Raw genomic sequence first — 56,693 nt, forward strand, 5'->3', positions numbered from 1 at the left:
CGTGTGACCCGAAATTGCTGATCGCGGATGAGCCAACCACCGCGCTTGATGTGACCATTCAACGCCAGATTTTGCTGTTGCTGAAAGACCTTCAGGAAGAGCTCGGCATGGCCATCATTTTGATCACCCATGATTTGGGCGTGATCGCCGAAGTGGCTGACCGTATTTTGGTGATGTATGGCGGCATGGTGATGGAGACGGGCGACGTCTATGACGTGTTTGAATCCCCGCAACATCCTTACACGACGGGTCTGCTCCATTCGATTCCAGATGTGCGCAGCCACACCAAGCAAAGGCTGACGCCGATCCCCGGCTCGCCGCCCGACATGTTACGGCCGCCTGAAGGGTGCCCGTTCGCGCCACGTTGTCCGCACGCGATCCAACAATGTTTGGAAGCGATGCCGCCATTGTTTGAGCGCCCGAACGCGAAGCCGACTGTGCACGAGGCCCGCTGCTGGTTGCACCATGAAGAGGCGCCCAAAGCCCTGCAATCCATATTCGACGCGCCGGAGGTTTCCAATGGATAAGCAACCACATATGCGTGACGATGAGGTTTTGATGCGCGTGCGCGACCTGAAGAAGCATTTTCAGGTCTCGGCGGGATTTTTTGGTCAAAACCCGAAATTCTTGAAAGCGGTTGATGGTGTTGATCTCGACATTCGTCGCGGCGAAACGCTCGGCCTTGTTGGCGAGAGTGGCTGCGGCAAGAGCACACTCGCCCGCACGCTGATCCGGCTTTATAGCCCGACTGATGGGGTGATTGAGTTTAACGGTGCGGATTTGGCCAAGCTCAAAGAGAAAGATTTGGCTCCGCACCGCCGCGATATTCAAATGATCTTCCAAGATCCCTACGCCTCGCTGAATGGCCGCATGAATGTGCGCGACTTGATTGCCGAGCCGTTGGAAATTGCGGGCATTGGCAATGATAAAAGCCGCACGGCCCGGGTGCATGAATTGTTGGAAGTTGTGGGCCTCAATAAAGACCACGCCAACCGCTTTCCGCATGAGTTTTCTGGTGGTCAACGCCAGCGGATCGGCATTGCCCGCGCGATTGCGTTGAACCCGCAGCTTGTGATTTGCGATGAGGCGATTTCGGCGCTCGATGTGTCTATTCAAGCGCAAGTGGTCAACATGCTGGAGGATTTGCAAAAAGAGCTGGGCCTCACCTATTTGTTCATCACGCATGACCTGTCCATGGTGAAGCATATTTCCGACCGAATTGGCGTGATGTATTTGGGCAAGCTCGTCGAGATCGCGCCGAACAATGCGCTCTATGATGACCCGAAACACCCCTACACCCGCGCGCTTTTGGCTTCCATTCCTATTGCGGACCCGGTGGAAGCGCGCAAGGACAATCAGGATCAAATGCAGGGCGAAATTCCAAGCCCGATCGACATGCCGTCTGGCTGTCGGTTTCGCACACGTTGCCCGCTGGCGACGGATTTGTGCGCCGAGCAAGAGCCTGAGCTGAAAGAATTGGCCGACAACCACAAAGTTGCCTGCCACTACGCCGAATAGTCGGCACCTAAACCAAAGGCCCAACCAAAAGGGCCTGAACAAAACAATGGGGATAGTCCCCACGGAGGAGTGAGATGTTAAAAAAACTGATCCCTCTCATTGCAGCAACTTCATTGGCACTTGGCGGTGCAGCTTACGCTGAATCTTCACTTGTCTATGTGGTCAACAATGAGTCTGACACATTCGATCCCGGCACCACAAACGAAACCTTTGCGGCCCCGATCATTGGCAACACATTTGAAGGCTTGGTGAAGTTTGCACCAGACGGTTCAATTGTGCCGGCCCTGGCTGAAAGCTGGGAAATCTCAGAAGATGGCCTGACTTACACATTTAAATTGCGCGAAGATGCAAAATGGTCTGATGGCGAACCTGTCACCGCCGACGATTTCATCTATGCCTGGACACGGGTTCTGACCCCTGCCAGCGGCGCGAAAAACTCTGCCCTTCTTTATCACATTGAGGGCGCTCAAGAGTTTTATGATGGCGGCGACGCCACGCCGAACATGAAGGCTGTTGACGAGCACACCGTTCAGTTCACCCTGAAGCAACGCGTGCCTTACATGTTGCAGCTTGTGGCCTACTCAACATATTTCCCTGTGCGTCAGGATGTTGTGGAAGCGGACCCAGAAGGTTGGACACGTAGCCCAGACACCTATATCGGCACCGGCCCTTTCCGTGTGACCGAAATGAATTTGGGTGAAGGCTTTGTTTTCGAGAAAAACCCAAACTATTACGGTGCGGACAATGTTAAACTCGACAAGCTGACCTTCCGTTTGGTCCCACAACAATCAACTGCCCTGGCCGCCATGGAAGCTGGCGATGTAGACGGCATTGAATCCGTACCTGCATCTGAGGTGCCACGCTTGTCAGTTGAAAGCGATGCGTTCTTGGTGATCCCATCATTGGGCACCACCTATGCGTTCTTCAACCCAGCGGCAAGCCCGATTGATGACGTGAAAGTGCGTAAAGCGCTGTCCATGGCCATCGACCGTCAGGAAATTGTTGAGTTCGTGCTGCAATCAGCAGACGTGCCAGCAACTGGCTTGGTGCCTTACGGCATGAATGTTGCGGGTGAAGATTTCCGCGATGTGGCTGAAGATTATGGTTTGGGCGAAACAGCGAAAGCTGAAGAAGCTCAGAAATTGCTGGCTGAAGCTGGCTATCCGAATGGCGAAGGTTTCCCTGAAACCGTCTTCATGACCTATGCTTCTCCTCCAATCCAGAAATTGCTCGAAGCCATTCAGCAAATGTGGAAAGAGAACCTCAATATCGATGTTGAAATCGATGTGAGCGAATGGAAAGTCTACTACCCAGAAGTGCAAAAGGTTGAATACCAGATTGCGCAAATGGGTTGGGGCGCTGACTATCCGCACCCAATGACTTTCCTCGACAACTTTGTGTCCACAAGCCCGAACAATCTGGCCAATTGGGCAAACCAAGATTATGACGCCGAAATCGCTGCTGCCAAAGCCGCAGTTGACCAGTCAGAGTCTTTGCAGCACATGGCCAATGCGGAAGCGATCATGATGAATGATCATGTGATTTTGCCGATGTATCACCGCAATCTCTACATGATGATGGGCACACATGTTGAAGGCTTCTGGCGTTCAACTTTGGGTGTACCTTATTTCGCTGATGTAACCATCGCAGAATAAGCCATCTTCATTGATGCGTGTTTTAGAAGGCGGGGCGCTCAGCGCTCCGCCTTTTTCTATTCCAGTTCAATTATGCGGTTCTTTTTATTGATGCTAGCATTTCACACAGACTGATTCTCTTGAGCAACTGGGGCCCTACGCATGAACCGATCTGAACGCCGCCGCCAAGAAAAGCTTGCACAAAAGCAGCAAAATACTGGCACCGGTCTAGGGCCGATAAATGATCTGCTGGCGCAAGGTGTTGCCCACCACCAAAAGGGCGAACTGTCTCAAGCTGAAGCCAAGTATCAAGCCATCCTAAAAATCAATCCGCACCATGGCGATGCCAACCACCTGATGGGCCTACTCGCTAAGCAAGTTGGAAAGTTTGATATCGCAAAGCAGTTCTTGGAAAAAGCGCTGCTCGCCAATCCCAATCACCCGCAATATCTCAACAATATCGGTGGCGTGCTCAAGGATTTGGGAGATTTGGAAAGCGCGAGAACGCATCATCTATTAGCGACACAGGCAGACCCTAAACTCGCCGCCGCATTTAACGGCTTGGGCATAGTCGAAAAAGCACTAGAGCATTTTGAAGACGCTAAAAAGGCGTTTGAGACGGCTGTTAAGCTTCAACCGCAAAACCCCGAAATACTCAATAACCTTGGCAATTTATATACAGATATGGGAGATGCCGAGAAGGGTTTAGAGTATAATGAGCGCTCACTCGCTGTTGCCCCAGATCTACCGATTTCGCAATATAATCGAGCCGTTTCGTTGCAAAAAATCGGGCGGATTGAAGACGCGATTGCACAATATGAAGCTGTTCTCAAGTCTAGCCCAGATTTTGCACCTGCGCATTGCAATCTGGGCATATTGGCGCGTGAAACCGGAGATCTTTCTTCAGCCATCGCACATGGCCAAAAAGCGGCAGAGCTCGACCCGCAAAATTCCGATTATTATTATAATCTTGGTCTGGCCCTCAATGAAGCGGGGGAATATGACGATGCTCTGGCCTGTTTTGAAGGGGCATACACGATCAAACCTGATCACGCCCACGCGTATAATGACCATGGCAATGTATATTTTGCGATGCGCCAATTTGAAAGCGCAATTTCAAGCTACGCAAAGGCAGTGGAATTAGCTCCAAACTCAGCTGGTATGCATAATAATTTGGGCAACGCCTATTTGAAAATTGGCTCACTGGTGGAAGCCAAGGTCGAATTTTTGCGTGCGCTCGAATTACGACCTAGCCACGCCAATGCACACAGTAATCTGGCCAGCCTTTATAAGGATTTGGGCGAATTGGAGCTTGCACACCAGCATTATGAACAAGCACTGGAACACCAGCCAGATTTCACAGTTGCCTATTCAAACATGCTGTTCACCATGAACTATGACCCTCATAAAACGGGTGAGGAGATTTTTGAGTGGTATAAAGAATTCAATAAGCGATATGCCGCGCCTTTCTGTTCAGAACAAAAGCCACATGAAAACGACCGCAGCCACGGTCGGCGTTTGCGCGTTGGATATGTAAGTGGGGCTTTTCACAAGCATTCGGCGGTTTTTCACCTTCTGCCATTGTTCGAGGGCAGAAATCGAAAAGACTTCGAAGTCTTTGCATATGCTGATATCGCGCAAACAGATGGCTATACGGAGCAATATAAGGCTAATTGTGATCACTGGATCAAGATCAATGATCTGGACAATGCTGCACTCGTGGAGCGTATCCGTTCAGATCAAATTGACATTTTAGTCGACATCTCCGGACACACAAGAGGTGGGCGCCTGCTTACCTTTGCGCGTCGGCCCGCTCCAGTATCTTTACACTGGCTCGACTTTGGCTACACCACAGGGATGGATGCCATCGATTATTATTTGGGCGATGAGCATGTCACACCGGCGCGCGACGATCATTTGTTCGGCGAGCGGGAAGTGTGGCGGCTAGATGGCCCCTCAGTGGTTTATCGGCCCGGACCCGACATGGGCGACGTTAGCCCATTGCCTGCCAAGAAAAACGGCTTCGTCACTTTTTGCACCTTGTCGCGTTCAGTGCGAATGAATGAGAAAACCATCAAGGTTTGGGCAGAGATATTAAAGCGGGTTAAAGGATCAAAATTGCGTTTAGATAGTCGCAATTATATGGATCCAATGATGTGTGATCAGGTCGCTGAAAAGTTTGCCAAATTTGGTATCGAACGTGACCGTCTGATCATGGGCTTTAACAGCCCGCCTTGGGATGTATTACGGGAAATTGATATCGCCCTCGATTGCTTCCCGCACAATTCGGGCACCACCTTGTTCGAGCATCTTTATATGGGCAACCCCTATGTGACGCTATACAATCGCGCCAGCGTGGGCACGCTGGGTGGGGCGATATTGCGCCATTGTGGATTTGGCGAATGGGTGGCGCAAAGCGAAAAGGAGTATGTCGATATAGCGGTTGATCTGGCCAGCGATCTCGACAAATTGGCAGATATCCGCGCCACAATCCGCGAAAAGATGCAGGACAGCCCGGCGATGGATGAAAAAGCCTTCGTCAAACGTATGGAAAATGCTTACCGTCAAATGTGGACACGATATTGTGAAACAGCGTAGTTTATTCAATTTTTGTCAACAACAGGTGCTGTGATGGCTCCGCCCCAAAAAAACTTGGCTTCTAAACAACCGACAATCGCAGAGTTGTTGGCAAATGGGGCCAATCACCATAAAAAGGGAGAGTTGCAGAAGGCGGAAGCCCACTATGCAACAATATTAAAAATTGAGCCCGGCCATGGTGATGCCAATCATTTGATGGGGCTGTTGGCCAAGCAGGTGGGAAATCTTGACATGGCCAAGGAATTCTTGGCCAAAGCCGTTGAATCCAATCCTAAGCACCCGCAATATCGTACGAACCTCGCAAAATTGCTGCTGCAGCGTGGTGAAGCAGACGAAGCGTTGGACGCTATTGTTGCAACACCACCGCCCCACACAATTGAGGTGCAACTGCTGCACGGGGTCGCCCTGCAAAGCCTTGGCCAGCTTGAGAAGGCCATCAGTCAACTTCGGACAATTTTGAAACACACTCCCAAATTCGCGCCGGCGCTGCATCATCTCGGCATCATCTTGCGGTTGCAGGGGAAGATTGAGGCGGCGATTGAATATGGACAACAGGCCATATCGCTTGCACCACAAAATGCCGAATTTCACTTTCAACTGGGCCTCACTTACGCAGAAAGTGGCACCAGAGCAGCGTCAATTTCCTGTTTTGAAAAAGCGATGAAGCTCAACCCCAACCATGCAGCAAACTGCAGCGCCTTGGGCATACAATTGCTGTTTGAAGAACGGAATGAAGAGGCATTGGCCAAGCTAGAACGGGCCGCCGAATTGGCACCAGACTCTGCGGAGTACCGCAACAATTTGGGCAATGGTTATTATGCTTTGAGAAAGCTGGATGCCGCCAAAGATCAATTTTTGAAAGCAATTGAGCTCGACCCGAACAATGCAGGTGCGCAGAACAATCTCGGCATCCTCCTGCGTGAATTAAATTGTCCGCTGGAGGCCTTAAAGCATAATCGGCGTGCCGTTGAACTTTGCCCTGATGACGCAAATATGCACAACAGTTTGGGCAACACACACCACCAATATGGTCAGTTAATTGAAGCAAAAGCGGCGCTGGAAACCGGAATTTCTTTAGACCCAAACAACGCGGACGCACACGCTAATTTATGTGTAGTGCTGCGCAAACTTGATTTGACGGACATGGCGATAAAATCGGGGAAAAGAGCCGTAGAACTCGCCCCTAAAATGGCGCGGGCACATAATGGGTTGGGAATGGCTTTTTTGCAGCACGGCGACCTGGCCGCTGCGAAACCGGCCTTTCAAATGGCGCTGGAAATTAATCCTGAACATGCCAAGGCACACAGCAATCTGGCCAGTCTTTATAAAGATTTTTGCGATTTTGATCTGGCACATTACCATTTTGAGCAAGCGCTGGAGGCTGATCCCACGTTCAGCACTGCTTTTTCCAACATGTTGTTCACCATGAACTATGACCCAGCCAAAACGGGCGAAGAAATTTTTGCTTGGTATCAACAATATAATGAACGTTACGCCGCACCGCTTAAAGACGAGCAAAAACCGCACACGAACGATCGCACAATCGATAGAAAATTGCGCATTGGCTATGTCAGCTCAGCCTTCCAAAGGCACCCCGCTGCATATCATTTTCCGCCCCTTTTTGAGTTTGCCGACAGGGACCGGTTCGAAATTTTCGCCTATGCGGATATGTCAAAAACCGATGCATATACCAAGCAGTATATGGACCACTGTGACCATTTCAGCAAAACCAACGGCATGAGCGACGAAAGTTTAGCGACACGAATTTGTGAGGACCAGATTGATATTCTGGTCGATATTTCGGGTCACGCCAAGGGCAACCGGCTGTTGACCTTTGCCCGCAAGCCAGCGCCGGTTTCCCTGCACTGGCTCGATTTTGGCTACACCACCGGCATGGATGCCATTGACTATTATCTGGGCGATGAGCATGTCACACCAGCGCGCGACGATCATTTGTTCGGTGAACGGGAGGTTTGGCGGCTGGACGGGCCTTCGGTGGTCTATCGCCCGGGCCCCGACATGGGAGAGGTCAGCCCACTGCCCGCCAAACAGAATGGCTATGTGACCTTTTGCACCCTGTCGCGCTCAGTGCGCCTCAATGAAAAAACCATCAAGGTCTGGGCCGAAATCCTCAAACGGATTGAAAGGTCGAAACTGCGGTTGGATAGCCGCAACTATCAAGATGAGGTGATGTGTGACCGGGTGGCTGAGCAGTTTGCCGCACACGGTGTCTACCGTGATCGTCTGATCATGGGCTTTAACAGCCCGCCTTGGGATGTGTTGCGCGAAATTGATATTGCGCTTGATTGCTTCCCCCACAATTCGGGCACCACGCTTTTTGAGCATCTTTATATGGGCAACCCTTATGTTACGCTCTACAATAGAGCCAGCGTGGGCACATTAGGTGGCGCTATTTTGCGGCATGCAGGTTTTGGCGAGTGGGTGGCGCACACCGAAGACGAATATGTTGATATTGCGGTTGATTTGGCCAGTAATCTCGACAAGTTGGCCGACATCCGTGCCACTATGCGATCCAAAATGGAGAATGGTCCTGCCATGGATGAAAAAGCCTTTGTAACCCGTATGGAAGACGCCTACCGACAAATGTGGAAACGCTATTGTGAGACGGAAGTATGAAGGCTGTGATCCTGGCCGGGGGCCTCGGCACCCGCATTTCGGAAGAAACCCATCTTCGCCCCAAGCCCATGATTGAAATTGGGGGAATGCCGCTCCTATGGCACATTTTGAAGCTTTATTCACATCACAATATCAACGAGTTTGTCGTGTGCTGCGGTTACAAGGGCTATGTGATCAAGGAATATTTCGCCAATTACTTCCTGCATAAATCGGATGTCACTTTCGATATCGGCAAAAATCAGATGCATGTGCATGAGCGCCACGCCGAGCCGTGGAAAGTGACGCTGGTTGATACAGGCGTTGATACGCTAACCGGCGGACGCCTAAAACGCATTGCTGAATATGTCAAAAATGACGACGCTTTTTGCATGACCTATGGGGATGGCGTTGCAGATGTGAATGTTTCAGAGCTTGTCAAATTTCATCGGGCCCATGGGCGCTTGGCCACTATCACCGCAGTGGCCCCGCCGGGGCGGTATGGTGCGCTTGAAACAAAGGGTGATGCCGTTACCGGTTTTAACGAGAAACCGCGCGGGGATGGCGGTGCGATTAATGGAGGGTTCTTTGTGCTATCCCCAAAATGTCTCGATCTGATCCAGGGAGACGACGTTAGTTGGGAGGAAGGGCCGCTTACAACCTTAGCAGCGGACAACCAGCTACATGCCTTTTCACACGATGGATTTTGGCAGCCAATGGACACGTTGCGCGATAAAAATCGTCTCGAACGAGCTTGGCAGTCAGGCGAAGCGCCATGGAAAGTGTGGGAATAGGCTGAAATGGACCGGCCACAGCTCGACCCAACATTTTGGGCAGGAAAAAAGGTTTTGGTCACGGGCCACACAGGCTTTAAGGGCGCGTGGCTTTGCCATTGGCTTTTGCGGCTCGGCGCACACGTTACAGGTTTCGCTTTGGCGCCTAACACATCGCCAAATCTTTTTGATTTGCTCGATCTGGACTCGCGTATGGACAGCACATTTGGTGACCTACGCAACTACGAGGTCGTTCAAAAGACATTGCATGCAGCGCAACCAGAGATCGTTCTGCACCTTGCGGCGCAAGCCTTGGTGCGCGCCTCTTACGATGATCCGTTGACCACATTCGAAAGCAATGTGATGGGGACAGTGCACTTGCTGGAAGCAATCCGCTCAGCCCACGCGCTTAAGGTTTGCCTCGTAGCGACAACGGACAAAGTTTACCGCAATTTGGAACAAGGCGTACCGTTTTGCGAAGACGACCCGCTCGGAGGGCATGATCCATACAGCGCCAGCAAGGCGGCCACGGAAATTGTCATTTCCTCCTATCGACATAGCCTTTTCAAGGATGCCTCACCAAAGCTTTTGAGCGCACGGGCAGGCAATGCAATTGGCGGAGGCGATTGGTCAGCCGATCGGATCATTCCCGATGCCATCCGCGCTTGGTCAAACAAGCAAACCTTAAACGTGCGTCGACCAAATGCGTTGCGCCCATGGCAACATGTTTTGGAGCCTTTGTTCAGCTATCTCATTCTTTGCCAATCGGCACATGAGACCCACTACGCAAACTACAATATCGGCCCCGCCACCGACGATAAAATGAGCGTTGGAGAGTTGATCCAACAAGCTCAAACCTGTTTTGGTCGCGGCGAATTTGAATTCGGCACCGGGGACAAGGGACCGCACGAGGCCGGACTGCTGCAACTGGATGCAAGTCGTATCAAGAATGAATTGGGCATTGCGCCAGCGTGGTCGAGCAAAGAAGCATTGAAACGGACAATGGCGTGGTACAAAAACCAAGATGGTGGAGCCAACGCCCAGGAGCTTTGTGACCGCGATATTGAGGCATTTGAGGCCACCACATGAAATTTGATATAACGCCAACAGCAATCGATGGTGTCTTCATTCTCCAACGTCAGCAAGTCGGCGACAAGCGTGGCCATTTTTCGCGGTTATTCTGCGCAGAACAATTTCGAGAACTGGGATGGGATACACCAGTTGCTCAGACAAACCTGTCGCATAATAACGGAGAAGGTACCCTTCGTGGCTTGCATCTGCAGTTGCGACCGCATACGGAAATGAAATTTGTGCAAGTGTTGACGGGCGAAGTGCTTGATGTCGCAGTAGATATGCGACGCGCATCGGCAACATTTGGTCAACATGTGGCAGTTGAATTAAGTGACAGCAATCGTTATGGCCTGCTTATTCCTAACGGTTGCGCCCACGGTTTTCAGGTACTCAGTGCCCAGGCGACATTGCTTTATCACCACTCAAGCGCCTACCACCCAGAATCAGAAACTGGCGTGCGCTTTGATGATCAAACCTTGGCCATCAACTGGCCGCTGCCGCCTCAAAACCTATCTGATCGCGATCAGGCATTGCCGTCATTTCTCAGCTTTGGCGAAGGTGTGGCGTTATGAGATGTCGTCATTGCAACGCTGAGCTCAATCACGACCTAATCGACCTGGGCGAAATGCCGCCTTCGAATGCCTACCTCATCGAAGCGGAATTGACCAAAACTGAGCCTACCTACCCGCTTAAGGTAAAGGTTTGCGATAACTGCTTTTTGGTGCAGACCGAAGACTTCGCCCGGGCTGACGAATTATTCACTGCAGACTATGCCTACTTTTCCTCGACCTCACAAAGCTGGCTGGCGCATGCCCGTCGCTTTGCAGATTCTGCGATCGAACGCTTTCAGCTCTCCAAGGAAAGCTTGGTGATCGAGCTCGCGTCAAATGACGGCTATTTACTGAAGAACTTTGTCGCTGCCGAGATACCCTGTCTGGGGGTTGAGCCAACCAATGCCACGGCAGATGCGGCAGAAGGATTGGGTATCCCCCAATGGCGTGATTTTTTTAGCCGCAGGGCAAGCGAAAAGATCATGGCGCAATATGGCCAGGCTGATCTGATTATTGGCAACAATGTTCTCGCGCATGTGCCTGACATTAATGACTTTGTGTCTGGCGCGGCCAGTTTGCTGAAATCAACCGGCACGATCAGCTTTGAGTTTCCGCACCTTTTGAATCTTCTGCGCCATTGCCAATTCGATACGATCTATCATGAGCACTTTTCTTATTTGTCGATGATTGCGTTACAACGGATTGCGCAGGCAGCACAGCTGAAAATCATTGATGTGATGCAATTGCCCACCCATGGCGGCAGCTTGCGGGTTTATCTGGCGCATCATGATGATCCGCGCGCACCGAGTGCAAATGTGGATGCGGTCCTGCGCGAAGAATTTGATTTCGGCATAGCCGACATCACAACATATGAGGCGCTTCAACAAGAAGCAGAACGGATCAAAGCGGAACTTGTCGACTTTTTAGCAAGCGCCCGCGCGGATGGGAAAAAGGTGCTCGGCTATGGCGCGGCCGCAAAGGGCAACACGCTGCTGAACTTTGCAGGTGTCACGCCAGATTTATTGCCGATGATCGCCGATGCCGCCCCGTCGAAACAAGGCAAATATATGCCCGGAAGCCATATCCCTATTGTGACGCCAGATCAGCTGGTGCATGCTGAACCCGACGACGTATTGATCCTACCTTGGAATATCGGGCCCGAAATAATGGCGAGTATTTCGCCGCGTTTTTCTTCCAAACCAAGGTTTGTTTGGGCCATCCCCACACTAACCATAGAAGAATAGTGATTTTGCGTTAAACTTGGTGCGAATCGAACATCCGTTCCACCATTTTTGAGGCATATCATGTCAGATATACCCGTCTTTAAGCCATTGATTACTCAGGATGAAATTAGCGCTGCCGTCGAATCTTTGGAGATGGGCTGGCTCGGCATGGGCAGCTATGTCGCCGAATTTGAGGCCAAGATTGCTGAGGTCATTCAAGCGCCTGACCGTCACGTCTCTGCGGTGAGTACCGGCACAGCCGCACTGCATGTTGCGCTTCTGGTGGCTGGTGTTGAACCGGGTGATGAGGTCATCGTTTCCGCGTTCAATTGCTCTGCGGACTATCAGGCCATCAGCTGGGTTGGCGCAGATATCGTATTTTGCGATTGTGATGATGACACGTTGGAAATGGATATGGACAAAGCGGAGACGCTGGTGTCAAACAAAACCAAAGCCATCATCATCATGGATTATGACTGCATCATTTCGGACTATGACCGGGTTGATGCCTTTGCAAAAAAGCATGATTTGCGCGTCATCCATGATGCCTGTCACTCCTTTGGCTCTTCTTTTAAAGGCAAGCCTGTAGGCTCTTATTCTGACATTTGCGTGTTCAGCTTTGATCCGGTGAAAACAATCACCTGCCTTGATGGCGGCGCTGTTGTTGTACGCACTGAAGAAGAGCAGAAATATGTGCGCGAGCTGCGGCTTTTGGGGATGCAGCAGCCTTCGGAAGTGATGTATCAGAACAAGCGCGCTTGGACATTTGATGTGGAACGCGTGGGCTTTCGCTATCACATGCTCAATCTTCACGCCGCCATCGGGGTACGGCAAATCGAAAAGTTGGAGCAAATCCGTAGCACGCGCGTCGCCGCATCGCGCCGCTATTCAGAACATTTGGCGCCAATCTCAGAGGTCCGCACACCCAATTCTGAATTTAATGAGGTCAACCCCTTCCTTTATTACATCCGCGTGCCGGCCGAGGATCGTGACGATCTGCGCACCTACTTGAAGGAAAAGGGCATTGACACCGGCATACACTGGCAGCCAGGTCATTGGTTTAGCCTATGGAAGGATTGCCGCAAAGGCGATTTGAGCGTCACCGATGCCGTGGGCAATGAAATCCTCTCGCTGCCACTTCATTCGATGATGGACCTTGCGCTGGTGGACCAGGTAAGTGACGCGATCTCACAGTTCTTCTCAAATAAAGTGACTAGCCATGATGGTTGATCGCAGTGAAGTATTCCAAATCATGAAGAGTGGCTTCGGCCTTTGCCTGCCGATTGACGGGCAACCCAACGCGATCTTGCGCCCGGTCGTAACCGACAGCGACAAAATTGACCCGCAGGATGTCGACCGCCTCACCCGTTGGCGGAATGAGCACGTTATTCGCTTTTTGACTGAGTTTGATGCCACCGCCGAGCAGACAACACAATGGTTGATCAATCGTGTGGGGCCGGACAATGGCAAAATTCTATTGATGGTCGAATTTGAAGGCAAGACCGTTGGCCATACCGGACTTGGATTCGGCAATTGGTCGGCAAATTATATTGAGGCCGATGCCATTGTGCGGGGCGAAGATGCACCTCGGGGCCTCATGAAAAAGGCGTTGCAAAGCACCCTCTCTTGGGCGCGCGACTCCTTGGGTCTCGTTGACCAATGGGTTCGGGTACGTTCGGATAATCCAGCTGTGAAGTTCTATGAAGCAGTCGGCTTTCAAGAGGTAAAGCGTGTACCGTTAGACTATCGCATTGAAGGGGCAATGAAAACGTGGTTTGAGCGCACTGATCATGAGTCTGCCCTAGCCTCGCTTGTTTATATGCAGCTTGGAACGCACAATGCATCGCAGGTTGGGAGCAAGGCGTGACCCCTGCCGCACTCGCCAGATATGTCGCGCAACAACTTGCCAACTTGCTGCCGGACACTGACATTGACGCTGTTGAGGCAGAAATCTCGCGCCACCTACCAAACACGCTGGATCGTCTCCATTATTTAATCAAGCATGTAAAAATGTGGACGCCGGGCAAATTCGACCATTTGCATTCGACGCAATATTGCACCTTTCTCTATCTGCTCAGCAACGAGATCTTCACCCAGACCGGTGAGCGAGAACTACCCACACGCATTTTTCTGCTGAATAAGGCGATGAACGCGATTGATCTTTTTTATGAAATCGATCTGCCGCCAGTATTTTTCATCGGACATTCCGCCGGGATCGTGTTAGCCAAAGCGACATATGGCAATTATCTCGTGCTCTATCAAAACTCAACGGTTGGAAAGAACCACGGCAAGGCTCCTAAAATTGGTGACGGCGTAATTGTTTATCCCAATAGCGCGATCATTGGTGATACAGAAATCGGCGATCATTGCGTTTTGGGCCAAGGCACCAGCGTGATTAACCAAATTGTGCCAAGCAATCAGTTTGTCTTTAATGGCACAGGCTCCTCACCGTTGCTAAAACCAACACCCCAAGACCAATTGCCGTTGGAAGAATATTTCCGCGTTTAAAAGGAACATGCCTGTGATTTTATGTTGTGGCGAAGCGTTGATTGATATGTTGCCGATGGAGGCGGCCGATGGGCGGTTGGGATTTGCGCCAGCCGTCGGCGGTTCGGTTTTTAACACGGCTGTGGCGCTTGGGCGCTTGGGCGCGCAAGTTTCTTTTCATTCCAAAGTCGCCACAGATGGTTTGGGCGAACAGTTGCGCGGCGCGCTGTTAGATAGCCACGTCAATCTTGATCATCTCAAACGTAGCAAACTGCCCACACCGCTTGCGATGGTCCATCTCAAAGATGGCCACGCCAGCTATCAGTTTTATGATGAAGGGACCGCCGCACAGGATTTCACTGACGATGAGACATTGCCCATACCGAACAAGGTGCACATGGCATTTTTCGGCGGCATTAGCTTGCTTGGGTCAAAATCCGGGCCGTATTATCAGCGTATTTTAACCGAGATGGCGCAACATGTTCCCGTGATGCTCGACCCCAATATACGACCGAGTTTCATTGCCAATGAATCTGCCTATCGTCGCGAATTGGATGCCCTCTTTCCGCATGTGAGCATTTTGAAGGTCTCCGATGAAGATCTGGCGTGGATTGCCGGCCTAAAGTCTGTTGACGAAAAGATCCAAGAAATCTTCGATTTCGGCACCAAGCTTATATTGATCACCAAGGGGGGTAACGGCGTTGAGGCGATTGGACGACATGTGCGCATCAATGTTCCGGCTGCGCCCGCAGATGTGGTTGATACTGTTGGGGCTGGGGACACGTTCACGGCTGGTTTTTTAAGCGCGCTGCAGGAAGACGATCTGTTCGGCTCCTTGCTTACCATTAGTGAAGAGCAGTTGGCCCGCGCCGTACAGCTGGGCGCACACGCGGCGGCGATCACCGTATCACGCCATGGCGCCAATCCCCCATGGCGAGAAGAGTTAGGCTGATTTGGCGGTGTTTCGTCCGGCCAGATCGTCCAAAATCGGGCAGTCGGGCCGCTGATCCCCGTGGCAGTTTTTCACCAGCACTTTTAGGGTGGACCGCAGGCTTTGAAGTTCGGCGATTTTCTCATCGACCTTTTGGATTTTTTCACGCGCGATCCGTTTAACGTCTGCGCTGGCGCGGCCCTCATCATCGTAGAGTGATAGCAGCGTGCGGCACTCTTCAATGGTGAAGCCGAGGCTGCGCGAGCGCTGCAGAAATCGCAGTCGATGTACATCATCGTCCGAATAGTCGCGATAGCCATTCTCTGCCCGGTCAGGTTTGATCAGGCCAATATCTTCATAATAGCGGATGGTTTTGGTGGGAAGACTTGTGGCTTCCGCCGCATTGCCGATGTTCATTTCTTTATCTCCTCGCCCCGGCCATATAGTTTGCGCAATTCAGCCATTTCCTCTTCAGAAAAGCCGATGGCGTGTGCTTTGCACAACAGCTCATTTAAAGGCGTGGTCGCCTGATCTGACTTTTGTTCTTCGCAAATAATTGACATGTTTTTCCTTTCAGAAGTTCTAAAGCTTCAGGCCGCGCAGGCGCAGGGCGTTCCCGATGACAGATACGGATGACAAACTCATGGCAGCGGCGGCCAGCATGGGCGACAAAAGCGCGCCCGTTAGTGGAAACAGGATACCGGCGGCAACTGGCACACCCACGCTGTTGTAGGCGAATGCAAAAAACAGATTTTGCTTGATGTTGCGTAGGGTGGTTTTTGCCAGTTTGCGGGCGCGCACAATCCCGGTTAAATCGCCTTTCAGCAGCGTTATACCCGCACTTTCAACGGCCACATCCGCCCCGGTGCCCATGGCCAAGCCCACATCGGCAGCTGCCAAAGCCGGCGCATCATTAACGCCGTCACCCGCCATGGCAACTTTTTTGCCTTTGGCGCGCAACTCTTCCACGAGGGCTTTTTTGTCTTCAGGGAGCACCCCTGCGCGGACATCATCAATATTGAGATCGCGAGCGACAGCCTTTGCGGTGCGCTCATTGTCACCGGTGGCCATAATCACCTCAAGCCCTTGTTCATGCAGCGCGGCAATGGCCGACTTTGTGGTGGGTTTGATTTTGTCGGCAACGGCAATGATCGCCACCAAATCGCCGTCTTTGGCCAAATACATGGCCGTTTTGCCCTGCTCTTGCAGCGCTGCAGCCTTGTCCTGCGCGTCATCAGACGTTGCACCCAATTGTTGCATCAGCGCCCAGTTGCCAAATCCCAGTTTGGCGCCAGAAACCGTGCCGAGAACGCCCTTGCCCGTCACTGCTTCAAAATCCGATGTATCGCTAAGCGCGACATTTTTTTCTTTCGCGGCATTGACGATGGCTTCGGCCAAAGGATGCTCTGAGCCTTGCTCCAATGACCCGACAAGCTGCAGCAGTTCGTCTTCATCGCCCGCCAAGGCGACAATATCCGTCAGGCTTGGTTTGCCTTCGGTCAGGGTGCCTGTTTTATCGACCACCACAACATCGACTTCAGCCATGCGTTCCAATGCGGATGCTTCGCGCACCAACACGCCAGCTTGGGCGCCACGCCCCGTTGCAGTCATCACAGACATGGGCGTTGCCAAGCCCAGCGCGCACGGGCAAGCGATGATCAAGACGGACACAGCGGCGATCAGCGCATAAAGGATTGAAGGCGATGGCCCAAAGAAGAACCAGACGCCAAAGGCGATAATCGCAATAGCCACAACCGCAGGCACAAAATAGCTGGCCACTTTGTCGGCAAGGCCTTGGATCGGCGCTTGCGAACGCTGGGCAGAAGCGACCATCGCAACAATTTTGGAGAGCATGGTCTCTTCGCCCACATGGGTCGCTTTCATCACCAGCGTGCCATTTTTATTGATGGTTCCCCCGGTGATTTTGTCGCCGACATTTTTTTCAACTGGCACCGGTTCGCCGGAAATCATTGACTCATCAATTGCGGTTGAGCCTTCGATGACTTCCCCATCAACGGGTACGGCTTCGCCGGGACGCACGCGCAGCCTGTCACCAATCAGGATATTTTCCAAAGGCGCATCATATTCGCTGCCATCATCATTGATGCGGCGCGCGGTTTTGGGCGACAGGTCAAGCAATGCGCGAATGGCGTCTCCCGTGCGTTCTCGTGCCCGCAATTCAAGCACTTGCCCCACAAAGACCAGCGCAATGATCACCACTGCGGCCTCATAATAAACTGGCGGATGCCCCATAACCAGCACTTCCGCGGGCAATAGACCGGGAAAGAGCGTTGCCAAAACGCTGAAGCCATATGCGGCCCCGACGCCCAGCATAATCAGTGTCCACATATTGTAGTTGGTGGTTCGGATGGAGTTCCACCCACGTGCGAAGAAGGGTTGGGCGGCCCACAGCACCACAGGCGTCGCCAAAATCAGCTCCAGCCAAATGGCGATATTTTCGCCGATCCATTGTCGAATGGGCAGGCCAATCATTGGCCCCATGGTGAGGATTAACAGGGGAACTGCCGCCGCAACGCTTACCCAAAGGCGCCGCGTGAAATCAACCAATTCATGGTTTTCTTCCGAAGGCACGCCATCCATAGGCTCCAACGCCATGCCACAAATCGGGCAACTGCCCGGCTCATCCCGCACAATTTCGGGGTGCATGGGGCAAGTATATTTCACATTTTTCGGGGCCGTTTCCGCTTTTTTCTTACTGCCACCAGATATATAGAAATAGGGGTCGGCCTCGAACTTGTCATGGCACTTTTGCGAGCAGAAATGATACTCTTCACCCTTGATGGTGAGACTAGGTTTTCCTGCATTCACGTCCACTTTCATGCCGCAAACGGGGTCAATAGCCGTCGCACCATTGTCCGAATTACCGTGATGAGTGTGATCGTGGGCGCTTTTTGAATGCGCGTTTTCAGTGTGGTCGGCCATGGGTGCTCCTTTCGGACAGCAATTGCATGGTGACCGTTCTAATCCTTCCAGTCAATGGAAGGTCAAGCGATTAAAAGAGTGTTGCCGAAAACGAGGTCAAACGACACTCAAATAGCCCGCCAATCCGGCTTTCTGGTGCTCAATCACATGGCAGTGGAACGCCCAGTCGCCCAAATTGTCGGCCACCAGCGCCACTTCAATGGTTTCATCTTTCAACAGATGCGCGGTATCCGTCCAGATTTGGGGGATGTCGCGCTTGTTGGACCGCAGCAGCTTGAACACCAGCCCATGCAGATGGATCGGATGATCGTTAGGGCTCTCATTGCGCAGGCGCAAAATATAAGTTTTGCCCAGCTTCATTTCGGCCAATGGCCCCACATTGGGCTCGGCATCGCCAGGCCACGGCTTTTTATTGATCGACCAAAAGGAATAGCCAAAAGAACCGCACCAGCCATTATTCTGCGGATCAGCTTCTGGTGTCCAGCCAAACAAGAATTCGTGGGTTTCGGCAGTAGATAGATCTAGATCTGGCAATTGATTGCGGGTCAGCGACGGCAGGTCTTCCAATTGGTGTTTGAGGTTCTGCCCCGTCGGTATCAGCTGCGCCAACGGGCGATGACCAGAAAGCGCATGATGGTTGAGTTTCACCATAGTGCCCTTGTCCGGCATTTGAAGGGCCATATCCACGCGTTGGCCGGGTGCTAGGATCAATGGCGCATCTTTGGTGGGCCATGGGATCAAATCGGTGGCATGGCCATCCATGGCCACCACTTTGCCTTTTGCTCCCTCAAGCGCCAATCGATAGATACGCGCCGTATCTGTGGCGGCGATCCGCAAGCGCACAAGTCCACCTGCCGGTGCGTCATAAGCCGGGCTCTGCAGCCAATTGGTGGTCATCACATTGCCCATGGTGCCGCCACGCGCTGCACCACGCTTGGTGTATGGCGTGTCGAGCGATCCGTCGCTCTTCAGGTGGAAGTCTTTCAAATTGAGGGCGATTTCCGCATCAAATTGCGGGTCTTTGTCGTCCTCCACCACCAAAATACCTGTCAGGCCATGGGCCATTTGCTCCATGGTTTGGCAATGGGGGTGGTACCAATATGTGCCGCTGTCTGGTGGCGTGAACTCATAATCAAAGCTGGTGCCCGGCTCGATCGGAAGCTGAGTTAAATAGGGCACGCCATCCATTTTGTTGGGAATGCGCAGCCCATGCCAATGGATGGTGGTGTAATCGTCGAGCTGATTGTTCACCCTAAACCTCGCGGTTTGTTTTTTGTGCAAACGGAGTACGGGTGGCGGCGCATCGCTTGCGGTCGAAACCAAGCCGCTTGTGACGCCTTTGCCCAGATCAAACGAGGTGTGTTGAATATTTATGGAAGTGGGCGCGTGCTGCTGAGCAAACGCATTGCTGCCCCACGCAGCGCCAACCGATAGCGCTGCCGCCCCACCTAAAAAGAATTCACGCCGATCCATCGCTGTCTCTCACCAACCTTGATGTCTTGCCATTTCACCAGCGAACACCATGCCGAAATCGTTGCTTTTTAAAATCATACTCAATAGGAGGTTCAATTGCCTGATTTACATCAAGATCTAACCAAAAAAGTTCCTATCAAAGGTGCTCCGCTCATCATCAATTTCGCCGCTAGTTTTCACCCTTATCATTCTGAGTGTCGCGGTGCTTATGCCGCGTCGCGCCACTCGAGCTTTTCCAGATTTTCCCGAAAGGCAAAGCGCACCAGATGGCTTTCAATCACATCTTTGGTGCGGCTGAGCGCTGCCTCGTCTTCGGCCTCAATGGCGATTTCCAATTGATTGGCGTCGGCGCGCATTTTGGCAATGCCAAACGGGAAATTGGCATAGCCGTGATTGCCATCAAAATCGGCATCAATTTTATGAGCAAAATGCTTGCACAATTGACCCAAATAGCGCGGACCTTTGTCCGTCATAAACTGCGCTTGTGATTTTTGCATAGGGCACCTCAATAGCTTGTAAAAAAGCCTGGAACGTAAGGCAATGCCCTACGCTCCAGATCAAATATTACTGAAAAGGTCGCGATAATCAGTAATATTTGAAGGTTGACGCATCTGCACGTCGATAAACATGATTTTTATCATCATGTTTTTATAGGGTGTGTTTTACAGACTGAAAAACAAAAAATCAATAGGAAAATCAATTGTTTAGAATGATTCTAAAGTTTTGAGGCAAGTGGTTGGGTTTGTTGGCGTTAAAGCTGAGAACTAAAGGCCAAAGGTAAATGCCGGTTTTGTTTTCCGGCATTTCGGTCGCCACTGTCGGTTACGACAAACGCCTACAACGCGACAAAGAGGCCAGCAGGTTGTTGATCACAGATTTTGACACCCGGTCAGCGTAAGCGTAGTTCTAAGTGAATACTTTGAACAAAAAGTCGCATGATGTTTACTTCGACAAGGTTTTCACAAAAATCGATAAAAAGAAGCTATCTGCTAGCTTCACGATTTGAACAAGCTGCTGGTACCAATCCCATCGCACTCAACTGCCCTGTCGCTTTTGAAATTTTTTGATTTATGGATGAATTTCAAGCCGCCATCGGTATGTCTATTTTTCTTGCCTGAAAAATCGGACTAAGCAGACCTCTCAAGTCTTTGCGTTCTCGGTCAAGAGTGCCGCAATAAATCGCGTCGCGCGTCGCCACACAACTCTGCAAATTCAGAATGTTACAATGTTGGTGAAAAGGCATGGTGCCCGGGGGCGGATTTGAACCACCGACACGCGGATTTTCAATCCGCTGCTCTACCCCTGAGCTACCCGGGCACAATTTGATTGCATGTCGCAATCAGCATGATGGCGCGGTTATAGGGCGTTCATTCCGCTCTGTCCAGCGCCGAGATGCAAAAAATGCATAATTTTGAGAGAAAAATTTCGATTGCGGCCAAGCATCTAATTTTCCTCGTCAAATTCAGCTCCATCTTCTTCCACAACCGGGATCGCATAGGAGCCATTTAGCCATTTGCCCAAGTCTAGATCTGCACAATGCTTTGAGCAAAAGGGATGGAATTTTCTGTCACTTGGCTTGCCACACATCACGCAGGGCTTGGGCGCGCGCAAGCCGGTGACCTTGGCCTCACTCTTATTTGCATCATTTGCCATAGTTTAGATACCTGAAGCGGAGTTGAGCCAGTTGAACTGGATTGGATAGCCCTCGCCTTTCAAAAGCGACACAGTTTCATAAAGCGGCAGGCCCATTACCGCAGGATAAGATCCTTGCAGCTTCACCACAAACGCTCCCGCAATGCCTTGAATGGCATAGCCGCCCGCTTTGCCCTGCCACTCGCCTGAAGCGAGATAGGCTTCTACTTCATTGTTGGACAGGCGCTTGAAGCGAATTTTTGTTTCCACCAAGCGCCGTCGTGCCTGGCCACCTGGGGTGAGCAAGCACACCCCGGTATAAACCTTGTGGGTGCGGCCGGAGAGCAATTTCAGGCAATTGGCGGCGTCTTCCAGCAATTCTGCTTTGGGCAAAATGCGTCGCCCCACGGCGACAACCGTGTCGCCGCCTAGCACCAATGCATTTTCGTCAATGCCGGTTTGGCGCGCTTTATGCTGCGTGGCGATGGCTTTCATGTGGGCCAAGCGCCCGGCCAGCTTGCGCGGCGTTTCGCCCTTTTGCGGGGTTTCATCAATATCAGCAGGCACCAGATGATCCGGCTCAATCCCAATCTGATTGAGCAGCGCCAAACGGCGCGGCGATGAAGACGCCAATATCAGATCTGGACGGGCCGCCATATGATCATTCTCCGCAACTGCGCCAAGGGCGCGATAGGCTTATTTAAAGCGGTAGGTGATCCGCCCTTTGGTCAGATCATAAGGTGTCATTTCCACCAGCACCTTATCGCCTGCCAAAACACGAATCCGGTTTTTGCGCATCCGGCCCGCAGTGTGGGCGATGATTTCATGGTCGTTTTCTAGCTTCACCCGGAAAGTAGCGTTCGGCAACAATTCTTGCACGACGCCCGGGAATTCGAGCATTTCTTCTTTAGCCATTCTGTCTCCTGAGCTAATTTTTCCGCCTTATAGCAGCATAGGCTGGGGGAAACTATACAAAATCAATGTGTTTGTGAACCATTTGGTTGCGCGTCCGTCAAGATGGCGGGCAATTCTGCCTTTATGCGCTTGGATAAATCTTCGCGCAAGGCGCGATAAGCATCTAAACGCTGTTCGCGATTGCCCTCTTCCAAAGTGGGGTCCGCCACATCCCAGTGCAATCGCGCGCCCGCTTCATAGTCTTTGGCATCCACAGCGGCTGGCGCCTCTTCCGAAAGCGTCACAATCAGGTCAAAACTGGTGGCCACCAACTCGTCCATTGTGTGCGGCGTATGCACCGACATGTCGATGCCAATTTCTTCCATCACATCATGGACAAACCGATCCACTTGACCCGAGCGCACCCCGGCAGACCGGGCGATGAGTTCGGAGGGGAAATATTTACGCGCCAGCGCTGCGGCCATAGGGGAGCGCACTGAATTCATGGAACACACAAACAACACCGAGGGTTGTTTGTGCGCGATGCTGATAGAGCGATCGGCATAGGGTTGCACGGCACAGATCAGGGTGAACAGGCGGCGCGCCGTGTTCAAATCCATCTCCAGCTTCCCCTTGAGGCGGTCACGTAGCATTTCGGCGGCGTCATTGTGCAGGCCGCGCCGCCCCATATCCACCGCCTCAATTTGCATGGGCTGCGCGCTTTTGATCGCATCATAATAGCTGTCGCGAATGCGAAAATAATCGCGAATCATATGCCGCATCGGCGTGAGTGATAAAAAGTGGGCGGCGATGGGTTCGTTGGTTTCCGGATTACGCACATCCAAAACCAAATGATTGCCCTGAATCGATAGGTGAAGCGCAAAGGGGCCGCTTGCTCCGTTTGTCGGGGCAAAAGCATTTTCATCCACCAGGTCGTAAACCGCGATGCGCCGCTCATGCACCTCATCCGGATCAATGGAAATGATGGTTTCCGGATCCAGTGTCACGGTGACGAGTTTATCGCTATCAGGATCTAAAATGCGCATTATGCCCCTTGCCGCGTTCAACCAGCCTAGAGATTAAGCCGAATTGAGACCGAACGTCCATGGGCTTGCAAATCTTCAGCCTCGGCCAACGCAATCGCATCGGGCGCAAGGGCAGACAGCGAAGAGGGGCTGCAGCCCAAAATCGAAATACGCTTGATGAAATCATGCACATTGAGGCCAGAGGCGTATCGGGCGGAACGCGCGGTGGGCAACACATGGTTGGTGCCGCCAATATAGTCGCCAATGGCTTCGGGCGTGTGGTGGCCCAAAAAGATTGCGCCTGCGTGGCGTACTTTGTCGATATATTGCTCGGCCTTATCGAGCGACAACTCCAAATGTTCCGGCGCCATGCGGTTGGCAATATCAAAGGCTTCATCGAGATTGCTCACCTCAATGACTGCGCCATAATCTGCCCAGGACGGTCCAGCCAAATGCTTTTTCGGCAGCAACTCAAGTTGCCGCTCGACTTCCTTCATCACATCGTCCGCCAATTGCGGGCTTGTGGTGACCAAAATAGATTGGGCGGCGGTGTCGTGTTCGGCTTGGGCAAGCAGGTCCGCTGCGATCCAGGCCGGATTGGCACTATCATCGGCGATCACCAACACTTCGGACGGGCCCGCAATCATATCAATGCCCACCTTGCCAAAGACCTGCCGTTTTGCGGCAGCGACAAAGGCATTGCCTGGGCCGACAATTTTATTGACCGGCGCGATGGTTTCAGTGCCAAACGCCAAAGCGCCAATGGCTTGCGCGCCGCCAACCCGGTAAATCTCGCTTACGCCGGCGATCTTGGCTGCGGCCAAAACCGTCGGGTTCACTTTGCCGCCGGGCGTCGGCACCATCATGGCGACCCGCTCAACCCCGGCCACACGTGCCGGCGCCGTGTTCATCAACACCGATGAGGGATAGCTGGCCAAGCCGCCGGGCACATAAATACCCACGGCATCCACCGCATTCCATTTTGAACCAAGGGTAACCCCCTGCTCATCTTCAAACAATTCGTCCTTTGGCATTTGCCGCGCGTGATAGGCCGTAATCCGCTTGTAAGCGTGTTTTAGTGCCTCGATCAGTTCATCCGGGGTGTCCAAATAGGCTTGATCGATTTCGTCTTGGGTGAAGACCAGCCCCTCGGGCGTCAAATCCAGCTTGTCGAACTTTGCTGTGAGTTCAACCAATGCCGCATCGCCGCGCTGTTCAACCTGATGGAGGATTTCGGCCACACTGTCGCTAACTTCAACCGAAGATTCGCGTTTGGCATTGAGCAACAGATCAAATTTGTTTTCGAAATCAGCGTCGAAGGTGCGCAGTCTTTGCGGCATATAAGGTCCTATTATTCAATTTCGTGGGCGGGCTTGGCCTTGGCGCGCCAGGCGGCGCCCAAATCAGCCAATCGTGCTTCAAGGCATTCAACTTGCAAAGCTATAGAGCCACCACCAGCAAATTCAAGCGTGACATTGCCTGATGGCGCTTCTGTGGGTTCAAAGCGGATGGTCAACAGTTCCAAAACGCCATCTTTGGCGTTCATATCGAAGCCGGTGCTTTTGGCGCTCAGCACATGGTCAAAGTGTAGCGCGGCGCGGCGCCGTTCACCTTTTCTGGACTTATCGCCGGTTTCCCATGCAAACCGATTCATCAAAAAGGCAAAGCGTTTGTCGCCGGGCACATAGCCCATATCGCCCACTTTGATCACTGAATCTTGCGTATAAGCAGCGATCACTTCCAAGTCTTCTTGGTCTAGGGCGAGCAGTTTTAGATCAGCCATTTTTCGGTCCTTGCATTCATAACCTGTTGGCTCATACCTAATGTGTGTGGCCGCGGTTCACAATGGGCGAGCATTGATTTATTGCCTGCCCGCGTGCGCCTTAGCCCGACACACGCTCAATTTTCGCGCCACAACGGCTTAGCTTGTCTTCAAGCCGCTCAAAGCCACGATCCAGGTGATAGATGCGATTGACAATGGTTTCGCCTTCCGCGGCCAACCCGGCGATCACCAGCGAAACGGATGCCCGCAAATCGGTGGCCATCACTTGCGCGCCTTTTAGATGCTCAACACCCGTTACTTCGGCGGCCTGGCCATCAACATCGATATGTGCGCCTAAGCGTGCCAGTTCGCTGACATGCATAAACCGGTTTTCGAAAATGGTTTCGCGGATGGTGGTTGTGCCATCGGCACGGCTCATCAGGGCCATATATTGTGCCTGCAAGTCCGTTGGGAAGCCCGGATATTCCGACACATCAACATCGATGGATTTGATGCCGCTGCCATTTTTGACAATGCGGATACCGTCTTCTTCTTCGATCACTTGAGCGCCCGTTTCTTTCAACACATCCAGCGCGGCGCGCAAATGCTCTGCATTCGCGCCTTTCAGCAATACGTTGCCGCCCGTCATCGCGACAGCCATGGCATAGGTGCCCGTTTCGATGCGATCGGGGATCACATCAACTTCAGCGCCATGCAAGGTGTCGACGCCCTCAATGGTCAGTGTGCGCGTGCCCACCCCTTCAATCTTGGCGCCCATGGCAATCAGGCATTCGGCCAGATTTGTCACTTCGGGTTCCATCGCCGCATTTTCGATCACTGAGGTGCCCTCAGCCAAGGATGCCGCCATCATGATCACGTGGGTCGCCCCAACAGAGATGCGCGGCAACACAACTTTACCGCCTTTGAGGCGGCCGCCGGGCGCTTTTGCGTTCACATAGCCGCCATCAATTTCGATTTCGGCGCCGAGTTGCTGCAAACCATCAATATAAAAATCTACCGGGCGTGTGCCGATCGCACAGCCACCGGGCATCGAAACGCGCGCTTCGCCCATCCGGGCTAAAAGCGGTCCGATCACCCAAAAGCTTGCCCGCATAGTAGAGACCAATTCGTAAGGTGCACATGTGTCCACAATGTCATGAGCGGTAAATGTGATGCGCTGGCCCTGCATTTCATCGTCGCCGCGGCGACGCCCCTGCACGGCAATATCAACCCCATGATTTTCCAAAATACGCTCAAGCTGCTTCACATCGGCCAGCCGCGGCACATTGTTGAGCACCAGCGGGTCTTTAGTGAGCAAAGATGCAATCATGAGCGGCAATGCGGCATTTTTCGCGCCAGAAATTGGCAGCTCACCATTAAGTTCATTGCCACCAACCAATCGAATGCGATCCATATTAATTCCTTTTAGACTGACCCGACAGGGGATCTCAGATTTGTTTTGACGCACCTTATGAACAAAAATGCGGCCAAAAGGTAGCATTTAAGCGCGCACAATCGCACTTATTGCTTATTTTCCTTCATTTTTTCAAACACGCTTGGTTTGCCCTTGGGGCGCTCTGCCAAGCCTGTTGGCGCCTCAACCCGCGCTTTCGATTGGGTTTTGCGGCGCCGCAAATTGGCCCGCAACTGGGCGGCCAAACGTTCTTTTTTCAGCTCGTCTTTGGTTTTTTGTTTCTCAGACATCATCACTTCAATCGTGCATTTTTTGGGTGAAAAACGGGCTCTTACCTATTTGACCTGTTTCTTGCACGTTTTTTATGTGTCCGTCCAGTTTTCCCCTTGCGTTGAACAAATCATTGTGGCAGTAACCACGGCGCTTGATGCGAAAACAATCGCATCAATTTTGATCGCCACAAAGATCATATATGCTGCCGTAGCTCAGGGGTAGAGCACTCCCTTGGTAAGGGAGAGGCCGAGAGTTCAATTCTCTCCGGCAGCACCATTTCTCAAATTACAATCGTTTTTCATCTCATGGCGATCCGCTTCGCCCGAGGCTTGCATTGAATTGAACGATTCGGCTGTGCCAATTTTTGGCAACCGCCTTGCTGATGTCCGAAAAATCCGTACGCTGCAGTCCAGTTGTGTTTTATCGAGGCGGCCATGTCAGAAATTCAATTGGAGGACAGCTGGAAACAGGCGCTGGCGGATGAGTTTTCCAGCACCTATATGCAACAGCTAAAGTCATTTTTGCTGGAGCGAAAAACCAATGGCGCGACTATTTTTCCAGCCGGGTCGAACTTTTTCCGGGCATTGGATTTAACGCCGTTAGAAGACGTCAAAGTCGTGATTTTGGGTCAGGACCCTTATCATGGCCCGGGGCAAGCGCATGGGCTAAGCTTCAGCGTGCGTCCCGGCGTCCGCATTCCGCCTTCTCTGCTGAATATTTATAAAGAAATTGAACGTGATTTAGGCCTTCCGCGACCTCAACATGGTTTTTTGGAAAATTGGGCAAAGCAAGGCGTATTGTTGCTTAATAGCGTGCTGACTGTGGAACAAGGGCAAGCCGGTGCGCATCAGGGCAAAGGGTGGGAGCGATTTACCGACGCGGTGATTGAAAAAATCAACGCGCAGGGGCACCCCACCGTCTTTATGCTTTGGGGCAGCTATGCGCAGAAAAAGGCCAGCTTTATCAATCAAGACAAGCATTTGGTGCTCAAGGCCCCTCACCCATCGCCCCTGTCGGCCCATCGCGGTTTTTTGGGCTGCGGTCATTTTTCAAAAGCCAATGCGTTTTTGTCGGCGCAGGGCCGCGATCCGATTGATTGGCGTCTTCCCGAACAGGTAGAAACCAGCTAGCATCACGGTCCAACCTAATCTTTGCGTTCTGGCGAGGTTCCTATGCCCTATGTTGACAGTTATTATGCGGACAACCGCATCAGTATCGCTCCGTTTGCAGCGCTAACCGAGCATATCCAGGCCGATATTTGTGTGGTTGGCGCCGGGCTGGCGGGTCTCACGGCGGCCCGGGAACTTGCGGCCGCTGGCAAATCGGTTTGTCTTTTGGAGGCGCACGATATTGGTTGGGGCGCATCTGGGCGCAATGGTGGCTTTGTGTCTGACGGTTATGCCGAGGGCATGGGGGCGCTTGAGAAAAAGCTGGGCCGCGATCACGCCAAAGCGCTCTTCGCCCTTTCGCAAGAAGGCACACAATATGTCAAAGACCGCATGGCGGGCTTCGCTATTCCTCAGCTGCCCATGGGCCGCAACTGGCTTTCGGTGGTGCGCCATGATGTGGGCGACGCCATGTTGCGCCACGCGGCGCAGATGAACACCGAATATGGCGCCAATTATGAAGCGCGCAGCACCGAAGAAGTGCGGGCCTCGCTTAAGTCAGCCAGCTATTTTCAAGGGCTGGAAGATGGCAACGCCATCCATATCCAGCCGCTAAACTATGCGCTTGGCTTGGCTGATGATGCTCGTGCGCAAGGGGCGCAAATATTTGTTCAAAGCCCAGCGACAGATTTACAAAAGCTGCGCGATGGCTTTGAGTTCACCACTTCAAACGGATCACGCATTAATTGCGGCCAAGTGATTTTGTGTGGCTCTGCCTATATGCACCATCTTTACCCCCGCATCGAAGGCGCCGTTTTGCCCGTGGCGACTTATGTCGTCACCTCAGCAAAACGACCCGATTTACTGGAAAACGCGATCACTTATCGCGGCTGCATTTCTGATAATCGCCGCGCTGGCGACTATTATCGGCTGGTTGATGAGGGCCAGCGCTTGCTATGGGGTGGGCGCATCACGACACAACGGTCCGAACCTAAAAAACTCGCAACTCTTCTTAAGAACGACATCGCGAAGATTTATCCACAATTGAGTGAACTTGAAATTGAATATGCATGGTCCGGTCTGATGGGATATTGCGTGCACAAAATGCCCGTGTTGCGCGAGCTGGAACCGGGCCTTTGGACGGCCACAGCAACCGGCGGGCATGGCTTAAACACCACGGCAACCATCGGCAAAGTGGTGGCTGAGGCGGTTGCGGGTACGTCGGATCGTTATCAATTGTTCGCTCCTTTCAAAGCCCAGTGGGGCGGCGGCCTGCTGGGTCGGCTGGGCACGCAAATGAGCTATTGGGCGATGCAGGCACAAGACCGATGGGATGAACGGCGCTAGCTTTTTACTTGCTTGCATTCAACGCTAAAAACACATTCAATACGGCCAATTGGCATGCGGAGGGGAACCAAATGCAACGAGTTAAGTCAGCGATAAAATGGACCGTCTCGGCAGTAATCTTGGTTCTGATAGGGGCCATCGGATTCTTGCTGATTTCACCCCCCGATTTATTGCGGGTGGGCACCAATTACGCTGCCAAAATCGTCTGTTCCAACGTGTTTATTGCGGACCGTGATCCACAATTGGTGCTGCGCGAAGATGTTCAAGCGCCGGGGCATCCCTTGTTGCGCTACGTACAAATTGATGTCGACCGGGATCAACAGCAGGTGGAAGCGCGGCTGTTGGGCATATTTGCCACTGGCACCGCCGTATATCGTGAGGGGTTTGGCTGTGCTTCGCTGCCTTCAGGGGAGAGAAGCAATCTGGCCGATACAACGCTGAAACGTCCCGAGTTTGATCAGTTTGATCCCAATGCCATATGGCCGTTGGGTGATAAAGTCATCCAAACGCAAAGTGATCGTTTGCAGGATCTGCTCGATAATTCTGCGCTGAGAGGGCCGAATATGCGCGCAATTGTTGTTGTGCATAAGGGCCGCATTATCGGCGAACGCTATGGTGATGGGTTTGACGCCAAAACCCCTTTGATTGGCTGGTCCATGACCAAAACGGTCAATGCCGCCCTGATTGGCGCGTTGCTGACGGAGGATTTCACGCTCAATCGCACTGACTTGCTTTCCAATTGGCATAATGACACCCGCGCAAATATCAGCCTGAAAATGCTGATGGGCATGGAAAGCGGGTTGGCTTGGAATGAAGATTATGGCGATGTGTCGGATGTCACGCGCATGCTTTATCTGACCGAAGACGCAGCGGCCTTCGCCGCGGAAAAACCGCTACAGGACGATATCGGCAACGCCAAGTTTGAATATTCATCCGGCACAAGCGTTATTCTTTCGCGCATCTGGCAAAACCAGTTGGGCAAAAACTCAATTTTTTGGCCCGACCGGGCGCTGTTCGAACCTTTGGGTATGCGCAGCGCTGTGTTCGAAACAGACGCCAGCGGGACCTTTATGGGGTCCTCCTATCTCTATGCGACCGCGCAGGATTGGGCACGGTTCGGTTTGCTGCTTGCGTCTGGGGGCAAATGGTATGGCAACGACATCCTGCCCGAAACCTATTATGACTTTATGGTTTCACCTACGCCGAAGTCTGTGACGCCATGGGGCGAAAACGAGTATGGGCAGGGTCAAGTCTGGCTTAATGGACCACGCGGCCAAACGCCGGATCAGCTCGATCCGGATGCAGGCTTTGGCCTACCCGATGATATGATTTGGATGTCGGGCCACGATGGTCAATCGATCGCCATCAGCCAAGACGCTGAGCTGGTTGTGGTGCGCATGGGGCTTACCCCTTCGCGGTGGGGCTACAAACCGCAACCCTTGGTCGCCGCTATTCTTGAGGCCTTGCCGGAATAGGCTTGCCTGCCCTGCTAATGGGTATCGCCCGCATTGAGCTTGATGTCATCGCCTTTATGAAAAGCGGCGCGCCAAATGGCGCGTCTTAGCGCCTCGGCCATTTGTGACAAGGGCAGATGTGGCACCTCGCCTGATGTTGGTGAAAGACATTCGGTCGCCTGCGGCACATGGACAAAACCCGCGCGCGTTTTGGGGTAGTTGCAGGCGCAAAGGTGCAGCACGCCATACATCAGGTGATTGCACACAAATGTCCCGGCGCTAAACGAGATGGCGCTGGGCACCTGTGTCTCCATCTCTTTCACCATCAGATTTATTGGCAGGGTGGAAAAATAGGCTGTGGGACCATCAGGAAATATCGTTTCGCCCACCGGTTGATGGCCCGCATTGTCGGGAATGCGAAAGTCATCAAAATTGATGGCAACTTTCTCCGGCGTTATTGCCGCGCGGCCCACGGCGACACCGAGGGCCACGACCATATCGGGAGCCTGTTGCTGCATCAACTCATCGAGCTTATCTAGGGCTGCATAGCGTTCAACCGGCAAAATCGCGCTGACGATTTCCGCATCACCATCACTCGCGCCATTTAGCAGTTTTGCCAATTGTTCGGACGGATTTTGCTGTTCATTGCCGAATGGCTCAAATCCTGTCAGCAAAATCTTCATGTCGTCCAATCCTATTGCGCCAAACCGCCCATCAGCACATATTTTAGCTCAAGATAATCATCCAAGCCATAGCGGGAACCTTCACGGCCAAGACCGGACTGTTTGATGCCGCCGAACGGGGCTTCAACCGCAGAGGTAACGCCCTCATTGACACCAACAATACCGCATTCGATGGCTTCGGCCACGCGCCAAACCCGGCCCAAATCATTGGAGAAGAAATATCCGGCCAAGCCAAATTCTGAATCATTGGCCAAAGCAATGGCGTCAGCCTCATCATCAAACTTGATCACTGGCGCCACGGGGCCAAAAATTTCCTCGCGCAGCACGCGCGCATCGCGGCTTACGTCGCGCAAAATAGTTGGCTCATAGAAAAGCTCGCCCTTGTCGCTCCCGCGTCCGCCAATTGTGGCCGAAGCGCCTTTTTCCAGCGCATCACCAACCAATTCTTCAACTTTGGCTACCGCCTTCTTATTGATCAGCGGCCCCAGCACCACATCATGATCAAATGCGCCGCCGACTTTTAGCTCGGCCACCTTTTCGCTGAACTTCGTGACAAACTCATCATAGATGCCCGCTTGAACATATAGGCGGTTGGCACACACACATGTCTGTCCCGAATTACGGTATTTAGAGGCCACGGCCCCTTCTACGGCCCGATCAATATCGGCATCATCGAACACGATAAAGGGAGCATTGCCGCCCAACTCAAGCGATAGTTTTTTGATCGTCTGTGCGCCATTGCGCATAATAATGCGCCCTACATCTGTGGAGCCGGTGAAAGAGACCTTTGCCACATCATTATGGGTTGTCAGCACATCGCCCACCGCTTGTGCGGTGCTGGTGGGCACAATATTGATCACCCCGTCTGGCACACCGGCTTCTTTGGCCATTTGCGCCAATGCCAGCGCCGACAATGGCGTGTCTTCCGCCGGTTTGATTACAATGGGGCAGCCAGCGGCCAGCGCAGGCGCTGCCTTGCGCGCAATCATCGCATTGGGAAAGTTCCACGGTGTGATCGCAGCAACCACCCCAACGGGCTGTTTCATCACCAGGATGCGTGCATCAGCTTTATGGCTTGGCACAATGTCGCCATAGGTGCGGCGGGCTTCTTCGGCAAACCATTCAATGTAGGCCGCGCCGTAGCGAATTTCCCCCAGCGCTTCAGCGAAAGGCTTGCCCTGCTCGGTTGAAAGCAATGCCGCCAGCTCTTCATCATGGGCCATGACAATATCGAACCAATTGCGCATAATCTGGCAGCGTTCTTTGGCTGTTTTGTTGGCCCATGGCCGAAATGCAGCCTTGGCCGCAGCGACCGCGCTTTGCGCGTCGTCAGCATTGCAATCCGCAATATTTGCAACGATGTCGCCAGTGGCTGGATTGGTTACGGCAAAAGTGTCACCCGATTTTGCGTCGACCCACTCGCCATTGATAAATGCTTTTTTATTCAGAACCTGTTCGAACGACATTCTATCCCCTACCTACCAAGCCATACTCGTTTGCACGATTTTGGCATCAGGCTAGCCTGTCGATAGGGACATGTCATTAATCAAATAGACGAATTACATGATGATTTTGAATGTCTTGGTCACAAATTTTGATGATTAGTTTTTAGGCCGAAGGCTGGGACATTCGGAACATCCTGTTACCAATTGGCACGGCATGATCGTGCAATCGATTGGTGCCTGCGTCATCTCGTAAAGCCGCCATAATTTGGAGCGGCGACCGGATTTCACAACAATCAAAGCATCATTTTGAGCGCTGATCAGCTTGTGGATTTCCTGAATATCGTTGCTTGCGACAATTTCGCAATCGCCCAGCGTACCCTTGAGCTTGTCTGCCGCCCTGAACGCGCCATCGACACCGATGATCATTTGGCAATGTGGGGCGATTTCTCGCATAATCTGACGGTAAGCGCGCGACCCGGTGTTGCCTGTGTCCGAGATTTGCCCGAGGACAACGACTAATTTGCCGTTCTTCATTTCGCTGACGTCGGCGGCAAACAGTTTGGTTGCCCAGTATGGTGCCTTAAACGCATCCATCAACAAATGTTGGCCTGATGCGGTTTTATGAATGCTCATATGGTTTTTCATTGGCTCGATATCCGCCAATGCTGCAATTGCGGGCTCAAGCGGCAGCCCTTTTGCATGGAGCGCGGCCAGCGCCGCGAGGATGCTGGTCAGCAGCATAGTGCCGACAAATCTTGTTTTCACCGGATAGGATCTGCCTTCAACATAAAGGGTGAAACAAAGGCGCGATTTCCAATCAGCAGAGACGATTTCAGCACGCACGGCGGCATCGGCCGCACGGCCATAGCTTATAAGACCAATATTGCGCTTATTATCTGCGGCCAGACGGGCCAGGTGTGGATCGTCAATGTTCAAACACGCGACACCCTCAGGCTTTAACGCGTCGAGCAGCTTGGATTTCTCTGCCAAAATCGCGTCTTCGGACTTAAAAGCGGATATATGGTCGCCACCAATGGTGGTTAGCACGGCGATATCTAGCGGCACATCGGCCACCAGATAATCGAGGTAACCCGGCTCACCGCCGGAGATTTCCTGCTCCACAGTCTGGCGGCTTCTGTTCAGCTTTCGCAAAGAGCGATAAACCCAACGCTTGGAGTTGTTGCCCAGCCCTGCATACACGGGCTCGGCATAGCCTTTCGCCAACATCTCAGACAAAATCTTGGTGGCGGTGGATTTGCCACAACTGCCCGTTATGCCGACAATGTATGGGTTTAGCTCTTCTATCTTTTTCTTGGCTTTGCGGCGCTCTATGCCCCCAATGACCTTGTAATAGTAAGGTTCCAGCCGCTCTGCCCAAGCCAGATTTAAAGTTTTCAAAGCTTTGTTCATAGGGGAGCTTGGTTCCGCAATTGAAAATGTTATCGTCTAATCTGAGGCGAGATGTTTGGCAGCAGGCATTTCTGATCCGATTTAGGATCACACCCGTTACTTTACAGAATACGGAGTTTAAAATGGCAAGAAAAATACTTATTTGGGCAATTTTTTACGCGGCGACAATTGTTGCGGCAAGCAGCGCGGTTTTGTGGGAAATTCAATCCTATTATTTCGCGCTTGAACAGCCGTTTTACGCGCCGCCCGCTTGGTTGTTCGGGCCGGTCTGGACCATTCTCTACATTTTTATTGCAACGATCGGCTATCGTATTGTGATGGCGCCGCAAAGTGACATTAAGCCGATATTGATCGCCCTTTGGACGTTGCAGTTTGCTTTGAACACCATTTGGACACCGAGCTTTTTCGGGGCGCAAAATCTTGGCGTCGCCCTGATCTATATTGCCGCGCTCGACGTAACCGTGCTGATCACCATGGTGTTGTTGTGGTCACGTGACCGAATAAGCTTTTGGTTAGCCGCGCCCTATATGGCGTGGATAGGTTTTGCCACGGCATTGAACGCAGGCTTTCTCATCCTGAACGGATAAATCTCCTCCCTCCTCACCTCCGGCTCATCTTGATACAAGGTGGGCCATTTTTTTGCGCTGTCTGAATTATTGACTTTCAAAATTTAAAGTAATACTTGGTTTTATAATGATGAGGAGAGCAAAATGTCACCGCGCGCAATTTCCAGTTTGGCCAAAACCCTTTCAATCTTCCTCTTGATTGCCTCCATCTTGATCCCCGTTATGTTTTTTGCATTTGTCGTGTTTGCCAATTCATTGGAGCTATCGCTGCTGGGCAACGCCACAATCAATTTACAAGCGGACGACTTCACGCCCACTATGCGCGCCATTCTGGGCCTATTTGCGCTTGGCTATCTCACCCCATTGTTGGTTGGTTTTGCAGGACTGCGGCAAACATTTGATGAAGCGGCGGCGGGCCGTTGGTTATCCGCGATGTCTGTCGCCGGCTTTCAGCGCTTCGCCTGGGCCAATTTGGCCCTGCTGGTTTATGAGATTTTTGGCGGCGCATTTTTGGTCACCTATGTGCGCTTGCAGCAGGTGCCGAACCAGATCTCCTTTATGTTTGGGTTGACCACAGAGTTTTTCACCGCTTTGTTTATCGCCTTGGCGATTCTGGTTGTGGCGCATATTTTTGCCGCCGGCAGAAATGCTTATGAAGAGAACCAAACATTTGTTTAGGCTGATTTATGCCCATTGTTGTTAATCTTGATGTGATGCTGGCCAAGCGCAAAATGCGGCTGAAAACGCTGTCAGAACGCGTGTCGCTGACCGAGCAGAATCTATCAATGATCAAAACCGGCAAAGCCAAGGGTATGCGCTTCGAAACATTGGCAAAAATTTGTGATGTTTTGGACTGCCAACCCGGTGATCTTCTCGAATATGTGCCCGACGAAGAGGCCGACGCATAGCTGTTTTCACATGGTTGTGATGGAAAAGCGCCCGGAAATTCTAGGTATTTAACCAAATTCAATTGCAATCATTAACGGGTTCGCGTTATTGCATATATTGGTCGCGAAAAAAGTCTCATCAATTGACCTGCGTCATGTTGCCGGATCGCATGCATGATAATTTGCGACTAAGTTGGCCTTGTGGTTAATGGCCGACACGGGCATGAAATATAGGGGACGAGTTGATGGATTATCGCGGACTTTTTGAAGACGCCATCGACACACTACGTCGCGAAAAGCGCTATCGTGTATTTGCTGATCTGGAGCGGGTTGCCGGAAAGTTTCCGCGTGCCGTGTTCCGTGACGCGGCAGACAATGCCCGCGAAATCACCATTTGGTGCTCAAATGATTATTTGGGCATGGGCCAAAATGACAAGGTGATCACCGCCATGCAGGAAACTGCTGGCAAGCTGGGCGCTGGCGCTGGCGGCACCCGCAATATTTCTGGCACCAACCGGCCTTTGGTTGAGCTTGAGCGTTCGCTCGCTGACCTACACAAAAAAGAGGCCTCTTTGGTGTTCACTTCTGGCTTTGTGTCCAACGAAGCCGCGATTTCAACCATCGCCCGGTTGATCCCGAATTGCCTGGTGCTGTCTGACCAGTTGAACCATGCTTCCATGATCGCGGGCGTGCGCCAGTCTGGGGTTGAAAAGAAAATTTTCCGCCATAATGACATGGCGCATTTGCGTGAGCTGCTTGAAGCTGCTGGCAAAGACCGTCCGAAATTGATCGTTTTCGAATCAGTTTATTCCATGGACGGTGACGTGGCACCGATCAAAGAGATCGCTGATCTGGCCGAAGAATTTAATGCCCTCACCTATATTGATGAAGTGCATGCGGTTGGCATGTATGGGCCACGCGGCGCGGGCATTTGCGAACGCGAAGGTTTGATGGATCGCATCGACATTATTGAAGGCACCATGGCCAAGGCGTTTGGCGTGATGGGCGGCTATATCACGGCCAGCCAGCCAATCGTTGATGCTGTGCGCTCTTATGCGTCCGAATTTATCTTTACCACGGCTTTGCCCCCTGCTCTTTGTGCCGCAGCGCGCGCCTCTATTGATCATTTGAAGCAATCAAGTGCTGAGCGTGAAGGCCAACAACGGCAAGCGCAGCGCACCAAAGAGATTTTGGGCGCAGCCGGCCTACCGGTTATGCCAACTGAAACACACATTGTGCCGATCATTGTTGGCGAAGCGCGGGGCTGTAAAGCGGCCAGCGACATGCTGTTGGAAAAGCATAATATTTATATTCAGCCGATCAATTACCCCACTGTGCCGAAAGACACAGAGCGGCTGCGGATCACCCCAACCCCATTGCACAATGATGAGATGATCTTTGAACTGCGCGATGCCTTGTTGCAAGTTTGGGATCAATTGGGTCTGCCGAAAAATATCGACACCTCACAATTGACCGCTCAAGCGCTCAATTCAGGTGATTTGGTGTTGCCAACGATTGGTGGCTAATAATTTGGCATGAGTTGCCAACTACGCGTATTTCGGCCAGTCCGGCAGATTGTGGGGCTGGCCGATTTGTTTTTGCCTCACCCGTTAGCATCAGCGTCATAGGCATCGCGTGCGGCGCGTACATCACTAAAGTTAGATGTCGCCCAATCCACTAGCTCTTTGAGCGGGACCAGCATGGATCGCCCAAGCGGTGTCAGGCCATATTCCACACTCGGCGGCTTGGTTGGGTGAACCGTGCGATATACATATCCGTCGCGTTCGAGATCGCGTAGCGTTTGGGTCAACATCCGCTGAGAAATATCAGGGACCAGGCGACGTAACTCACCAAAGCGATAGGGCCGTTCGCCAAGCGCTTGCAGCAATAACGTACTCCACTTACTGAAGATTCCTTGCATCACCTGACGCACAGGGCAGTTTTCCAACGATTGGCCTTCTGGCAATCCCTGCAATTGGCGGGCAAAATTATTGTTTGCTTCCATAGGTGGTTCCCTTTTCGTAACCATCGGCAGAAAAACTGCCTACTTTTCTTCTGCGCACAAAAGATTATCTTGCACCAACTCTCAAATCGAGAGCAACCCACTTTATGAGACATAATACTCATATTGCATCAGGAATAAAAGGATATCATATGAGCAAGATCCTCATTACCGGCGCATCAGGACAACTTGGTAGCCTCGTAATCAAGCACTTATTGGAAACTGAGAATATTGCCGCTGGCGACATCGTGGCGGGCAGTCGCGATCCATCAAAATTGTCCGATCTGGCCGAATTAGGGGTTGAGACGCGCGCCATTGACTTTGATCAGTCCGAAACATTAGACGCAGGCTTTGCCGACATTGATCGGCTTCTCATCATCTCCACCGATGTGTTGGATGTGCCGGGTAAGCGCCTCGCCCAGCATAAAGCGGCCATTTCGGCGGCCATCGCAGCAAATGTTTCTCGCATTTTTTATACCTCAATGCCCCGCCCTGACGACAGCGCCATCAGCTTTGCACCAGATCATGCAGGCAGCGAGCAAGCGATCCGTGAAAGCGGCCTCGCCTATACGATTTTGCGTGACAGTTGGTACATGGAAAACCTGTTTATGACCCTTCCGCAGACCATTGCTTCGGGCCAATGGTTCACTTCTGCAGCAGAAGGGGCAACGGCCTATATTGCGCGAGAGGATTGCGCGCGCGGCATCGCTGCAGCTTTGGTGAAGCAGGATGACAATAATGCGCTTTATACGCTTACGGGCAGCAAAGCTTTCAGCAATCCTGAAATTGCATCACTGGCGAGCGCCGCCACTGGCAAACCAATTGACATCATTGCTCTCGACGATGAGGCTTTGGCAAAGGGATTGACACAGGCGGGCGTTCCCGAAGGGCTTATTCCATTTTTGATCTCAGTGGAGAAAGCCACACGGGCGGGACATCTCGCAGATGTCACGTCAGATTTTGAGCATTTGACCGGGCGCCAACCTGTAGCGTTTGAAGACTTCATCAATAACAACGCAACAGCCCTGCGCGGCGCTTAAGCTTTGCGTGTGGGCGGAGCTTTCCGCCCACACATCTTCACCACTCCGCCACCATGGCGCACATGGGTTATCTCGCAGTGCTGCCGTCGCCTTGGCTTAGCGCTTTGAGCACCGACAGAGTCTGTGTCGTTTTTTCCACCGGCACAAACAAATGGTCATGGTAGAAAGCCGAGACCACATTTGAGCTGATGCCGTTCAACGTCAACGCGGTGGAAATGGCGTCTAGAAAACCCACTGCCTCCAATGAAGAGTGCACCTGCAAGGTGATGCGCTGGCAGCGAAACGATACATCGTGGTCTGTGCTGTCTTCTTCCTTGATGATATAGGTCGTGCCTTCGTCCTCTTCAAAGCGCATCAGCGCCTTTTGGTCGAGGTCTCTATCAGGTGATTTCAGGCTCAAAAACACCCAAATCTGCTCATCCAGCTCCGGCGTCATATTCGCCAGCAATCTGTTCAAATCGAGTTCGCCTGGTGATGGTTTTTCGGACATTTTCCCTCCGCGCATCAGCGCAATGTTCAGGTCGTCCTGATTTTGATGCCTTAATCATGGGTCGTCCCACCTGCCGAACCTAAAATCCGCTGCGGCAAAGCGCAAGAAAAAAGGCGGCCCAAACAAGGGCCGCCAGTTTTGCTCAGTTGAAGGGGAAGTTCGAATTCAACTGGTCAATACGATGCGCACCAGATCGGCGGTGTTGCGAGCACCCAGCTTTTCCATCACGCGGGCACGGTGCACTTCGATGGTGCGGGGGGAAATCCCCAACTCGCGCCCTGCCTCTTTGTTGGATTGCCCATTGGTGATGAGTTGCAGCACTTCGCGTTCGCGGGGGGTGAGTTGGCTAAACCCGCGCACTTCAACCGGACGGTGAGAACCGGATTGAACAGCGCCGATGTGCACATTACGCTGTAAGGCCTGGCGCACGGAACGCACCAAATGCTCTGTATCGATGGGCTTTGTGATCACATCAGCGGCCCCAACCTTCATCGCATCAACCGCACCGCCCACATTTTGCGACTCTGAAAGCATAAAGATGGGGGCTCCTGTGCGCATATTTTTAAATCGCGCCACTGTGGGCAAGGCATCTTCATCGCCCACATGCATATTGATGATAACCACATCGGGTATTTTGCGCTCAATCGACCCTAAAAACTCCGCGATGCTGGTTGAGAAGCTGGTTTGAAACCCTTCAAGGCGAAATAAAACGCCCAACGCTTCACACGTGGCATGATCCGCATCTACGATTTTGACGAGCAAGTCACGGTTCAGGGCGTTGTGATAATAAATACCCGAGGTCATTGCGCTTGACCTATAGGAAAAAATACTTGTTTGGGTGGAGTTAGGATGGGCACGTTCATGTGGCACTCCAATTTCAATTTAAGTATAAATTCAATGCTTTAAAATATGGAACATCGACATATGCGTAATTATGCTGCCCCTAAATGGCTTGACCAGTTTGGCCAACTACCTAGGTATTTATTCATAGGTAATTTTACGAATACGCCTTCTGTTCCTGTTAATAGGTTTATTTTCCTATTCATCTAGCACAACCATTGGTTGTGTGCAAGTGCCCTTTAGACCTTTGAATAAGTCCCTATTTTGGTTGAGGCTTTGCCCCGGTGTTTGATTTGGCTATAGATTGAAAGAGCATTTATTGGAGTGGGTATGTCAGATCGCGAGAATCACCAATGTGATGAAACAGCATTGCGCTTGGCGGTGGAGCATTTGGGCCAAGGTATCGCTGTTTTTAATCAGGATCGCTGCATTGACGTCTCCAATGATCAATTTCAAACCATCTTGGATTTACCACCAGCCCTGTGTGAAGCTGGCACGGCGCTGGCGGACATAGTACGGCATTTGGCAGCCCGGGGGGACTTTGGCGAAGGCGACATAGATACGCTTACCCAAAGCCGTCTCGATGAGATTGAGCAGAACACATCCGGATTGCTGGAGCGTTCGGGGCCAAATGGCCAGTTTTTGGAGGTCCGCACCAATCGTTTGCCCAATGATGGTCTGGTGATCAGCTATAATGACATTTCGGCGCGGGTTTCCGCCGAGCGGGCGCTGGCGCAGGTCAACCAATCGTTGGAAAAGCGCGTGCAGGAACGCACCAAAGCGCTCACCCATTTGAACAATGAGCTGGAACGGGCGCGCGCAAAAGCAGATGCGGCCAATTTGGACAAAACGCGTTTTCTGGCAGCCGCCAGCCACGATTTGTTGCAGCCGCTCAATGCGGCACGACTATACACCTCGACCATGGTTGAGCGCGCACACGGCACCGACTTGGCCCGACTCGCGGCCAATGTTGATGATTCATTGGTGGCGGTGGAGGACATCATGTCCGCCTTGCTTGATATTTCACGCGTGGATAGCGGCGCGATCAAACCTGCAATTTCCATTTTCTCACTTCGCGAGTTGCTCAAGAAAGTGAAGGTTGAGTTTGAACCGGCTGCCGCGGCAAAAAACATCAAGCTGCGCTTGGTGGGCGCCGACGCATCGGTCAGCACCGACCGGCGCATGGTCGCCCGCGTTCTACAAAACTTAGTGTCAAACGCGATCAAATACACCCCCGAAGGTGGCGCGGTGCTGGTGGGATGTCGCAAGCGCGGCAATCGCATCCGATTGGACGTCATCGACAATGGCATCGGCATCGATAAAGACCAGCACTCGCTCATTTTTACTGAGTTTTCTCGGCTCGAGCCGGGCGCGCGCATTGCCCAAGGTTTGGGGCTGGGCTTGTCGATTGTGCAGCGCTTTGGCCAAGCCCTAAAACTGGATGTTGAGGTCGACAGTGTGCCCGGGCGCGGATCGCGTTTTTCGATCTATTTACCGCCCTCGGCTGAAGCCCTTCCAGCTTCGTCACCAAGCAATGCGGCAGCGCAACCGGCCAGTTCCCTGGTGGGCAAGCAGGTTCTTTGTGTTGACAATGAACAAGACATTTTGAACGCCATGCAAGACCTGCTGAAGGGCTGGGGCTGTGATGTGCGCGTCGCGCGATCACTGAAAGAGATCTCACAAAATGACATTCTGGAGGGCTGGGTTCCTGAGATTGTTTTGATGGATTATCACCTTGATCAATCCTCGGGCCTTGATGCCATTCAATGGTTGCGCCAGAATGTGGGCGGACATTTGCCTGCCGTGTTGATCACCGCAGACCGGAGCGCGCAAGTGCAAACATTGGCCGAAGAACGCAATGTTTCACTGTTGCCCAAGCCCCTCAAACCCGCGGCCTTGCGGGCGCTGATGTCGCGCCTGACTTAGAAAGAAAATTGCATGGCAAATTGGATTTTTCTGACCTGTTATGCCCTGATCATTGGTCACGAATTGGATGCCATCAAGCAGAAGGAATGGCGCATTTTTCCCGGCACCAATTTGCTGCCCGACCAGCTTGGCTTTCAGGTTTTTACCGCCCTGCATGTACCACTCTTCATCCTATTGAATTGGCTGTTTTTTCTCAGCACCCCGGCTGTCATGACCGCAGCGAAGTTCTGGTTCGCCCTCTTCGCCATTGCGCATATCGGCGCCCATTGGCTCTATCGAAATCACAAAGAATATCGGTTTAACAATCCACTCTCCAAATTTCTGATCTGGGCGCCGGGGGTGTTTGGCGCGCTTTATTTGGCCATAACGTTCTGAGCATTGCTGAGGGGCGCTTGCGCCCGATCCGTCATGCTGTAATCGCGGATCACTTCAGCAACACGAATGCGATAGTGCACAAACACGGTTTCGCGGCCTTCGGCTTGCGCTTTGCGATGGTTCATGTGGGTTCTCCAATTTGCGGCCGCCGCCTCGTCCCGAAAGAAGGAAAGGGATAGAAACTTGCCTTTTTCGCTTACACTCTCAAATCGTTCGACGCCGATAAAGCCGTCAATTTTAACGAGTTCAGATTTCAGTTCCGCTGCAATCTCGAAATAACGGTCGCCCTGCCCTGCTTTAGGTTGCACTTCAAAGATCACAGCAATCATTTTGGAAAGTTCTCCGATGCCAATTTCAAAAAGGTCCGGTTTTCTTTCAGAATGAACCTTTCCTGTTTTGCGAACTGATAGTTCTCTTGCCCCAAAGGATCAGCCGCAAGGCGCGCGCGATATTGCTCGTAGGCAGCCAAACTTTCGATGGAATAGACGCCATAGGCAAGTGTGGAAGACCCTTCGTGCGGGGAGAAATACCCAATCAAATCTGCACCGCAGCGGGGAATTGCCTGCCCCCAATTGCGCGCATATTGCTCAAATTGTGCTTTTTTGGTGGGGTCGATTTGGTACTGAATAAAACAGGTAATCATTGTCGCTCTCCTTCACGTTGGTTTCGCACTCCTACATGATTGAACAGCATTAATGCTTCGGCTATGGTCGAACTATGAAAGATGGACCCGACATATCAAGAATTGGCCAATTGATTGGCGACCCGGCGCGTTCAAATATTTTGTCGGCGCTGATGAGCGGCAAGGCGTTGACCGCCACCGAATTGGCGCAAGAAGCGGGCGTGACGTTGCAAACAACGAGCAGCCATTTGGCGAAGCTGGTCGAGGGTGGTTTGCTGCGCGTGCGCAAACAGGGGCGCCACCGTTATTATTCGCTACGTGACGACAATGTCGCCAAGGTGCTTGAAAGCCTGATGCATTTGGCCGCGACGAAGGGACATTTGCGCACACGCACCGGCCCGCGTGACCCCGCCCTTCGCCATGCACGCATGTGCTACGACCATTTGGCGGGCGACATGGGCATCCAACTCTATGATGCGATGATCATGAATGGGTATTTGCTGGAAAACGGCGAAACATTGGATGTGACAGAATCTGGCGCGCATTTTCTGAGCCAATTTGGCATCGATCTCGATGCGCTTCGATCAGAGCGTCGTGCTTTGTGCCGCCAATGCCTAGACTGGAGTGCGCGCAAAAATCACCTGGCGGGCGCACTGGGCAAAGCCCTGCTCGACCAAGTTTACGCGCGCAAATGGGCAAAGCGCGAACCAAATTCTCGGGTGGTGACTTTTAGTCAGCAAGGTGCGCAAAGCTTTTTGGCCCTGTTGGGCAGCAAAAGCTAAGCTCCTGCAACCGCCTCGATTTGCCCTTGCTCGAGCTTGGAAGCAACGATCACGGCTTGAGTGCGGCTGTCGACATTGAGCTTTTGCAAAATCGCGGAGACGTGTGCCTTCACGGTGGCTTCGGAAACACTCAACTCATAGGCGATTTGCTTGTTCATCAACCCGTCTGAGAGCATCATAAGCACGCGCACTTGTTGCGGCGTCAGGGTCGATAGTCGCTTGGTGTATTCAGCAATTTCGGCTTGCGCATCATCAAAGGTAAAGCCGTCTGGCACCCATATACCGCCATCCAAAACCGTTTTCATGGAAGATTGAATGGCGTCCGCGTTGGTAGATTTAGGCAAAAAGCCGGAAGCGCCTAAATCAATAGAACGGGACATAGTTTGCTGATCATCACTGGCCGAAACAATCATAATCGGAATGTCTGGATATTGCGCCCTCACCAGCAGCAGGCCAGAGAAGCCGCGCACGCCAGGCATCGCCAAATCCAAAAGCACCAAATCGCAATCGCGATCCTTATCTAAAAGGCTGGTGAGCGATTCAATATCGCCAGCTTCGTCAATTTGGGCATCGCCAAAATGGGTTTCAATGGTTTGCCGCAACGCCGCGCGAAAGAGCGGGTGATCGTCAGCGATTATGATGCGCGTTTGTGCCATTTACTTGTCCGGTTGGTCCCGATTAATTTGGTTTAGCCGACATTTTAGCCGCAAACAAGTCGCCTTTTAGCTGCTGTGTCATTGAACTGTTATTAAACGCCAACCACAACATCTAATCATCGCTCAGTCCGGCATCGACCATGCCGGCGATGATTTGCTCTACGCGCTCCAACTCCGCCAAGCTCATTTCAATCGATTCACGGCGCTGCTTGAGCAATAATCGTTGCGATCTAATTTTCGTCAACGCCTCTCGCATTTGCCGTTCATTGCCATCGCGCAATTCATAGCTTTCCAAAAAGTCTTGAATCTCGCGGATGGTCATGCCGATCTGCTTGCCGTTCAGGATGAGGCGCAGTTTGGTTCGGTCTTTTTTTGAGTATAGCCGTTTTTGGCCCATCCGCTTCGGTTTGAGCATGCCCTTATCTTCATAAAAGCGCAGGGCCCGATGGGTGATGCCAAAAAAATCTGCCAGATCGCCGATGGTATAAACATAACCGGCGAGGTTTTGCGTGTTGGAGTGTTCTTCGCGCGATGTGGTCGACATTTTTGGGCCTATTACTTCAAATCCTAGCGTCAAATCTTGCCAAGTTTGGATGTATTTTCCTTTATGGCATGACGGTAAAGTCTTAACAAACACTTGTTGTGTCTGTGGCCAAAAGCCAGAAAAATCTACCAAAAATCAGTGAATTTTCCCAATTTGCGGCCAAATTTGGCACAAATTAACAGCTTCTTTACCAAGGATGTTAAAAGGTAAGGCCGTTCGAGAACTCAAACATGCGTGTTGATTTGCCTGCACGCGATATGGATAGAAGATGCCAAACCGTCGGTTCCCTACGCAAAAACAACCCACCTACTCATCCACCCCCACTGGGACGAATGAGTGGGATGCCCTTAAAGGTGAGTTGGAAGGATTGCTGGATCAGGTACATGGGCAAATCGCCGAGTTCGAACATCAGCAGCACAATGATACCCGCGAATATCAAGAGCCTGTGCGCAGATATGGCACGGATAATGGTGCGCAGCATTTTATGCAGCAGCACGAAACGCCTGCTGAACAGGATCAGGGATTTGATACACGGCGGCAGGACGCCCTACGTCAGGTTCAATCCGCAGTTGCGCGGATGGGGCGCAAGCAGCATTCGCCACGGACTTCCATGCGGCAGGATGAAAATGACCCTGTTGGGTCACGTCTGGATCGTGCTGTGGCACAAATCCGTGCACGGCAGGGCCAAATTCGCCCAGACGCACCGCGGCAGGACAATGCGCCTTCAATGACTGGCCGGGCGCCGCAGCCCTCAACCTCTAACGAACCACCCGCCTATGTGCGCGAAATCATGCAGGGTATGGAAGGGTTGCATCGCAGCGTGCGCGACCTAGCCACTCAGAACCTGCAAAAAAACCCTGAACAGTTCAGCGCCAATTTCGCACAAATTGAGCGTCGCATCAGTGACCTTGGTGAAATGATGGGTCGCCATAGCGATCCGGCGTTGGATGATATGGGCCAGCGGCTTGATCAATTGATGAAATCAACCGAGCGGTTGGCAGAAATCCAAATCAAGCAGATGGCGCAGCTCGAAGAGTTTCGCGAAGCCAGCCAAACACCCGATTTGAATTTGGATGGTTTGGAAAATGGCATCCATAATCTTTATGAACGGTTGGACGCGCTAGAGCGCACCGCCACAGCGCCTTCCAAAGAACTGGACACCATTGCCCGTTCGGTGGCAGGCATCGCCAGCGCGGTTGGCCATCTGCAAGAAGAATCTATGGCGCACAAACTGCCCGAGATTTACGCCCAATTGCAGGACATTGGCGATCGCATCTCAACGTTGGACGATCAGCATTCCACGCGCGTGTCCGACCATATTCGCCGCGAAATGCAAGGCGTACGGTCTGAGGTGACAGGCGCATTTGAGCCGCGCTTTGACAACATCGAAGCCCGCCTGGAGGGTCTTCAAGAAAATTTGGCGCACGGTTCAACAGACGGCGACCAACCAGACTTGAGCGAGCTGCACGCCATCGAACAGCGTTTGAACGATGCCATTTCCAGCCTTGATGCTGTTGGTGCGGGCGGCGGTTCATCTGCGCAGAACAATGAAGATGTTTTGGGCGCGCTTACTGCAATGGAAGATCGGCTGAACGCCGCAATTGAATCCATTGATCAAGTGCAAAATGATCGCGCGGCGCCGCAGGACAATCTTTTCCAAAGCCTCAAAGGTATGGAAGATCGCATCGTTGATGCGATCCAAACATTGCGCCACGCCAGCGAGCAACCATCGACATTTGAAGCCCCGGCACTTGATTTGGCCGGACTAAAGGCCATTGAATCGCGGTTGAGCACGCAATTAGAAATGCTTGATGCGCGCCTCGAGGCGACACCTGCACCGGCGATGGCCGCTCCCTATGCGCCGCAAACGACACCACCTGGTGCCCCAAACGATCATTTCGCCGCCTGGGAAAATGATAAAAATGACGAGCGCCGGGCGGAATCACCGCCATCGACCGTGGCAATGCCCACCGAAGATCTGGCCAGCAACGAAGCGCCATCATTCGAAGAAGCACTTGGCTTTGATGATGAGGCGGAAGATGCAACGACACCATCTATTGGCCTGGGCTTTTCTGATCTGGAGGCCGATAGCTCGGCATCTCATGAGTTAGCAGCTGCAGAGCCTGAAGCCGCTTCGGAAATGCCTGCCACACCTGAAGCACCCGATTTTGCAACGCCTGAAATGGACATAGCTGCCTCTCCTGACCAAGAAGAAGTGCCACAGCCGCGCTCTTCTTTCGAAGCCGAAGAGGCAGGCTTTGGGGACGGCCCCCGCTCGCTCAGCGATCTTGAGGCGCCATCTAGCGCTGCGTTGGCGGCCGCGCCAGCCCCGAGTGTAGATGAAGCTGCCCCCGCACCTGCGCGCGACGAATTCGAGGCGCCGCGGCCGGGACAAGCGCAAGACGAAACTGTACATCATGCGCGCCAGAGCTTTATTGCCGCGGCACGCAGTGCGGCCGTTGCGAAAAACGATACGCCTGAACAAACCACCAGCTTGCTGGGTCGCGCATTCGCTCGCATCAAGGCAGGCAAAGACGAAACGTCAGACCAAACAGCGGGTGATGCATCAGCAGAAAATACGCCAAAGGCTGAGCGCCTCGACGCAGGTGAAAATCATCTCCATGCCGCAAGTGCAGACCTTGAAGGCGATGTCGCTGAGATGGAAGTTGCCGCCGAGCAGCGCCGCAAGCGCTTCATGATGCCGTTCAGCAACAAGCAAAAGGACGAAGCTCCAGAGGTTGAGCAGGTCGAACGTCCCAAAAGCGCATTTGATGATGAGCACAAGATTTCACTCGACGGGCATCCAGATCACCGCGACGCCTATGACCCGACTGCTGAAAATGATGAAGACGAGGTCAAAGAGAGCTTCTTAAGCCGTCATCGGCAGCCGATCCTGTTGGGCGCCTCCATCATCGCCATTATTGCGATGACTGTAAATCTGATCAATCAGAATGCCGCTGAAGATGGCGCTCAAAACGCAGGCGATGCGCCCGCCGTTACAGCACCGGCTGAAGCGGACACCTCTGCACTTGATGATTTGCCAAATCCACGGCAAATCGACATGTCACAGACACCCACGGTTGAAGTTGGCCAACTTTCGCCGCTGACCGACCAGAATGCCTTGGCAGATCAAGATGTTGGGCTGGTGGCACCCCAGTCAGACGCTGTAGATCAGGGTTTGACAACAGCATCTATTTCGCCTGAACCCACAAAATCTTCACTCGAAGAAATGGCGACTGACATTGGCCCAGAAGGTTTGCGCATTGCCGCGGCTGGCGGCGATGTGCGGGCGCAATTCGAGATGGGCGCGATTTTGATGGAGGGTCAGGCTGTACCAAAAGACTCCCAGGCCGCATCAATGTGGTTTGAACAAGCCGCCGCTGCAGGATATGCGCCGGCGCAATATCGTTTGGCCGCAGCATTTGAGCATGGAATCGGGGTCAAGCAGGATATCGACCAGGCCAAAGAATGGTATAAGCGGGCGGCCGAAAACGGCAACCGCATGGCCATGCACAATTTGGCAGCTCTATTTGCTTCTGCCGATGAAGAACAACAAGACTTTAAAAAAGCCAGCGTGTGGTTCCAACGCGCTGCGGATCAAGGCGTTGTCGACAGCCAGTTTAATCTGGGCATGTTGTTTGCCCGCGGCCTTGGGGTTGAGCAGGATTTAGGTCAGTCCTATTTCTGGTTTGCGCTTGCGGCCATGCAGGGAGACCAAGACGCAACTGGCGCACGTGATGATGTGGCGCGCTCAATCGACGCGACAGAAATGCAGAATTTGAAAAATCAAATTGCGAACTGGCAGCCAGAAGAAATTGCCCTGGGGGCAAATTACGCGCCGATCGGCACATGGGACCCTGAGTTTAACCCCGGTCCTTCAATTGACAAAAAAGAAGTGGTTCTTGGCGTACAGACAGCCTTGGCAAAACTTGGCTTCACCGTTGGCCAACCAGACGGCGTGATGGGCCCGAAAACCCAAGACGCAATCCGCAGCTTTGAGCGGGCACTGGGCATGAACGAAGTTGGAGAAATTAACCCCCGTCTGATGGCCATTTTGAGCAGTCAGCCGCTATAATTTTGCGCAAATCGACCTGCGATTAGAAAATTCGAACCAAATCTTGGTTCATATCAATTGACAGCCTGTGACGGTGCGGCCTACACCGGGCTTAGTTAATGGCCCTCGCGGGCGTCGAATTTTTTAGGATCGCGGTCACGTGCAGCTCTATTTGCCCATAGCTGAACTCTCGCTCAACCTGTTTATGCTGGTTGGCCTTGGGGGCGCTGTGGGTTTTTTATCGGGCCTATTTGGCGTTGGTGGTGGCTTTTTGCTCACCCCGATGCTGATTTTTTCTGGCATCCCGGCCCCGGTTGCTGTTGCCTCGGTCACAGGGCAAGTTGTGGCGGCCTCCACATCAGGTGCTCTCTCTTACTGGCGACGTGGCGGCATTGATCTCAAGCTTGCGCTATTTTTGATTGTTTCGGGTGTGTGTGGTGCCTTTTTGGGCGTGTGGACCTTTGGTCAATTGCGCAGCGCCGGTCAATTGGACCTTGTTATCTCTTTGGGATATCTGGTGTTTTTGGGGTCAATCGGCACATTGATGCTGATTGAGGCTGCGCGTTCGATCATCAAGCATCGGCAGCAAGGCAATGCTCCCCCAACAAAATTGCCCGGCAAACACAATTGGATTCACGGCCTACCCATGCGGGTGCGCTTCAAACGGTCCAATCTCTATGTTTCGATTTTTCCCGTTATTTTGATTGGCGCCAGCATCGGCTTTTTAGGGTCATTGCTTGGTATTGGCGGCGGGTTTATTCTGGTGCCTGCCTTGATCTATTTGTTGCGGGTTCCCGGCTCTATCGTGATCGGCACGTCGCTATTGCAGGTTTTGGCCATTATGGCCGCAACAACCATTTTGCATGCCATCAACTCTCAAACCGTAGATATTGTGCTGGCCTTCACCTTGATGACCGGCTCGGTGATTGGTGCCCAATTTGGCGTCTCCGCGGGCCAATATTTGCGCGGCGACCAGTTGCGGGCACTCTTGGCGATCATCGTTCTGGCGGTTGCGGTGCGGTTCGCACTTTCGCTTTTGCTCACCCCAAGCGATCCGTTCTCCGTCGCTATCCTCACAAATCTGGGGGGCGGTTGATGCGGTATTTATTGGCAGTTCTGCTCTTGCTGTTTGCCACGGGCACGGCCTCGGCACAACGGCTGGTGATGTCCACATCCGAACCGGTGGTCTCCATCAGCTCCAACTTTGCAGGCGACACGATCACCATTTTCGGCACGATTGAACCTGAATTGGGGCGCAATCCGGATCAAGTCACCAACAATTATAATGTCGTGATTTCCATCAAGGGACCCGCGGGCACCTATGTGGCGCGCAAGAAGACCCGGCAATTCGGCATTTGGCTGAACGGTGAACAGGAAGCCTTTGAAGGTTTCCCATCTTACTTTTCGCTCGTGTCGAGCGCGCCTATGGACAAGATCGCCGAACCGCAGGTTCTCAGTGTTTCAGGGCTTGCATTTGACAGCACACCCCATATTCGACCCGTGCGCCGCACGCAAAATACGGACATGTTTGCGCAAGAGCTGATCCGGTTGATGAAAAAACGCGGGCTGTATTCGTTAGATGAGCATGGCGTGCAATTCCTGTCAGATACGTTTTTCTCCGCCCGGATCGCCCTGCCGGCGCACGTGCCCAATGGCAGCTATTTGGCCAACACTTATGTGTTTCAGGATGGCAAGTTGATCGACAATGCGCCGCAACGCTTCATGGTGCGCACCGTGGGCTTTGAACGGTTTGTTGCGAATTCTGCCAAAGATTATTCTTTGCTTTATGGCGTGGTTTGCGTCATCCTAGCCATATTCACAGGTTGGCTGTCCGGGGTTGTATTTAGGAGATAATATGTCTCTTCCCATTTTCTGGTCGCGCACTGTTTCTTTAGCCGCTTTGGCGGGATGGGTGCCATTCGCTACAGGTTTTGTGCTGGTTCTATTTCCCGGCCTTTCGCCGGTTGATCCGATTATTTTTGAGCGGGCCCTATTGGGCTATGGCGCGTTGATCCTGTCCTTCTTGGGCGGCGTGCGCTGGGGCATTCGGCTGCAAGGCGGTGCCGGCAGCGACCTCACCTATATTGTGGGCATATTTGGCTCAGTCGCCGGGTTTATCACCCTCTTGCTGCCACTCACCATTGGTTTGATCATATTGATTGCAGGCTTTGGCATACACGGCCTTTGGGATGTGTGGTCAGGCATACGCGGTCGCGTGCCGCCAGCCTATGCGCGTTTACGCCTCGTGATGACCTGGCTGGTATGCGCCACGCTGTTGTTGATTTTGATCGCTCGCTTCCTCGTCAACCTATGATGGGCTGCGAGGTCAGATTGGCGACCGTGCGCGATGCCATCGCGCTCAAAGATATTTACACCCATCTCAACCCTGACGACCCTGCCGTAAGCGATCATCAATTTGAACAGGATTTGGATGCCCTGCTGGCTGATCCAAACCGGATGATCATTGTGGCAGAACTGGACGGCATCATCGTGTCCAGTTGCACCCTGTTTATTCTGCCCAATCTCACCCGCGGCAATCGCCCCATGGCGTTGATCGAGAATGTGGTCACCCACAAACAATATCGCCGCATGGGGTTTGGCAAGCGGGTTATGCTCAACGCCATGGACCGGGCGCAGCAAGCGGGCTGCTATAAGGTCATGCTGCTCACGGGCAGCAAAACAGAAGGCACACTTGATTTTTATGAAGAGGTTGGCCTGGTGCAGGACAAAACCGGGTATCACAAGCGGTTCTAGGCTTTAGCCATTCACCAGATATTTGGTGGCCACCGGATAGATCTGATCACGTCCAATGGCGAAAACACGCATATTTTCTTTGTTCATGACAGGCCGAAAGGCAGGTTTCAGCACATTGAGATTGCCCGTTGAGACGCCATAGGACGGCATGATCAGGCGATCATGATCGAACACAAAGCAAGGCCGTTTGGTGGAGCGCCCATTGATGCGGATACGGGCGCCGGGGTGCAGATGCCCCGCAATTTGCTGCGCGATGTTGGCATCGGGCTCATGGGAGAGCATCAGCCCATCCATCGACAATTCATCGCAGCAATGTCCACCCAGATCATGGGCGCTGGGGTCGTGATTGCCCGCAATCCAAACCCAGTCATAGTGCGCCACAAATTCAGCAATCAACGCCCGATCATGGATTTGCAGCGTGGTGGTGCCTTCATCCCGATGAAAACTATCCCCCAATGAAAACACGCGCGTGGCACCCGTTTCGCTCAGATCGCGTTCCAATTTCGCCAAGGTGGCTTTGGTGTCATAAGGTGGAAAGAACTGGCGTGACTTGGCAAAAGACGACATTTTTTCAAGATGCAGATCCGCCACCAAAAGCGCATTTTGCGCAGGCCAAAACAGCGCCCCGGAAAGCAGCGGCACAAAGGTTTGTGCGGCAAATATAAGCTCAAGCGGCGATTGGGGTTGGGCCTGCGCTACGCTCATTTCAGCGCCATCCGGTATTGCACAACGCGGTCCACTTCTTCAAAGCCAACGGCTTCATGAGCTTTGTGCCCGTCCAGGTTCGACAATTCGGCGTCAGATGCTAAATGCGGATAGTTCTTTGACTTGGCCCAAGCGATAGCGGCATCCACCAACGCCTGGCCCACACCCATTCCACGTGCCTTTTCGCCCACAAACCAGCCTTCCATATAGGCGACGGGGCCATCATAGCAGCCATCGGCATAAGTTCGTTCGCTGATTTCCAGAAAAGCCGCAACCTCGCCGTCGACCACGCCGATAAATACAATTTTGAGGGTCAGATGGTCGCCAGCCATGAATTCGGCTGTTTCTTCTTTCGCCTCCGCAAAGGTGATCCGAAATAGGTCAGCCCGCATTTGCGCCCATGCATCTTCCTCATCTGGTCGCATTTCACGAATTTCAAATTTGCTCATTCGCCTGCTGCCTCACGCATCAATTCTTCCGCGGCCTCCACCAACACGCTTTCGCGCCCTTCGCCAAAGATCGGTTCTTTGCCAATTTCCAGCATCACGGGCACGGCCAATGGAGAGATTCGGTCCAAGTTTTGATGTATAATATGCCGTTTGATCCGCTTTAAACAATGGCCCAGCCGTTCAATATCCAGCAGACCGCGCGCGGCATCGCGCCGCGTGGCCTGCATCAAAATATGGTCTGGTTCGTGCTCATAAAGCACATTGTAAATCAGATCAGACGACATGGTCATTTGCCGTCCGGTCTTTTCCTTGCCCGGATGGCGGCGTTCTATCAGCCCGGAAATGATGGCGCAGTTGCGGAAAGTGCGCCGCATCAGGCTGGATTCATCCAGCCAATCTTCCAAATCGTCGCCCAACATATCTTCGGAGAAAAGCTCATCAAGGCTTAGCCGACCGGATTTGAACATTTGCCCCACATCGAGCGCGCACCAAATGGCCAGCGCATATTCCGAAGCGACGAAGCCCAGCGGTTTCGCCCGATCACGCTCCAATCGCCGCGTGAGCAACATGCCTAAGGTCTGGTGCGCCAGTCGCCCTTCAAAAGGGTAGCAAACGATGAAATATTTATCGGCTTTGGGAAAGGTCTCCACCAGCAGGCTTTCCTTGCCTGGCAGTTTTGAAACATCGCGCTGCAGGCTCAGCCATTCGCGCACCTGGTCGGGCAGTTTTTTCCAGCTTGTGGGGTCTGCCAGCGTACCGCGCACCCGCTCAGCCAAGTAGGTCGACAGTGGAAACTTGCCACCCATATAGGACGGGATTTTGGGATTGTTGTGATAGGAGCGCGAAACATAGGCTTCATTGTCGCGAATGGCCTCAAAGGCCACGATTTCGCCGCCAAACAGAAATGTATCGCCAGGCATAAGCTGGCTGAGGAAATATTCCTCCATTTCACCCAACATGCGCCCGCCGCGGCCGATTGGCCCGGTAGTGGCGCCGCGTTTGTGGGCTTTGGAGCGCACCAGCCGCACTTTCAACATTGGCTCTTCGACAATCGTGCCGACATTCAAACGATATTGCTGCGCGATTTTGGGGTGCGAAATCCGCCAGGTGCCGTCCGCGGTTTTGCGCAGCCGCGCATAGCGCTCGTAGGCCTTGAGGGCATATCCGCCCGTCGCCACAAACTCGAGCACCCGATCAAACAATTCGCGGGTGAGGTCGCGATAGGGCCAGGCGCGGATGGTTTCGTCAAACTGCGCGTCAGCGTCCAATGGCGCACTGCACGCCATGCCTAAAACATGTTGCGCCAGCACATCCAAGCCGCCCGGCTGCGGATCTTCGCTATCTTGCGCACCCTCTTCCGCGGCGTCCACGGCGGCTTCACATTCCAGCACTTCAAAGCGGTTGGCGGGCACCAGAATAGCGCGCGACGGTTCATCCAAACGGTGGTTGGCACGGCCGATCCGCTGGAGCAGACGGGACGAGCCTTTGGGCGCACCGATTTGCATCACCAGATCAACGTCGCCCCAGTCGATGCCGAGATCAAGGGTGGAAGTACACACCACTGCCCGCAATTTACCCGCAACCATCGCCGCTTCCACTTTGCGGCGCTGTTCGACATCGAGCGAGCCATGGTGCAAGGCGATAGGCAGCGAGTCTTCGTTCAACTCCCAAAGCGATTGAAACAGCATTTCCGCCTGCGATCTTGTGTTCACAAACAGCAGGCTGGTGCCATTTTGCTGAATAATGTCGAGCAATTCCGGCACCGCATATTGTGCCGAATGCCCCGCCCATGGCACGCGATCATCGCTGGCCAGAATCGAGAGTTCAGGGCTTGCGCCGCCCGTTTGGCTGACCATGGCCACGTCGCGCGCCGGGCACGGCGCAGCGATCCAATCGCGCAAGATTTCCGGGTGCGCCACGGTGGCCGACAGGGCCGAAACCTTTAAGTCCGGACACATAGTGCCCAGCCTTGCCAGTCCCAGCGACAGCAAGTCGCCGCGTTTAGACAGGGCCAAGGCATGCAACTCATCCAGCACCACGCGCCGCAGCGTGCCAAACAGTTTGGGCGCTTCGGCATGCGACAGCATCAGCGCCAATTGCTCAGGTGTGGTCATCAAAATAGAAGGCGGGTCAAACCGTTGCCGTTGACGCCGTGATGAAGGCGTATCGCCCGTGCGGGTTTCCACCCGCACGTCCAAGCCCATTTCTTCAATCGGGTTGACCAGGTTGCGCGCCACATCCACGGCCAAGGCTTTGAGTGGTGAGATATAGAGCGTGTGCAGCCCTTCATGCGGGGTGTTGGCCAATTCGCATATGCTGGGCAAAAAACCAGAAAGGGTTTTGCCCGCGCCCGTTGGCGCAATCAGCAACGCGGATTTGCCTGCCCGGTCCGCCTCAAGCATATCCAACTGGTGGGGTCTGGGTGTCCAATGACGCGCTAAAAACCAGTCCCGCACCACCGCGGGCATGCCCCAGCTTTGCGAGAACAAATCAGGGCTGGGCTGAAAAGAATCAGAATGATTTCTTGTTGTTTTCGTCATCGTGCTTATATTTCACAAATGAGACGCCATCACGCCAGCTTAAATTCGATAAAGAGGCTAAAATGAGAGAAGATGACCGCACCTATGACGTTGACGACCGAAAAGGTCGCGGCGAATCCAACGGCAAACAGTTTTTCAAACTGGTCCTCGCATCACTTTTGGTCGGCTTTATCATGTATCAATCCGGGCTAACCCCGGGCGATATCTTTGGCGGGTTTGGCCGTTGGGTTGGCTCGATCTTTTCAGATTTCGGCTCCACCATTGGCACTGTGGCCGTTTGGTTTGCTTATGGCGCCGCCGTGGTTTTCCCCCTTTGGATTCTTATTCGCATCCTGAAATCATTTAAATAAGACCCGACGCGATATTCGAGTTTCGTGGCTTTACAGCCATTTTCCAAGCCTGCTAGAAAAGTGGTCCCACCACTTTTCTGGAGTCGTTTATCATGGCGCACCAAGATTTTTCTGCTGCTAAAACCATCTTTATCACCGGCGCAACGTCAGGCTTTGGCGCGGCAACCGCACGCATGTTTGCGCAAAATGGTTGGAAAGTCGTGGGCACGGGCCGGCGTGAAGAGCGTTTGAAGGAACTGCAAGCCGAGTTCCCAGAGGGACAAATTCACGTTGTGCCAATGGATTTGACCGACGAATCCTCCATCAAAGCCGCCATTGATGCCCTGCCCGAGAGCCACAGCACCATCGATTGCCTGTTCAATAATGGCGGGTTGGCGCTTGGGGTTGATCCAGTGCCAAATGTGTCGCGCGAGCAATGGCGCACCATGGTCGACACCAACATTATGGGCGTTCTGGATGTCACGCTGAATTTGCTGCCGCATTTGAAGCGGGCAGGCAAAGGCGCAAGCATCGTCAATGTGGGGTCTATTGCGGCGCGGTTCGCCTATCCGGGTGGCAATGTTTATGGCGCCACCAAAGCCTTCACCCGGCAGTTTTCTTATAATCTACGTGCTGATTTGGCGGGCGGTGATATTCGCGTCACCAGCCTTGAGCCCGGCATGGCCAAGTCTGAATTTACATTGGTGCGCACGGGCAGCGAAGAAGCCAACGAAAAGCTATATGAAGATGTGTTGCCGCTGGTGCCGCAGGATATTGCCGAGATCGTTTGGTTTTTGGCCACTCGCCCTGCCCATGTGAACATTAATTGTGTGGAAGTGATGCCCGTTGCGCAAACACCAAGCGCGCCCACC

57 protein-coding genes, 2 tRNA genes and 1 pseudogene (2 of these 60 running past the window's edge) are annotated in these 56,693 nt (G+C 52.7%); 32 read left to right on the forward strand and 28 right to left on the reverse strand.

Annotation, left to right across the window (positions count from 1 at the left end; all coding sequences use genetic code 11):
- The 13 genes from G549_RS0102635 to G549_RS0102695 form a co-directional block, all read left to right on the forward strand.
- Window positions 1-527 carry the 3' portion of an ABC transporter ATP-binding protein gene (locus G549_RS0102635; RefSeq protein ID WP_027833721.1) on the forward strand. Its footprint begins 514 nt before the window's first position, so only the last 527 of its 1,041 coding nucleotides appear in the window; the start codon falls outside the window, past its left edge; it ends in the stop codon at window positions 525-527.
- Window positions 520-1,518 carry an ABC transporter ATP-binding protein gene (locus G549_RS0102640; protein ID WP_281273889.1) on the forward strand — a complete coding sequence of 333 codons (999 nt, stop codon included), beginning with the start codon at window positions 520-522 and terminating at the stop codon, window positions 1,516-1,518. Before G549_RS0102635 ends, G549_RS0102640 begins: the two co-directional genes overlap by 8 nt.
- A gap of 74 nt (window positions 1,519-1,592) precedes the next feature.
- The gene (locus tag G549_RS0102645; RefSeq protein WP_027833723.1) at window positions 1,593-3,173 is read left to right on the forward strand and encodes a peptide ABC transporter substrate-binding protein; all 1,581 of its coding nucleotides are present in this window, start codon (window positions 1,593-1,595) and stop codon (window positions 3,171-3,173) included.
- Between the two features lie 141 nt (window positions 3,174-3,314).
- The gene (locus G549_RS21130; RefSeq protein ID WP_051213246.1) at window positions 3,315-5,750 is read left to right on the forward strand and encodes a tetratricopeptide repeat protein; all 2,436 of its coding nucleotides are present in this window, start codon (window positions 3,315-3,317) and stop codon (window positions 5,748-5,750) included.
- Between the two features lie 54 nt (window positions 5,751-5,804).
- Window positions 5,805-8,387: a tetratricopeptide repeat protein gene (locus G549_RS0102655; RefSeq protein WP_169449597.1), complete on the forward strand. Its 2,583-nt coding sequence runs from the start codon at window positions 5,805-5,807 to the stop codon at window positions 8,385-8,387.
- Window positions 8,384-9,157, forward strand: a complete 774-nt coding sequence (rfbF, locus tag G549_RS0102660; protein ID WP_027833725.1) for a glucose-1-phosphate cytidylyltransferase — start codon at window positions 8,384-8,386, stop codon at window positions 9,155-9,157. The genes G549_RS0102655 and rfbF overlap by 4 nt, the downstream gene beginning before the upstream one ends.
- A gap of 6 nt (window positions 9,158-9,163) precedes the next feature.
- Entirely contained in the window at window positions 9,164-10,225 is a 1,062-nt protein-coding gene (gene rfbG / locus G549_RS0102665) for a CDP-glucose 4,6-dehydratase (RefSeq protein WP_027833726.1), read from the forward strand.
- Entirely contained in the window at window positions 10,222-10,779 is a 558-nt protein-coding gene (gene rfbC, locus G549_RS0102670; protein WP_027833727.1) for a dTDP-4-dehydrorhamnose 3,5-epimerase, read from the forward strand. The genes rfbG and rfbC overlap by 4 nt, the downstream gene beginning before the upstream one ends.
- A complete protein-coding gene (locus G549_RS0102675) occupies window positions 10,776-12,002 on the forward strand; it encodes a class I SAM-dependent methyltransferase (RefSeq protein WP_027833728.1) in 1,227 nt (408 codons plus the stop codon). Before rfbC ends, G549_RS0102675 begins: the two co-directional genes overlap by 4 nt.
- Before the next feature lie 60 nt (window positions 12,003-12,062).
- On the forward strand, window positions 12,063-13,211 hold the full coding sequence (locus G549_RS0102680) for a DegT/DnrJ/EryC1/StrS family aminotransferase (RefSeq protein WP_036220862.1): 1,149 nt from the start codon (window positions 12,063-12,065) through the stop codon (window positions 13,209-13,211).
- Window positions 13,201-13,848, forward strand: a complete 648-nt coding sequence (locus G549_RS18735) for a GNAT family N-acetyltransferase (RefSeq protein WP_051213249.1) — start codon at window positions 13,201-13,203, stop codon at window positions 13,846-13,848. Before G549_RS0102680 ends, G549_RS18735 begins: the two co-directional genes overlap by 11 nt.
- Window positions 13,845-14,489, forward strand: a complete 645-nt coding sequence (locus tag G549_RS0102690) for an LbetaH domain-containing protein (protein ID WP_027833730.1) — start codon at window positions 13,845-13,847, stop codon at window positions 14,487-14,489. The genes G549_RS18735 and G549_RS0102690 overlap by 4 nt, the downstream gene beginning before the upstream one ends.
- Before the next feature lie 7 nt (window positions 14,490-14,496).
- Window positions 14,497-15,420 (forward strand): carbohydrate kinase family protein, encoded by a 924-nt coding sequence (locus tag G549_RS0102695; RefSeq protein WP_051213251.1) that lies wholly within the window; start codon window positions 14,497-14,499, stop codon window positions 15,418-15,420.
- On the opposite strand, the gene cueR is transcribed toward G549_RS0102695, so the two are convergent.
- The 15 genes and pseudogenes from cueR to G549_RS0102770 all read right to left on the reverse strand — a co-directional run bounded on the left by cueR (window position 15,412) and on the right by G549_RS0102770 (window position 26,835).
- The gene (cueR, locus tag G549_RS0102700; protein WP_027833732.1) at window positions 15,412-15,816 is read right to left on the reverse strand and encodes a Cu(I)-responsive transcriptional regulator; all 405 of its coding nucleotides are present in this window, start codon (window positions 15,814-15,816) and stop codon (window positions 15,412-15,414) included. The genes G549_RS0102695 and cueR overlap by 9 nt on opposite strands.
- On the reverse strand, window positions 15,813-15,962 hold the full coding sequence (locus G549_RS21760) for a hypothetical protein (RefSeq protein ID WP_156905457.1): 150 nt from the start codon (window positions 15,960-15,962) through the stop codon (window positions 15,813-15,815). The genes cueR and G549_RS21760 overlap by 4 nt, the downstream gene beginning before the upstream one ends.
- Window positions 15,963-15,981: 19 nt before the next feature.
- A complete protein-coding gene (locus G549_RS0102710) occupies window positions 15,982-18,342 on the reverse strand; it encodes a heavy metal translocating P-type ATPase (RefSeq protein WP_027833733.1) in 2,361 nt (786 codons plus the stop codon).
- 96 nt (window positions 18,343-18,438) lie between these two features.
- The gene (locus G549_RS0102715) at window positions 18,439-19,815 is read right to left on the reverse strand and encodes a multicopper oxidase family protein (protein ID WP_027833734.1); all 1,377 of its coding nucleotides are present in this window, start codon (window positions 19,813-19,815) and stop codon (window positions 18,439-18,441) included.
- A gap of 206 nt (window positions 19,816-20,021) precedes the next feature.
- On the reverse strand, window positions 20,022-20,312 hold the full coding sequence (locus tag G549_RS0102720) for a DUF2218 domain-containing protein (RefSeq protein ID WP_027833735.1): 291 nt from the start codon (window positions 20,310-20,312) through the stop codon (window positions 20,022-20,024).
- A 745-nt stretch (window positions 20,313-21,057) separates the two neighbouring features.
- Window positions 21,058-21,132 (reverse strand) — tRNA-Phe (locus tag G549_RS0102730).
- Window positions 21,133-21,258: 126 nt separating this feature from the next.
- Window positions 21,259-21,468 carry a DNA gyrase inhibitor YacG gene (gene yacG / locus G549_RS0102735; protein WP_027833736.1) on the reverse strand — a complete coding sequence of 70 codons (210 nt, stop codon included), beginning with the start codon at window positions 21,466-21,468 and terminating at the stop codon, window positions 21,259-21,261.
- Between the two features lie 3 nt (window positions 21,469-21,471).
- Window positions 21,472-22,104, reverse strand: coding sequence for a Maf-like protein (locus tag G549_RS0102740; protein ID WP_027833737.1), 633 nt, complete (start codon window positions 22,102-22,104; stop codon window positions 21,472-21,474).
- 39 nt (window positions 22,105-22,143) lie between these two features.
- A complete protein-coding gene (gene infA, locus G549_RS0102745; RefSeq protein WP_027833738.1) occupies window positions 22,144-22,362 on the reverse strand; it encodes a translation initiation factor IF-1 in 219 nt (72 codons plus the stop codon).
- A 62-nt stretch (window positions 22,363-22,424) separates the two neighbouring features.
- Complete coding sequence (locus G549_RS21995) at window positions 22,425-22,916, reverse strand: arsenate reductase ArsC (RefSeq protein WP_281273953.1); 492 nt, start codon at window positions 22,914-22,916, stop codon at window positions 22,425-22,427.
- Window positions 22,917-22,922: 6 nt separating this feature from the next.
- Window positions 22,923-23,387 (reverse strand): annotated as a pseudogene (locus G549_RS22000) (UPF0262 family protein); the annotation flags it as partial.
- 26 nt (window positions 23,388-23,413) lie between these two features.
- Window positions 23,414-24,706 (reverse strand): histidinol dehydrogenase, encoded by a 1,293-nt coding sequence (hisD, locus tag G549_RS0102755; RefSeq protein ID WP_027833739.1) that lies wholly within the window; start codon window positions 24,704-24,706, stop codon window positions 23,414-23,416.
- Between the two features lie 11 nt (window positions 24,707-24,717).
- Entirely contained in the window at window positions 24,718-25,149 is a 432-nt protein-coding gene (locus G549_RS0102760; protein WP_027833740.1) for a DUF2948 family protein, read from the reverse strand.
- 100 nt (window positions 25,150-25,249) lie between these two features.
- The gene (murA, locus tag G549_RS0102765) at window positions 25,250-26,542 is read right to left on the reverse strand and encodes a UDP-N-acetylglucosamine 1-carboxyvinyltransferase (protein ID WP_027833741.1); all 1,293 of its coding nucleotides are present in this window, start codon (window positions 26,540-26,542) and stop codon (window positions 25,250-25,252) included.
- A 107-nt stretch (window positions 26,543-26,649) separates the two neighbouring features.
- Window positions 26,650-26,835 carry a hypothetical protein gene (locus G549_RS0102770; RefSeq protein ID WP_027833742.1) on the reverse strand — a complete coding sequence of 62 codons (186 nt, stop codon included), beginning with the start codon at window positions 26,833-26,835 and terminating at the stop codon, window positions 26,650-26,652.
- 181 nt (window positions 26,836-27,016) lie between these two features.
- Between G549_RS0102770 and G549_RS0102780 the strand changes: the two genes are divergently transcribed.
- The 4 genes from G549_RS0102780 to G549_RS0102800 all read left to right on the forward strand — a co-directional run bounded on the left by G549_RS0102780 (window position 27,017) and on the right by G549_RS0102800 (window position 30,743).
- Window positions 27,017-27,091 (forward strand) — tRNA-Thr (locus G549_RS0102780).
- 158 nt (window positions 27,092-27,249) lie between these two features.
- Complete coding sequence (gene ung / locus G549_RS0102790; protein ID WP_027833744.1) at window positions 27,250-27,945, forward strand: uracil-DNA glycosylase; 696 nt, start codon at window positions 27,250-27,252, stop codon at window positions 27,943-27,945.
- A gap of 42 nt (window positions 27,946-27,987) precedes the next feature.
- Window positions 27,988-29,268 (forward strand): NAD(P)/FAD-dependent oxidoreductase, encoded by a 1,281-nt coding sequence (locus G549_RS0102795; RefSeq protein WP_027833745.1) that lies wholly within the window; start codon window positions 27,988-27,990, stop codon window positions 29,266-29,268.
- Between the two features lie 146 nt (window positions 29,269-29,414).
- A complete protein-coding gene (locus G549_RS0102800; protein WP_343251104.1) occupies window positions 29,415-30,743 on the forward strand; it encodes a serine hydrolase domain-containing protein in 1,329 nt (442 codons plus the stop codon).
- Between the two features lie 14 nt (window positions 30,744-30,757).
- Here G549_RS0102800 and pcp read toward each other — a convergent pair whose 3' ends face one another.
- The 3 genes from pcp to G549_RS0102815 form a co-directional block, all read right to left on the reverse strand.
- Window positions 30,758-31,405: a pyroglutamyl-peptidase I gene (gene pcp, locus G549_RS0102805; protein ID WP_027833747.1), complete on the reverse strand. Its 648-nt coding sequence runs from the start codon at window positions 31,403-31,405 to the stop codon at window positions 30,758-30,760.
- A gap of 11 nt (window positions 31,406-31,416) precedes the next feature.
- Complete coding sequence (locus tag G549_RS0102810) at window positions 31,417-32,871, reverse strand: NAD-dependent succinate-semialdehyde dehydrogenase (protein ID WP_036220868.1); 1,455 nt, start codon at window positions 32,869-32,871, stop codon at window positions 31,417-31,419.
- A gap of 135 nt (window positions 32,872-33,006) precedes the next feature.
- Window positions 33,007-34,260, reverse strand: coding sequence for a Mur ligase family protein (locus tag G549_RS0102815; RefSeq protein WP_027833749.1), 1,254 nt, complete (start codon window positions 34,258-34,260; stop codon window positions 33,007-33,009).
- 122 nt (window positions 34,261-34,382) lie between these two features.
- Between G549_RS0102815 and G549_RS18745 the strand changes: the two genes are divergently transcribed.
- The 4 genes from G549_RS18745 (at window position 34,383) to hemA (ending at window position 37,239) form a co-directional block, all read left to right on the forward strand.
- Window positions 34,383-34,847 carry a TspO/MBR family protein gene (locus G549_RS18745; RefSeq protein ID WP_036220870.1) on the forward strand — a complete coding sequence of 155 codons (465 nt, stop codon included), beginning with the start codon at window positions 34,383-34,385 and terminating at the stop codon, window positions 34,845-34,847.
- A gap of 123 nt (window positions 34,848-34,970) precedes the next feature.
- Window positions 34,971-35,504 (forward strand): hypothetical protein, encoded by a 534-nt coding sequence (locus G549_RS0102825; protein ID WP_027833750.1) that lies wholly within the window; start codon window positions 34,971-34,973, stop codon window positions 35,502-35,504.
- An 8-nt stretch (window positions 35,505-35,512) separates the two neighbouring features.
- A complete protein-coding gene (locus G549_RS0102830) occupies window positions 35,513-35,734 on the forward strand; it encodes a helix-turn-helix domain-containing protein (protein WP_027833751.1) in 222 nt (73 codons plus the stop codon).
- Between the two features lie 224 nt (window positions 35,735-35,958).
- Window positions 35,959-37,239, forward strand: coding sequence for a 5-aminolevulinate synthase (gene hemA / locus G549_RS18750; protein WP_036220873.1), 1,281 nt, complete (start codon window positions 35,959-35,961; stop codon window positions 37,237-37,239).
- 77 nt (window positions 37,240-37,316) lie between these two features.
- On the opposite strand, the gene G549_RS0102840 is transcribed toward hemA, so the two are convergent.
- Complete coding sequence (locus tag G549_RS0102840; protein WP_027833752.1) at window positions 37,317-37,718, reverse strand: winged helix-turn-helix transcriptional regulator; 402 nt, start codon at window positions 37,716-37,718, stop codon at window positions 37,317-37,319.
- Window positions 37,719-37,867: 149 nt separating this feature from the next.
- On the opposite strand from G549_RS0102840, the gene G549_RS0102845 reads away from it, so the two are divergent.
- Window positions 37,868-38,755 (forward strand): SDR family oxidoreductase, encoded by an 888-nt coding sequence (locus tag G549_RS0102845; protein WP_027833753.1) that lies wholly within the window; start codon window positions 37,868-37,870, stop codon window positions 38,753-38,755.
- Between the two features lie 67 nt (window positions 38,756-38,822).
- On the opposite strand, the gene G549_RS0102850 is transcribed toward G549_RS0102845, so the two are convergent.
- Complete coding sequence (locus tag G549_RS0102850) at window positions 38,823-39,245, reverse strand: ACT domain-containing protein (protein WP_027833754.1); 423 nt, start codon at window positions 39,243-39,245, stop codon at window positions 38,823-38,825.
- Between the two features lie 165 nt (window positions 39,246-39,410).
- Window positions 39,411-40,049: a response regulator transcription factor gene (locus G549_RS0102855; protein WP_051213255.1), complete on the reverse strand. Its 639-nt coding sequence runs from the start codon at window positions 40,047-40,049 to the stop codon at window positions 39,411-39,413.
- A gap of 366 nt (window positions 40,050-40,415) precedes the next feature.
- Between G549_RS0102855 and G549_RS18755 the strand changes: the two genes are divergently transcribed.
- Together G549_RS18755 and G549_RS0102865 are read left to right on the forward strand one after the other, a co-directional pair.
- Complete coding sequence (locus G549_RS18755) at window positions 40,416-42,011, forward strand: ATP-binding response regulator (RefSeq protein ID WP_051213257.1); 1,596 nt, start codon at window positions 40,416-40,418, stop codon at window positions 42,009-42,011.
- A gap of 12 nt (window positions 42,012-42,023) precedes the next feature.
- The gene (locus G549_RS0102865; RefSeq protein ID WP_027833756.1) at window positions 42,024-42,386 is read left to right on the forward strand and encodes a DUF6713 family protein; all 363 of its coding nucleotides are present in this window, start codon (window positions 42,024-42,026) and stop codon (window positions 42,384-42,386) included.
- Here G549_RS0102865 and G549_RS0102870 read toward each other — a convergent pair.
- Together G549_RS0102870 and G549_RS0102875 are read right to left on the reverse strand one after the other, a co-directional pair.
- Window positions 42,365-42,715 carry an antibiotic biosynthesis monooxygenase family protein gene (locus G549_RS0102870; protein ID WP_027833757.1) on the reverse strand — a complete coding sequence of 117 codons (351 nt, stop codon included), beginning with the start codon at window positions 42,713-42,715 and terminating at the stop codon, window positions 42,365-42,367. The two genes, G549_RS0102865 and G549_RS0102870, sit on opposite strands and share 22 nt — an antisense overlap.
- Entirely contained in the window at window positions 42,712-43,029 is a 318-nt protein-coding gene (locus G549_RS0102875) for an NIPSNAP family protein (protein WP_027833758.1), read from the reverse strand. The genes G549_RS0102870 and G549_RS0102875 overlap by 4 nt, the downstream gene beginning before the upstream one ends.
- 74 nt (window positions 43,030-43,103) lie before the next feature.
- Here G549_RS0102875 and G549_RS0102880 point away from each other — a divergent pair, with 74 nt between their 5' ends.
- Window positions 43,104-43,790: an ArsR/SmtB family transcription factor gene (locus tag G549_RS0102880; RefSeq protein WP_027833759.1), complete on the forward strand. Its 687-nt coding sequence runs from the start codon at window positions 43,104-43,106 to the stop codon at window positions 43,788-43,790.
- Here the strand turns inward: G549_RS0102880 and G549_RS0102885 are convergent.
- Both G549_RS0102885 and G549_RS18760 read right to left on the reverse strand, forming a co-directional pair.
- Window positions 43,787-44,446 (reverse strand): response regulator, encoded by a 660-nt coding sequence (locus G549_RS0102885; protein WP_027833760.1) that lies wholly within the window; start codon window positions 44,444-44,446, stop codon window positions 43,787-43,789. The genes G549_RS0102880 and G549_RS0102885 overlap by 4 nt on opposite strands.
- 112 nt (window positions 44,447-44,558) lie before the next feature.
- A complete protein-coding gene (locus G549_RS18760; protein WP_036220877.1) occupies window positions 44,559-44,990 on the reverse strand; it encodes a MerR family transcriptional regulator in 432 nt (143 codons plus the stop codon).
- Between the two features lie 268 nt (window positions 44,991-45,258).
- Between G549_RS18760 and G549_RS0102900 the strand changes: the two genes are divergently transcribed.
- The 5 genes from G549_RS0102900 to G549_RS0102920 all read left to right on the forward strand — a co-directional run bounded on the left by G549_RS0102900 (window position 45,259) and on the right by G549_RS0102920 (window position 51,798).
- Window positions 45,259-49,065: an SEL1-like repeat protein gene (locus G549_RS0102900; RefSeq protein WP_027833761.1), complete on the forward strand. Its 3,807-nt coding sequence runs from the start codon at window positions 45,259-45,261 to the stop codon at window positions 49,063-49,065.
- 139 nt (window positions 49,066-49,204) lie between these two features.
- Window positions 49,205-50,140: a sulfite exporter TauE/SafE family protein gene (locus G549_RS0102905; RefSeq protein ID WP_027833762.1), complete on the forward strand. Its 936-nt coding sequence runs from the start codon at window positions 49,205-49,207 to the stop codon at window positions 50,138-50,140.
- Window positions 50,140-50,898: a TIGR02186 family protein gene (locus tag G549_RS0102910; protein ID WP_027833763.1), complete on the forward strand. Its 759-nt coding sequence runs from the start codon at window positions 50,140-50,142 to the stop codon at window positions 50,896-50,898. The genes G549_RS0102905 and G549_RS0102910 overlap by 1 nt, the downstream gene beginning before the upstream one ends.
- Window position 50,899: 1 nt before the next feature.
- Window positions 50,900-51,358, forward strand: coding sequence for a DUF3429 domain-containing protein (locus G549_RS21135; protein WP_051213259.1), 459 nt, complete (start codon window positions 50,900-50,902; stop codon window positions 51,356-51,358).
- On the forward strand, window positions 51,355-51,798 hold the full coding sequence (locus G549_RS0102920; protein WP_051213261.1) for a GNAT family N-acetyltransferase: 444 nt from the start codon (window positions 51,355-51,357) through the stop codon (window positions 51,796-51,798). Before G549_RS21135 ends, G549_RS0102920 begins: the two co-directional genes overlap by 4 nt.
- 3 nt (window positions 51,799-51,801) lie before the next feature.
- Here the strand turns inward: G549_RS0102920 and pdeM are convergent, their stop codons facing one another.
- From pdeM to G549_RS0102935, 3 genes are read right to left on the reverse strand one after another with little or no spacing between them, the layout of a single operon-like run.
- Window positions 51,802-52,503 (reverse strand): ligase-associated DNA damage response endonuclease PdeM, encoded by a 702-nt coding sequence (gene pdeM / locus G549_RS18770; RefSeq protein ID WP_036220881.1) that lies wholly within the window; start codon window positions 52,501-52,503, stop codon window positions 51,802-51,804.
- Window positions 52,500-52,952 carry a GNAT family N-acetyltransferase gene (locus G549_RS18775; protein ID WP_036220883.1) on the reverse strand — a complete coding sequence of 151 codons (453 nt, stop codon included), beginning with the start codon at window positions 52,950-52,952 and terminating at the stop codon, window positions 52,500-52,502. Before G549_RS18775 ends, pdeM begins: the two co-directional genes overlap by 4 nt.
- Window positions 52,949-55,420 carry a ligase-associated DNA damage response DEXH box helicase gene (locus tag G549_RS0102935; RefSeq protein ID WP_036221219.1) on the reverse strand — a complete coding sequence of 824 codons (2,472 nt, stop codon included), beginning with the start codon at window positions 55,418-55,420 and terminating at the stop codon, window positions 52,949-52,951. The genes G549_RS18775 and G549_RS0102935 overlap by 4 nt, the downstream gene beginning before the upstream one ends.
- A gap of 134 nt (window positions 55,421-55,554) precedes the next feature.
- On the opposite strand from G549_RS0102935, the gene G549_RS18780 reads away from it, so the two are divergent.
- Both G549_RS18780 and G549_RS0102945 read left to right on the forward strand, forming a co-directional pair.
- Window positions 55,555-55,842 (forward strand): DUF6460 domain-containing protein, encoded by a 288-nt coding sequence (locus G549_RS18780; protein ID WP_036220886.1) that lies wholly within the window; start codon window positions 55,555-55,557, stop codon window positions 55,840-55,842.
- A gap of 92 nt (window positions 55,843-55,934) precedes the next feature.
- Window positions 55,935-56,693 carry the 5' portion of an SDR family NAD(P)-dependent oxidoreductase gene (locus G549_RS0102945; RefSeq protein WP_027833766.1) on the forward strand. 15 nt of this gene lie beyond the right edge of the window, so only the first 759 of its 774 coding nucleotides appear in the window; it begins with the start codon at window positions 55,935-55,937; the stop codon falls past the right edge of the window.

It is taken from the genome of Maritalea myrionectae DSM 19524 (genome assembly GCF_000423365.1).
Lineage (GTDB): Bacteria > Pseudomonadota > Alphaproteobacteria > Rhizobiales > Devosiaceae > Maritalea > Maritalea myrionectae.

Excerpts from the sequence above, each read along its gene's own strand:
- G549_RS0102880 (WP_027833759.1), top strand. The coding sequence starts at position 43,104 with ATGAAAGATGGACCCGACATATCAAGAATTGGCCAATTGATTGGCGAC.
- yacG (WP_027833736.1), bottom strand. The coding sequence starts at position 21,468 with ATGGCAAATGATGCAAATAAGAGTGAGGCCAAGGTCACCGGCTTGCGC.
- hemA (WP_036220873.1), top strand. The coding sequence starts at position 35,959 with ATGGATTATCGCGGACTTTTTGAAGACGCCATCGACACACTACGTCGC.
- G549_RS21135 (WP_051213259.1), top strand. The coding sequence starts at position 50,900 with ATGTCTCTTCCCATTTTCTGGTCGCGCACTGTTTCTTTAGCCGCTTTG.
- G549_RS0102855 (WP_051213255.1), bottom strand. The coding sequence starts at position 40,049 with ATGACCTCGGGTATTTATTATCACAACGCCCTGAACCGTGACTTGCTC.
- G549_RS0102840 (WP_027833752.1), bottom strand. The coding sequence starts at position 37,718 with ATGGAAGCAAACAATAATTTTGCCCGCCAATTGCAGGGATTGCCAGAA.
- G549_RS0102810 (WP_036220868.1), bottom strand. The coding sequence starts at position 32,871 with ATGTCGTTCGAACAGGTTCTGAATAAAAAAGCATTTATCAATGGCGAG.
- G549_RS18780 (WP_036220886.1), top strand. The coding sequence starts at position 55,555 with ATGAGAGAAGATGACCGCACCTATGACGTTGACGACCGAAAAGGTCGC.
- G549_RS0102760 (WP_027833740.1), bottom strand. The coding sequence starts at position 25,149 with ATGGCTGATCTAAAACTGCTCGCCCTAGACCAAGAAGACTTGGAAGTG.
- G549_RS0102920 (WP_051213261.1), top strand. The coding sequence starts at position 51,355 with ATGATGGGCTGCGAGGTCAGATTGGCGACCGTGCGCGATGCCATCGCG.
- G549_RS18760 (WP_036220877.1), bottom strand. The coding sequence starts at position 44,990 with ATGTCGACCACATCGCGCGAAGAACACTCCAACACGCAAAACCTCGCC.
- G549_RS0102850 (WP_027833754.1), bottom strand. The coding sequence starts at position 39,245 with ATGTCCGAAAAACCATCACCAGGCGAACTCGATTTGAACAGATTGCTG.
- G549_RS18755 (WP_051213257.1), top strand. The coding sequence starts at position 40,416 with ATGTCAGATCGCGAGAATCACCAATGTGATGAAACAGCATTGCGCTTG.
- pcp (WP_027833747.1), bottom strand. The coding sequence starts at position 31,405 with ATGAAGATTTTGCTGACAGGATTTGAGCCATTCGGCAATGAACAGCAA.
- G549_RS0102640 (WP_281273889.1), top strand. The coding sequence starts at position 520 with ATGGATAAGCAACCACATATGCGTGACGATGAGGTTTTGATGCGCGTG.
- G549_RS0102675 (WP_027833728.1), top strand. The coding sequence starts at position 10,776 with ATGAGATGTCGTCATTGCAACGCTGAGCTCAATCACGACCTAATCGAC.
- G549_RS0102875 (WP_027833758.1), bottom strand. The coding sequence starts at position 43,029 with ATGATTACCTGTTTTATTCAGTACCAAATCGACCCCACCAAAAAAGCA.
- G549_RS0102870 (WP_027833757.1), bottom strand. The coding sequence starts at position 42,715 with ATGATTGCTGTGATCTTTGAAGTGCAACCTAAAGCAGGGCAGGGCGAC.
- G549_RS0102795 (WP_027833745.1), top strand. The coding sequence starts at position 27,988 with ATGCCCTATGTTGACAGTTATTATGCGGACAACCGCATCAGTATCGCT.
- G549_RS0102910 (WP_027833763.1), top strand. The coding sequence starts at position 50,140 with ATGCGGTATTTATTGGCAGTTCTGCTCTTGCTGTTTGCCACGGGCACG.
- G549_RS0102815 (WP_027833749.1), bottom strand. The coding sequence starts at position 34,260 with ATGAACAAAGCTTTGAAAACTTTAAATCTGGCTTGGGCAGAGCGGCTG.
- G549_RS0102680 (WP_036220862.1), top strand. The coding sequence starts at position 12,063 with ATGTCAGATATACCCGTCTTTAAGCCATTGATTACTCAGGATGAAATT.
- rfbG (WP_027833726.1), top strand. The coding sequence starts at position 9,164 with ATGGACCGGCCACAGCTCGACCCAACATTTTGGGCAGGAAAAAAGGTT.
- G549_RS18735 (WP_051213249.1), top strand. The coding sequence starts at position 13,201 with ATGATGGTTGATCGCAGTGAAGTATTCCAAATCATGAAGAGTGGCTTC.
- G549_RS0102830 (WP_027833751.1), top strand. The coding sequence starts at position 35,513 with ATGCCCATTGTTGTTAATCTTGATGTGATGCTGGCCAAGCGCAAAATG.
- G549_RS0102740 (WP_027833737.1), bottom strand. The coding sequence starts at position 22,104 with ATGGCGGCCCGTCCAGATCTGATATTGGCGTCTTCATCGCCGCGCCGT.
- G549_RS0102885 (WP_027833760.1), bottom strand. The coding sequence starts at position 44,446 with ATGGCACAAACGCGCATCATAATCGCTGACGATCACCCGCTCTTTCGC.
- G549_RS21760 (WP_156905457.1), bottom strand. The coding sequence starts at position 15,962 with ATGTCAATTATTTGCGAAGAACAAAAGTCAGATCAGGCGACCACGCCT.
- G549_RS0102935 (WP_036221219.1), bottom strand. The coding sequence starts at position 55,420 with ATGCCCGCGGTGGTGCGGGACTGGTTTTTAGCGCGTCATTGGACACCC.
- pdeM (WP_036220881.1), bottom strand. The coding sequence starts at position 52,503 with ATGAGCGTAGCGCAGGCCCAACCCCAATCGCCGCTTGAGCTTATATTT.
- infA (WP_027833738.1), bottom strand. The coding sequence starts at position 22,362 with ATGGCTAAAGAAGAAATGCTCGAATTCCCGGGCGTCGTGCAAGAATTG.
- ung (WP_027833744.1), top strand. The coding sequence starts at position 27,250 with ATGTCAGAAATTCAATTGGAGGACAGCTGGAAACAGGCGCTGGCGGAT.
- murA (WP_027833741.1), bottom strand. The coding sequence starts at position 26,542 with ATGGATCGCATTCGATTGGTTGGTGGCAATGAACTTAATGGTGAGCTG.
- G549_RS0102720 (WP_027833735.1), bottom strand. The coding sequence starts at position 20,312 with ATGCAAAAATCACAAGCGCAGTTTATGACGGACAAAGGTCCGCGCTAT.
- G549_RS0102710 (WP_027833733.1), bottom strand. The coding sequence starts at position 18,342 with ATGGCCGACCACACTGAAAACGCGCATTCAAAAAGCGCCCACGATCAC.
- rfbF (WP_027833725.1), top strand. The coding sequence starts at position 8,384 with ATGAAGGCTGTGATCCTGGCCGGGGGCCTCGGCACCCGCATTTCGGAA.
- G549_RS0102825 (WP_027833750.1), top strand. The coding sequence starts at position 34,971 with ATGTCACCGCGCGCAATTTCCAGTTTGGCCAAAACCCTTTCAATCTTC.
- cueR (WP_027833732.1), bottom strand. The coding sequence starts at position 15,816 with ATGAACATCGGCAATGCGGCGGAAGCCACAAGTCTTCCCACCAAAACC.
- G549_RS0102770 (WP_027833742.1), bottom strand. The coding sequence starts at position 26,835 with ATGATGTCTGAGAAACAAAAAACCAAAGACGAGCTGAAAAAAGAACGT.
- G549_RS0102865 (WP_027833756.1), top strand. The coding sequence starts at position 42,024 with ATGGCAAATTGGATTTTTCTGACCTGTTATGCCCTGATCATTGGTCAC.
- G549_RS0102715 (WP_027833734.1), bottom strand. The coding sequence starts at position 19,815 with ATGGATCGGCGTGAATTCTTTTTAGGTGGGGCGGCAGCGCTATCGGTT.
- G549_RS0102845 (WP_027833753.1), top strand. The coding sequence starts at position 37,868 with ATGAGCAAGATCCTCATTACCGGCGCATCAGGACAACTTGGTAGCCTC.
- G549_RS0102645 (WP_027833723.1), top strand. The coding sequence starts at position 1,593 with ATGTTAAAAAAACTGATCCCTCTCATTGCAGCAACTTCATTGGCACTT.
- hisD (WP_027833739.1), bottom strand. The coding sequence starts at position 24,706 with ATGCCGCAAAGACTGCGCACCTTCGACGCTGATTTCGAAAACAAATTT.
- G549_RS21130 (WP_051213246.1), top strand. The coding sequence starts at position 3,315 with ATGAACCGATCTGAACGCCGCCGCCAAGAAAAGCTTGCACAAAAGCAG.
- G549_RS0102900 (WP_027833761.1), top strand. The coding sequence starts at position 45,259 with ATGCCAAACCGTCGGTTCCCTACGCAAAAACAACCCACCTACTCATCC.
- G549_RS18745 (WP_036220870.1), top strand. The coding sequence starts at position 34,383 with ATGGCAAGAAAAATACTTATTTGGGCAATTTTTTACGCGGCGACAATT.
- rfbC (WP_027833727.1), top strand. The coding sequence starts at position 10,222 with ATGAAATTTGATATAACGCCAACAGCAATCGATGGTGTCTTCATTCTC.
- G549_RS0102695 (WP_051213251.1), top strand. The coding sequence starts at position 14,497 with ATGCCTGTGATTTTATGTTGTGGCGAAGCGTTGATTGATATGTTGCCG.
- G549_RS18775 (WP_036220883.1), bottom strand. The coding sequence starts at position 52,952 with ATGAGCAAATTTGAAATTCGTGAAATGCGACCAGATGAGGAAGATGCA.